This is a genomic window from Aeromonas dhakensis, from assembly GCF_002285935.1.
Taxonomy (GTDB): Bacteria; Pseudomonadota; Gammaproteobacteria; order Enterobacterales; family Aeromonadaceae; genus Aeromonas; species Aeromonas dhakensis.
In genome coordinates this window covers 1,211,483-1,266,261 of sequence record NZ_CP023141.1, presented here as the reverse complement: position 1 = coordinate 1,266,261, position 54,779 = coordinate 1,211,483, and the positions used below count along the sequence as shown (strand labels likewise).

Here is a 54,779-nt window from a genome sequence, read left to right as displayed (position 1 = left end):
CCGCCAGCCCGCCATCGAGGCGCCACTGTTCGGCAAACTGCCAGCGCCCCTCCAGCTCGCCGCCACGGGTCTGGGCATCGATGTTGCGCACCTTGTTCGACTTGTTGTTGTAGAGCAGGTAGTCCTGAATGTCGGCGCTGAACAGGGAGAGGGTCAGATCCAGATCGCGGCTGCGCAGGGCCAGCCCCGCATCCCACTGGCGGCTGCGCTCCGGGTTGAGGGTGAAGGGCACGCTGTCTTTGCTGCGCTCCCAGTAGTCCGGCGCACGCTTGGCCTGACCCCAGGCCAGGTAGCTCGACCAGGCCGGCGACCACTGGTATTCGTAGCGGCCAAAGCCGCTGTCCAGGGTCAGGGTATCGCTGTAGAGGGTCTGATCCCCCGCGCCGTAACGGGTGGTCTCGACCCTGTCCTGCCGGTAGCCCCCCTTGTAGCTGTGGGCCCCCTGCTGACGGCCCAGCTCGGCAAAGCCCCCCTGCTGTTCGAAACGCAGGGTGCGCTGGCGCGGCTGGCTGGCGTAATCCACCCCGCTGCGGGCCCTGTGCTGATCCCGGTTGGCATCGATGCCGGCGGTCAGCAGCCAGTCGGCCGGCAGCGCTATGTCGTTGGCCCAGCGCCCGCCGGTGTTGCGCCGATCCGGGTTGGAGAGCATCTTCATGCCGCTGTTCGGCCGCAGGCTGAAGTTGTCCATGATGTGGTCGATGTCGTTGTCCCACAGGGTCAGCTCGCTGCGCTGCCAGTGGGTGGTGATCTGCTCCTGCCTGAGCTTGAGGCCGAAAGACTCCCGATCGAACATGGGGCCGTCCATGGTGCGATCCGCATAGGCGGCGCGGGCGTTGCTGCGCTCGGCGGTGAGTTCGAACCAGGTGTGCTCGCTGGGCGTCCAGCCAAGCTGGGCGGTGCCGTTCTCGCGCCGGTAGAAGGAGCGCACCTTGTCGCCGTGGCCGTCACGGTAGTCATCGCTGTCGGAGTGGGTGAACTGGCCGCGCAGATAGCCCTGCGGCGCCCCCACGGTGGCATCCAGCATCTGGTCGTCGCGCCCGAAGCTGCCATAGAGCGCCGACGCCTCGGCCTTGACGCCGGGGGCGGTGAATTCGGGTCTGTCCCGCTCGAACAGCACGGTCCCCGCCAGGGTCGCTCCCTGCTCGAGGGATTGTGGCCCCTTCAGCACCCGGATCCGGTCAAAAGATTGAGGAAAAACGTAGGCTGTGGGCGGGTCCATCCGGCCGCCGCAGCCGCCGGCCAGCATGCCGCCATCCATCTGCACGTTGAGGCGGGACATGCCCATCCCCCGCAGCACGGGATCGCCGCCCAGGCCCCCCTTGCGCACCATGCTCATGCCGGTGACGTTCTTGAGGTAACCGGCGCCGTCGGCCGCCGGCATGGGGGAGCCCGGTTTCTTGGGATCCAGGGTCACCTCCAGGGTGCTGGCGGGGCGACTGGCGACCACCACCATGGGTTCCAGTTGCTGGACGGCCTCCTGACCGGCGGCGCCGTGACAGGCGAGGCCACCCACCAGCAGGGCCAGCGGGGTGCGCATATGACAAGCCATACTCTTTCCTTATCTCTCTGTTTATGTTGTTGTTTTAATTCAAATTGCCAAACCATTCAGCTGCTGGAAGGTTTGCCATCAGGCTGCAAAAAAGGCCTGCGGCACGGTGGCGGCAAGCCCTGAGAAGCGAAACCAGGCCAGGGTTGGCATAATGTTGCGCAGGTTTTACCCAAATTGGGTGAGGAAGGCAAACGCTCAAACATTCCCGTTACAGGAATCTTGTGATGGCTCACAAAAACAGGGAGTTAGCTGAAGGCCTCCCGCTCGTCGATGGGCTTGATCAGGTGATAGACCTCGTGAGCCGACAGAGTACAGCCGGCGGGCCACTCCAGCTGATGGTGACGATTGATGAAGACCCGGGCGAAGCGCCGCTCCGAATCCAGCGCCGCAAACAGCGGCTGGGTGCGCCAGGGGGCGAGATCCAGCGCCCCCGTGGTACCGTCCGAGAGCACCACGAACAGGCTCCACCCCTGCAAATATTCCACATCGATAAAGACCGGCATCCCTTCGGCTCCGATTGAGAAAAATCGGCGCCATTATAGATAAGCCCCCGCCCTCGCTTTGCAGGCAGGATCACAGTTTTTCCAGTCGTTTCTGCTGTCTGCAACCCTTGTCCGCCATCACAGAAAAATCATAAAACGTGCCAAAAGTTGCGCTTTCGCACACTCCCGACGCAACCTTTGCCCGCCACCACTGTCATAACCCTGCAATATAAAAACAATGCGCCCGTGGACGGGTGTAAACAGGCTTGTAGGAACAACAATGACCACTATCAGACGATGGCTGGGACCGTTTTGGCCCATCGCCGTTTTTTCATTGATCGCGCTCGTCTCTCTCTCCATCAGCCGGCTCGCCCTCGGCCTCTGGCAGCTGGAGCGGGTCGACGCCGTCGCCGGCTGGCAGGAGATGCTGCTGCAGGGAGTGCGGGTCGACTTCGCCACCCTCTGCTGGCTGTGGGGTGTGCCCGCCGTGTTCACCCTGTTGCTGGCCGGCCCCCATGCCGTGGGCCGTGCCTGGCTGCAGTTCATCCGGGTCTGGCTGACCCTGGGGCTCTGGCTGCTGCTCTTCCTGGAGATCTCCACCCCCTCCTTCGTGACCGAGTACGGGGTACGCCCCAACCGCCTCTACGTGGAGTACCTCATCTATCCCAAAGAGGTGTTCGCCATGCTGTGGGCCGGCCGCAAGGGCGAGCTGCTGCTGGCGCTGGTGTTCAGTTGCGCCGTGCTGGCGGGCGGCTGGTGGCTGAGCGGCCGCCTTTTGCGCGGCATCAGCTTCCCGCGCTGGTATCTGCGTCCGGCGTTTGCCCTGCTGATCCTGGCCATCGGTTTTCTCGGTGCCCGCTCCAGCCTGGGTCACCGCGCCCTCAACCCGGCCATGGTGGCATTTGCCAGCGATCCGCTGGTCAATGCGCTCACCGTCAACTCCTCCTACTCCCTCTTCTTCGCCATCAAGCAGATGCGGGCCGAGGAGGATGCCAGCCAGTTCTACGGCGAGTTGCCCCGCCAGCGCATCCTGGATCTGGTACGCCAGGAGAGCGGCCGCGAATCCCATGAGTTCAGCTCCGACACCCTGCCCAGCCAGACCTTCAACGAGGCCAGCTACGGCGGCAAGCCGAAGAACCTGGTGATCCTGCTGCAGGAGAGCCTGGGCGCCCAGTTCGTCGGCTCCCTCGGCGGCCTGCCGCTCACCCCCAACATCGATGCCTTGTCGAAACAGGGTTGGGCATTCGAGCAGCTCTACGCCACCGGCACCCGTTCGGTGCGCGGCATCGAGGCGGTGCTGACCGGCTTCACGCCGACCCCGGCCCAGGCCGTGGTCAAGCTTGGCAAGAGCCAGACCAACTTCTTCACCATCGCCGATCTGCTCAAGCAGCGCGGCTACGACACCAGCTTCATCTACGGCGGAGAGAGTCACTTCGACAACATGCGCAGCTTCTTCCTCGGCAACGGCTTCACCACCATAGTCGAGCAGAAGGACTTCAAGAACCCGGTGTTCGAGGGCTCCTGGGGCGCCTCTGACGAAGACTTGATGGCCAAGGCCGACCAGACCTTCCAGGCTCTGCACAAACAGGGAAAACCCTTCTTCAGCTTGGTGTTCAGCTCGAGCAACCACGATCCGTTCGAGTTTCCCGACGATCGCATCGCCCTCTATGAGCAGCCCAAGCAGACCCGCAACAACGCCGCCAAGTATGCGGACTACGCCATCGGCGAGTTCTTCAAGAAGGCGAAGCAGTCGGACTACTGGCAGGACACCCTGTTCCTGGTCATCGCCGATCACGACAGCCGGGTCAGCGGCGCCAGCCTGGTGCCCATCCCCCGCTTCCACATTCCGGGCGTCATCGTGGGTGACGGCATAGCGCCGAGACAGGATCCCCGCATCGTCAGCCAGATCGACATGGCACCGACCCTGCTCTCCCTGATGGGGATCAGCGCCGACTACCCCATGCTTGGCAAGGATCTGACCCGCATGCCCGCCGACTGGCCGGGCCGCGCCATCATGCAGTACGACAAGAACTTCGCCCTGATGCGTGGCAAGGACGTGGTGATCCTGCAGCCGGAACGGGCGCCGGAAGGCTTCATCTATGAGGATGCGACAGAGACGCTCACCCCGGCGCCGCAGCCGGCCACCATGAAGGACGCGGCCCTCGGTCTCGCCCTCTGGGGCAGCCTCGCCTACCAGCAGGGGCTCTACCGGACGGCGCCGGACACCCGCACCGTGCTGAACTGAGCGCCATAAAACAAAACCCGCCGATTGGCGGGTTTTTTGTAGGAGGCAGGCGGGGCGTCAGGTGTTGAGGAAGCAGGGCAGCGAACGGCTGAACTTGTGCTCGAACACCAGCGAGGTCTCGAGGTGCACCACCTCCTCGCGGGAGGTGAAGTGATCGAACACGAAGTTGCGCAGGTGTTCGGTGTCAGAGACGCACAGATGCACCAGGAAATCATCCTTGCCCCCCATGTGGAACAGGCTGATCACCTCGGGCAGCGCCAGGATGGCATCGCGAAACGCATCGATGATCTGGCGGCTGTGGCGGGCCAGCTGCAGCGACACCATGGCCTGGATGTGACCGCCGAGGGCCTGGTAATCCACCTCGCAGTGGGCGCCCTTGAGCACCCCGTCCTGCTGCAGCTTGCGCACCCGCTCCAGACAGGTGGACGGTGCCACCCCGACCAGCGCGGCCAGATCCTTGTTGGTCATGCCCGCATCGCGAAACAGATGGGCCAGGATATCCAAATCCAGTTGATCCAGGTTTCTCATCTTTACTCCTTGAACCGCTCAATTTTTTAGACTCTGCCCGTAAACCGGGCTGAACACAACGCAGATTGACATCGGGGCCGCGCGCCCTATGCTTTGGCGCACTCAAAAACCGGCTCACGCCCGCCGCCACTGGCTTCATAAGGAGCTTTATGCACCCGTCCCACCCCTTCTGGAGCCAGGAGGTGCCGCGCCTCGACGGTCAGCTGCTGCTGACCCCCTGCCCCGGCACCCAACAGGTCGCGTTGCCGCTGGCCCTCGATCAGCTCAGGCTGGCCGGCGCCCGCGCCGTCATCACGCTGATGACTGACGCCGAACTGGCCCGCCTCGAGCTGGCCCACTTGGGCGAGACGGTCGAGCGCGAGGGCTTGCACTGGTTTCACCTGCCCATCGAGGATGACCAGGCCCCCGACGCCACCTTCGAGCTCGCCTGGCAACAGACGCTGCCGCAGCTGCTGGCCCTGCTGCGCGAGGGGCAGCACCTGGCCATCCACTGCAAGGGCGGCAGCGGTCGCACCGGGCTGGTAGCGGCCGCCCTGCTGATGAGCCTAGGCCAGCCCCGACAGGAGGCGATGGCCGCCATCAAGGCTCACAGACCCAAGGCGTTCAGCCTGGCCTGCCACCGCCAATGGCTCGACCAGCTGGCCGAGCGGCTGGATCAGTAAGCCTGATTACTTACCACCCTGGTCGTAGGTGAAGACCTTGCCGATATCCTCCACCCGATAGCTGGTGAGCTGGTAGACGTAGTAGTTGAGCCAGTTGGCAAACAGCAGGTGGCCGTGGCTGCGCCAGCTGGCGCGCGGGGTCTGGCTCGGGTCGTTGTTCGGGTAGTAGTTGACCGGAATGACGGGCTCAAGCCCGGCGGCCAGATCCCGCTGATACTCGCCATCCAGGGTCAGGGCGTCGTATTCGGGATGGCCGGTGACAAACACCTGGCGACAATCCTTAGTGGCCGCCAGATAGACACCCGCCTCTGCCGATTCGGCAAAAATCTGCAGATCCGTGTTGGCGCGGATAAGATCTCCGTCAAACGCCGCATAACGGGAGTGAGGCGCCACGAACTCGTCGTCGAAGCCGCGCAGCAGCGGCTCGTGTTCATCGAGCCGGTGATGGCGATAGACCCCGGAGAGCTTCTCGCCGTGGGTCTGCTTCTCCATGCCGTACAGGGCCTTCAGCGCCGCCTGCACCGCCCAGCAGAGGAACAGGGTGGAGGTAACGTGCTGATGGGACCACTCGATGATCTCGACGACACGCGGCCAGTAGACCACCTCCTCGAACTCCACCAGCCCGAGCGGCGCCCCCGTGATGATCATGCCATCGTAGTTGTTGCCCCGCACCTGTTCGAAGTCGTGATAGAAATTTTCCAGGTGTGCCTGGGGGGTATTCTTCGACTCCCGATCGTCGATGCGCAGCAGATCCACGTCCACCTGCAACGGCGAGTTGGAGAGCATCCGCATCAGCTGGATCTCGGTCTCTATCTTCTTGGGCATCAGGTTGAGGATGAGCACCCGCAGCGGGCGAATGTTCTGGGTGACGGCCCGGGACTCCGTCATCACGAAGATGTTCTCCTGCCCCAGCACTTCGGCGGCGGGTAACTGATCCGGGATCTTGATCGGCATGCTTACTCCCTGTACTGCATCGGTAAATATGTCTGGACATCCAGAAGCCTATAATAAAGCAACTACCCTGTCATCAGATACCTTTTGTATTCACCCCCACCTTTGACTAGCATACGGCTCAATGTGTCTCTCGCATCCAAGACAATGACAGGTATCAAGATTTCAGTAGACCGGCTGCAAGTCGGCAATTACGTCTCTCTGCCACTTGGCTGGCGCGAACACCCCTTCCTGTTTTCCAGCTTCAAACTCAAGAACGAAGAGGAGATCGAGCTCATTCGCCGGCTCGGTCTCAAGCTCGTGACCATCATCCCGGACAAGAGCGACGCCCCGCCCAAGCCGCTGAACCAGGTTCAGGCCCAGCCGCAGGAGGCGCCAGACACGGCCCAGCGTCAGGCCGAGATGCAGCAGGAGAAGGAGCGCCGCATCGAGCAGTTGCAGCAGTATCGGCGCGACCTGCAGCAGTGCGAGAAGCAGTTCCAGCAGTCGCTGGCCCAGGTGCGCAACGTGATGGGCAAGATCCAGTCCCGCCCCCTCAACGCCATCGGCGAGGCGCAGGAGCTGATCAACGCCATGACCGAGCAGCTGCTGTCGGTGGACGAGATGGTGCTGCACCTGGTCTCCGACAGCGAGGATGGCAACAACCTCTACTTCCACTCCCTCAACGTCAGCGTGCTCAGCATGCTGCTGGCCAAGGAGTGCAACATGTCGGCCGACGAAATCCGCCGGGTCGGCATGGGGGCCCTGTTCCACGACATCGGCAAGCTGAAGATCCCGAGCCAGATCCTGCGCAAGACCGAGCCGCTGACCAAGCCCGAGCGCAACCTGATGGCCCAGCACCCGCGCTACGGGCTGGATCTGCTCAACCTGGCCAAGGACTTCCCGGCCGAGGCGAAGGGGATAGTGCTGCACCACCACGAATACCTGGACGGCAGCGGGCCGGAGGGGCTCAAGAAGGGGCAGCTCGACCCGCTGACCCAGATAGTCTCGCTGATCAACGAGTACGATAACCTCTGCCACATGCAGGCCAAGGTGCCCTACTCGGCCCTGAGCGGTCTCTACAAGCAGCGCAAGGCCCAGTTCAACCCGGACTACCTCGGCATGCTGATCCGGCTGATGGGGATCTACCCGCCGGGCAGCGTGGTGCAGCTCTCCAACGGTCAGGTGGGGCTGGTGATGTCGGTCAACACCTCTCGCCTGCTCTACCCCTCGGTGCTGGTGTACGATCCGCGCATTCCGCGCCAGGAGGCGGCCATCATCGACCTGCAGCAGGCCGAGCTCTCCATCGCCAAGGTGATCCATCCCAAGCGGCTGCCGCCGGCGGTGTTTGAGTACCTCAACCCGCGCACCCGCATCAGCTACTACTTCGAACACAACAAGCCCTGATTGACCCGGCCACCCAGGTGGCCGCCCCAGCCCCACCGCCAGCCCCGAGGAGCCCTTCATGCGCATCGAAATCATCAGCACCGGCGACGAAATAGTGACGGGCCTGGTGGTGGACACCAACGCCGCCTGGTTCAGCGCCCTCCTGCTGGAGCAGGGCTGGCAGGTGCGCCGCCGCGTCACCGTGGGGGACAACCTCAACGATTTGAAAGCCGTGCTGCAAGAGAGTGCCACCCGCGCCGAGGTGGTGCTGGTGTGCGGCGGGCTCGGCCCCACCGCCGACGATCTCACCGCCCAGGCCGCCGCCGAGGCCTTTGACCAGTCGCTCACCCTGTTCCCTGACTGGCTCGCCACTATCGAAGCGCGCTACGCCAGCCGCGGCCGGCCCATGCCCGCCAGCAACGCCAAGCAGGCCTGGCTGCCGCAGGGATGCGAGATCCTCGACAACCCGGTGGGTACCGCCTGTGGCTTCCTGGTGCAGGCGGGCCCAAGCCGGCTCTTCTTCACCCCGGGCGTGCCGTTCGAGTTCAAGCAGATGGTGCGCGAACAGATCTTGCCGCGCCTCAAGGCGCTGGCCGGCGCAGAGAGTGACACCGAGCTGCGCCGCTTCTACACGTTTGGCGTCTCGGAGTCGGCCCTCAGCGACATGCTGGATGCGGCCCCCTGGCCCACCGGCATCGAGCTGGGCTACCGTTCCTCCATGCCGCTCATCGAGCTCAAGCTCATCGGCCACGACGCCAGCACGGCGGACATGGACGCCGCCGAGGTGCGGCTGCTAACGGCCATCGAGCCCTGGCTGGTGGGACGGGGAGACGAGGAGCCGGCGCGGCAGATCCTGGATCTGTTGGGAGAGAGACCGCTGACGCTGCTGGAGGGGGAGAGCCGGGGCGCCCTGCTGGCCATGTGTCACGAGCACCCGGCCCTGGCGGCCGGCTTCAGCCACACCCTGAGCAGTGACCTGATGCAACTGGCGGCGCCTGCGGCCCCTTTGAGCCTGACCCTGGGCCGGGCAGGCCCGGACGGCGTGCCGCTGCTGCTTTGCGCCGACGGGCAACTGCACGGCCAGACCCTCAAAGTCAGCCACCCGGATCCCGACAGCGGCCGCCGGATCCTCGCCTTCGCCGCCCTCGACATGCTGCGCCGCCACCTCTTGGGGCTGCCGGTGCTCGGCGACTACCGCACCCTGACCCGCACCGCCAGCCGTTAACAGCCAGCAGCCAGCAGCCAGCAGCCAGCAGCCAGCAGCCAGCAGCCAGCAGCCAGCAGCCAGGCTCTCACTCCTCGCGGGGCATCAATCCAGACTCTTCTTGAAGCGATGGGCGGCCAGGGTCAGCACCAGCAGGGTGAAACCCGCCAACCAGAGCACGTCCGGCAGCAGCTCGGAAAGCTCGCCGCCGCGCAGCACTATGCCCCGGATCAACCGCATGAAGTGGGTAGCCGGCAGCACCTCGGCAATCCACTGAGCCGGCAGCGGCATCCCCTCGTAGGGGAACATGAAGCCCGACAACAGGATTGAGGGCAGCAGGATGAACACCGTCATCTGCATCGCCTGCAACTGGGTCTGCGCCAGGGTGGAGATGAGCAGCCCCAGGGTCAGGCTGGCGGCGATGAACAGCAGGGTCGCCAGCAGCACCTGGCTCAGGGCGCCGTTGATGGGCACCGCGAAGATGAAGTGGCCAAGGCCGAGGATGATGGCCACCTGGATCAGCCCCACTCCGATATAGGGCAGGATCTTGCCCAGCATCAGCTCCATCGAGCTGACCGGGGTGGTGATAAGCAGCTCCAGATTGCCGCGCTCCCGCTCCCGCACTATGGCCGCCGAGGTGAACATGATCATGGTCATGGTGAGGATCACCCCGAGCAGGCCGGGCACTATGTTGACCGCCGAGCGGCGCGCCGGGTTGAAGTAGAGCACGGTCTCGAAGGTGGGCGGTACCGGCTTGAGGTCGGGCCTCAGATCCGAGAGCGGCATGTTGCGAAGGCCGAGCAGGGCGCCGGCGATCATGGTGTCCGAGCCATCCACCAGCCACTGGCCCGCCGTCTCGCCGGCGCTGAGCCGACGACTCAGATCGGCGGGCAGCACCAGCACGGCGCGCACCTCGCCCCGGGTCAGCGCCGCCTCGGCCTGCTGCACCCCGACATATTGCTGCTTGATGTGCACCACCTGGCTCGCCTTCACCGCCTCCACCAGCAGCCGGCCCGGCACGCTCTGGCTCATGTCGACCAATCCCACCGGGATCTGGCGCACGTCGGTGTTGATGGCGTAGCCGAACAGCAGCAGCTGGATCAACGGGATCATCACCACCATGCCAAAGGTCAGTCTGTCTCTGGCCAGCTGGCGCAGTTCTTTCTGGGTAATGGCCCAGAGCCGTCGCAGACTGCTCATCAATTCCCCCCCACCGGGATCATCACCGCCACCGCACCAAAGGTCAGTCTGTCTCTGGCAAGCTGGCGCAGTTCTTTCTGGGTAATGGCCCAGAGCCGTCGCAGACTGCTCATCAATTCCCCCCCACCGGGATCATCACCGCCACCGCACCAAAGGTCAGTCTGTCTCTGGCCAGCTGGCGCAGTTCTTTCTGGGTAATGGCCCAGAGCCGTCGCAGACTGTTCATCGATTCGCTCCTGCAAGCTGGCGAAGTGCTTGCCGGGTCATGGCCCAGAGCCCTTGCCAGCCGTTCATGCCCTCGGCTCCTGACCGGTGCAGCTGACGAACACATCCTCGAGGCTCGGCCTGACCAGCGCCAAGGTGGCGCCAGCCAGCGCCGGGCAGGCCTGTTGCAGCCAGGCCACCGGCTCCGCCAGCTCCTTGTCCACCAGCACCCGCAGGCGCTGGCCGAGCTGGGCGGCGGAGTGCACCGGCGCCAGCTGCACCAGTTGCTGCTTGAGCAGCCGCAGGTCGGCAGCCTGCACCTCCACCACCCGGGTGCTCATGGCATCCATCAGCGCCTGTGGCGCCCCCTGGGCCCGTACCCGGCCCGCCTCCATGATGGCCAGCTGGTGGCAGCGTTCCGCCTCGTCCATGTAGTGGGTGGTGACCAGAATGGTGGTGCCCCCTTCGCTCAAATCGAACAGCTTCTCCCAGAAATCGCGCCGGTTCTGCGGGTCCACCGCCGAGGTGGGCTCATCGAGCAGCAGCAGCGCCGGCTGGTGGATCACCGCCGCCGCCAGCGCCAGCCGCTGCTTCTGGCCGCCGCTCATGGCACCGGCCCGTTGCCGTGCCAACGGCGCCAGCTCATAGGTGGCGAGCAGCTCGTGCAGGCGGGCGGCCAGCCCGGCGCCGCCCATGCCGTGGATCCGCCCCATGAACTCCAGGTTCTCCCAGGCAGTCAGTTCGTCATAGAGGGAGAACTTCTGGGTCATGTAGCCGATCCGCCGGCGCAGGGTCTCGGCCTCGCGGGGGATGCTCAGCCCCAACACCTCCACCTCCCCCGCCGAGGGGGTGAGCAGGCCGGTCAGCATGCGCAGGGTGGTGGACTTGCCGCAGCCGTTGGGGCCGAGAAAGCCGTGGATCTGCCCCTTGGGCACGCAGAGATCCAGCCCGTCCACCGCCAGAAAATTACCGAAGCGGCGGCTCACCCCCAGCGCCCGGATCGCCAGCTCACTCATGGCCGGCCCCTGCACCGGCAGGCTCGGCCTGCAGCGGCAGACCGCTCGGCAGATCCTGCGCCGTCGCCGGCAGATCGATCTCTGCCAGGTAGACCAGCCGGGCCCGATCCCGTTCGTTGAGGGCGTAATAGGGGGTAAAGGCCGGCTCTTTCGAGATCCAGCGCAGCCGGCCGGTGAAGGGCTCGGCCACCCCGTCCACCTGCACCCGCACCGGCTGGCCGACGCCATAGCCGGCCAGGGAGGGCTCGGGCACATAGACCCTGGCATAAGGGGCCTGATCTGCCTGGATGGCAGCAAGCACGGCACCGACCGCCACCCGCTCGCCGAGGTGATAGGGCAGGCTGTCGAGCCGGCCGCTGCGGGTGGCGACGATGGAGAGATCCGCCAGCTCCCGTTCGGCCAGCGCCACCTCGGCGGTGGCGGCCTGCAGCGCGGCGTGCGCCTCGTCGATATCTTCGCGCCGCACGCCCCGCGTCAGCTTGTCGAGCTGCTGGCGCGCGCCATCCTGTTCGGCCAGGGCGCTGTCGCGCTGGGCACGGGCCTTGTCGAGATCCGCCGGGCTCACCAGCTTCTGGCGCACCAGCCGGTCGACCCGCTCGAAGTTGCGCTCGCTCTCCCTGACGGCGGCCTGCGCCTTGTCGAGGCTGGCCCTGGCGGCAGCGATGTCTTCCGGCCGCTCGCCATTGGTCAACCGGGCGAGAGCGGCCCGTGCCTGGGCCTCCCGCGCCCGCGCCTGGGCCAGCACCGCCTGCTGGCGCCTGTCATCGAGGCGGGCCAGCAGGGTACCCTCCTGCACCTGGCTGCCCTCCGCCACCGGCAGGGCGCGGATGATCTCGCCGGCGGTGGCGGTGAGCAGCACCCGATCCCGCTCCAGGGTGCCGAGGGCGGTGGCGGGGGCCTGCGGCTGGCAGGCACTGAGCAGGCCCGTCAGGGCCAGGGGCAGCAGACAATGACGCAAGGTTGACACTCCTTTCGCGGTGGGCGACGGCCAGTGGTGGCCTGCAGACGGACTCCCGGTGCCGTCAGCATACTCGCTGTTACTTTTCATTTCCTCGCTCCAGTTCACCCATTTGTGCTTAGCTCATTGACCAAAAAGGAGAAATGTCTGGATACTGCAAACCAGCACTATGTTGATCATCAGCATTTTTAACAAGATGCCGATTAACTGGAAACAGGCAGCCATCCCGACAGGGATGCCAGCGAGGGAAGGGATCCGGTGTTAAGCACAGAGTGGTTACTGTTGTCAGCCGATATGGAATACGCCTGCCTGCGCATCGCGCCGGGGCTGACCAAACCCATCTCGGAAAACGATATCCAGGCCCTGCTGCTGGCCTCCAACTGCCGCCGCTATCAGCCGCTGGCGGAGGGGATCAAGCAGGCCATCAGCCTGCTCAACACCCTGTTCAATGATCCGGCCGCCCCCCTGCCCGGCAATCCGGTGCCCATCGCCCAGCGCCACGATGCCAGCGTCCTGCTGCTGGTGGAGAAGGACCGGATGAGCGCCACCGCCCAGATCACCGCCGACTGGGGCGGCAAATACCTCACCAGCGAACAGCTGGAGCAAGCGATCCAGGCCAGCGAGATCAAACAGGGGGTGCAGCCCCAGCTCATCGCCGCCGCCGTGCTGGCGGCCAAGGAGGCGACGCCAGGCACCCTGCTCAGGTTGCCGGTGGCGCAGGGCAAGGCCGCCGTCAACGGTCAGGACACCCGCTTCGAGCGGCTGGTGGAGACCCCGGCCGAGCGTATTCTCAAGCCCCAGGAGCTGGATCACGGCCGGGTCGACATGCGCGACCTCGGCACCATGCTCACCGTCAAGGCCGGCGCCCAGCTGATGCGCCGTCACCCGGCCACCACCGGCGTGCCGGGCTTCACCGTCACCGGCCAGGAGCTGCCCGCCAAGCATGGCAAGGAGAGCCCCATGGTGGCCGGCGAAGGCACCTTCATCTCGCCGGATGACCCCAATCTGCTGTTGGCCAGCCGCCCCGGCCTGCCGCGTCAGGAGAAGAGCGGCATGAAGGTGGACGACGTGCTGAGCGTCAAGCAGGTGGATATCCGCCACGGCCACATCATCTTCGAGGGGGCGCTGATCGTGGCGGGGGACGTCACCCCCGGCATGAAGGTCAAGACCAGCGGCGACGTGGTGATCGGCGGCTTCGTGGAGGGGGGCTACATCGAATCGGGCGGCACCATCACGGTGCGCAACGGCGTCATCGGCCGCAAGCTGGAGCAGAGCAACGAGTACCTCTGCCACCTCAACGCCCAGGGGGAGATCCACGCCAGCTATGCCCAGTACGCCAAGCTGGAGGCCGGCGGCGATATCCACGTCCTGACCCAGCTCAGCCACAGCTACAGCCGCAGCGGCCAGGACCTCAAGGTGGGCGACAGCGCCATGCGCAAGGGCCACCTGCTGGGGGGCATCAGCATCGCCAACCGCCTCATCATGGCGCCGATCCTGGGGGCCTCGGCCCACAACCAGACCCGGTTGCAGATCCTCGGCGGCTACTTCACCCACAAGGAGCAGGAACAGGCGCTGCGCCAGCGCAAGCAGGAGTGCCGGGAGCAGCTGGACAAGCTGCAGGATCTGCTGCTCAAGCTCTTGCAGCTGCCGAGCGACAAGCGCAATCCCCAAACCCTGCAGAAGATCAAACTAATCCGGATCCAGCGCCTCGAGGAGAGCAAGCAGCTCGACGAACAGCTGGAGGCGGCGCAGGAGGAGCTGCAGAAACTGATGGCGGAGATGGACATCATCGCCACCCAGCACGCCTTCCCCGGAGTCGAGGTGGAGATGGCCCACCACCACTATCGGGTCGACATAGAGCACGGCCCCATCCACTTCGCCATCCGCGAGGATCAGCTGCAGCTGACCCCTTACGAACCCCACAAGTGAGCGCCGCCGCCCCCGTCGCACACCTCCGGCCGTGATCCGGACGGTGAATTTCGCTACACTCCCTCTCCCATTGGCCCCATAGTGCGGGCCAGCCAGACTGCAGGATAGTGAGAGATGTACAAGCTGATCGCATTGGATATGGATGGCACCCTGTTGAACTCCCAGGGCCAGATTTCCCCCCGCACCCATGCGGCCATCGCCGCCGCCCGCGCCAGGGGAGTCACGGTCGTGCTGGCCTCCGGCCGCCCGCTGGAGGGGATGAGCCGCTATCTGGCCGAGCTCGGCCTCACCGGCCAGGATGACTACGTCATCTGCTACAACGGCGCCCTGGTGCAGCAGGTGGCCGATCAGCGCATCATCCGCAGCCAGCTGCTCACCGGCAGCGACGCCAGCGCCATCGCCGCCCTGGCCGACGAGCTGGGCGTCAACGTGCACGGCTTCTCGGTCAGCCAAGGGCTCATCAGCCCCAGGGTCAGCCCCTACACCGAGCACGAATCCCGCCTCATCGACATGCCTATCAAGCTGCTGGACTTCGCCACCCTGCCCGCCGACGAGCAGATCCTCAAGGTGATGATGATCGATCCCGAGCCGCTGCTCTCCCCCGCCATCGCCAAACTGCCGGCCGAGCTTTACCAGCGCTATACCGTGGTGCGCAGCGCCCCCTACTTCCTCGAGTTCATGAACAAGCGGAGCAACAAGGGGACCGGCGTCGCCGCCCTGGCCGAGCACCTGGGGCTGGATGCCTCCCAGGTCATCGCGGTGGGGGATGCGGGCAACGATCACCACATGATCGAGTACGCCGGGCTGGGGGTGGCCATGGGTAACGCCACCGACGACATCAAGGCGCTGGCCCAGCACACCACGGGACGCAACGATGAAGACGGGGTCGCCCAGGTGATCGAGCATTTCATCCTGAACGCCTGAGTCGACAAGGGGCCTGCGGGCCCCTTTTGCTGTCCGGGTCTGCCTGGCAACGGGGCCACATGTTTAATATATCCACCACGACAATACCCTCCCCTCGCCTCCCCTTCGCTACAGCCCCCTTTTAATGGGACTCAAGCCAGCCGAGCTCAGAATATATTTAACATTTTGGCATCATTTCGTTTGACATATTGAACGGCCTTGGCAGACTGGGATCAGGATCCAGGCTGTCGTTGCCCAGGCTGACCGACGATTCTGGTACTGCGGCACGACCCCGATCCCACGACCATGCCTTGAGGCATGCCCTTGCGCCGGCAAGGGTCTGCCCAAGGCGCAGGACCGCTAAGGACAGCCAAGGTGAATCATGACTCGCAGCACCCACACCCCGCGTAAACCCGTCGTATTGATGACCATGGGCGCCCAGCCCCGCAATGGGCACGCCTATCAGGTGATGACCCACAAATACATTCAGCCATTGGTAGAGATCAGCGGCTGCGTCCCCCTGCTGGTGCCCACCTGCTGCGGCACCGAGGATCTGGCGCAATATCTGGATCTGGCGGATGGGGTCTATCTGAGCGGCGCCGGATCCAACATAGATCCAACCCTCTACGGCCAGGAGAACCTCACCCCGGAGAAGCAGCAAGACAGAGACAGGGATCTGTTCGACATGGCGCTGGTTCGCGCCGCCCTCGACCGCGGTCTGCCGATCCTCGGCATCTGCCGCGGCATGCAGGAGATCAACGTGGCACTGGGGGGAGACATCCACCAGAAGGTCTACAGCGAGCCGGGCTATGACGATCATCGGGAGGATGCGGACGATCCGGTGGACGACCAGTATGGTGAGAGCCATCAGGTGACACTGGTGCCGGGCAGCTGGCTGGCGGAGCTGATGGGACAGCCATCGATCCCGGTCAACTCCCTGCACGGGCAGGGGATCAAGACGCTGGCCAAGGGGCTGGTGCCGCTGGCCCATGCCGAAGACGGGCTGATCGAAGCGATCCACGCCCCCGCCCTCTCCCCCTTCCTGCTGGCGGTGCAGTGGCATCCGGAGTGGAAGGCGAGTCAGAACCCTCACTCAATCAAGATCTTCGAGGCTTTTGGCGACGCCTGCCGGGCCCGCCTGACCGGCGTCTGACGACGCCGGCTAGTCGCCGAACCCGCGCGCCTTGAGCTTGGGCAGCGCACCGCGAGACGGGCGCAGGGTACGGCACACCTCCATCCCCTTGAGCCCACGCTGGATGTGATCCGGCGTGTGGCCAAACACCATGCCGTTGCTGCGGTAGAGGGCGTTGTCGTCCAGCTCGAACAGCTCGCCGCCGATCAAGAGCTGCTCGCGGCCGTTGACCGTCTTGCCGCGCTTGAGCGGCAGCGTCATGTCGCTCAGCACCTCGCCGGTGGCGCACCCCTCGCGCCAGCGAGCCTCGTCTGAAAAGGGGGTGATGGCGATCTCGCGCCAGGATCCATCACGAAACTCGACCCGATACTTGTCGGCCAGCTGATCACAACCCACCAGCAACCAGGCCCCGGCAATCCAGGCCACCTTGCTCCACTTGCGCACGCGCTCCACTCCCTTGTCAGACAGGTGCCCAGCATAAAGAAATTGCCTCGACCCCGCATCCATTTAGCGGATTGAAACCAACTATGCTGGAAATAACCAATGATAAGGGGCTGCTATGTTTGGCGATAACCTCGTTGCGCTACCTACCATGCTGTGGATTGGCGACCACCCGTTCTGGACCCTGTTGACCCTGTTTCTGCTCTTCACCCATTTCCTGCGCAGCCCGGGTCGCCGCCGTGAGCTGGTGAGCGAGCTCGGCTTCGTGATGATAAGCCTGGTGGTGATCCTGCTGATCCAGCTAGAAGGCGGCTGGTTTCGCCTGCCCCTGCCCCGCCACTGGCTGGTGGAGATCTCCAGCCTGCTGGCCGGGCTGGTGCTGGTGAAGATCTGGGGGATCCTGCTGTTCCAGTTTCTGCTGCCCCTGTGCCAGATCCGCATCCCGCGCATCATCGCCGACATCGTCATCACGGTCGGCTACATCGGCTGGTGCCTGTTCCGCCTCTACGCCTCCGGCATGGCCCTCGGCGAGATCGTCACCACCTCCGCCGTCATCACCGCCGTCATCGCCTTCTCCATGCAGGACACCCTGGGCAACCTGCTGGCCGGGGTCTCGATCCAGCTCGACAACTCCATCGCCATCGGCGACTGGCTGCAAGTGGAGACCACCCAGGGCCGGGTGGTGGAGATCAACTGGCGCGCCACCACCATAGAGACCCGCAACTGGGAGACTGTGGTGATCCCCAACAGCCACCTGCTCAAGCAGCGCTTCACCGTGCTCGGGCGGCGCCGCGACGCCCCCCTGCAGTGGCGCCGCTGGGTCTGGTTCGACATCACTCTGGACACCCTGCCCACCCAGATCATCGCCCTGGTGGAACACTCACTGCGGGAGACCCGCATCCGCAACGTCTCCGCCAGCCCGCAACCGGACTGCCTGCTGATGAACGTGGAGAACGGCATCGCCCGCTACGCGGTGCGCTACTGGCTCACCGATCTGGCGGTGGACGACCCCACCGACTCGGCGGTGCGCACCCTGATCGATGCCGCCCTGCGCCGCAACGACCGGCGCCTCACCCCGCCCATCTTCAACGTCTTCATGACCTCGGATCAGGATCACAAGGATCAGCGCCACAAGCGCCATACCGCCGAGCGCACCGACACCCTGCGCCGCCTGCCGCTGTTCGCCATGCTGCAGGAGGAGGAGCTGCTGCGGCTGGCGGATCAGGTCAAGTTCGCCCCCTTCGTCAACGGCGATCGGATGCTGAGCCAGGGGGAGGTCTCCGGCTGGCTGTTCGTGCTGGTGAAGGGGGATGCCCAGATGCTGGTGGAGGTGGAGGGGCGCGAGCTGCCGCTCGGCACCCTCAATGCCGGCGACTTCTTCGGCGAACTGAGCCTGCTCACCGGCGAGCCCAGCCCGTTTACGGTGCGGGCCCAGGGGACCGTCGAAACCTATCGTATCAATCAGGCCATGTTCCAGGAGCTGGTGGCCCAGCGTGGCTCCCTGCTCGAGCCGCTCTACAAGGTGTTGAGTGCCCGTCAGCAGGAGCAGCAGGAGCTGCTGGCGCGGGAGGCGGAGGCCATGAAGCAGATCGCCCCGCCACGGGACCTGCTGGACAAACTGATGGCGCTGTTTGGCGGGCGATGACGTAGCATGGGAGCCCATACTTTCCATTCGGACGTGTTGCATGCTGCTGACCGCGCTGGCCCTGAGCGCCACCCTGCAATTTGACTGCCCCGCCACCATCGAGACCCGCCAACAACGGCTTGGGACAACCCAGGGGTGGCAGGCCGTCACCCGCAACGAGCTGGGGGAGCAGCACCAGCCTCTTCGCCACCGGCTGGAGAACCTGTCCCTGTTCGACGGCGACCCCGACGAGCGCGCCCAGCTCAAGCCGGACAACGGCGACAGCCACGCCATCCACTACTGGAGCCTGGATCGCCACAATCCGCGCCCCTTCTATCTGGTCTGCCACTACCAGGAGACCGCCATCACCCTGCAACAGGCGCTGCCCGCCGGGATTGGCTACTGCCGGGTCAACCAGCCCGCCCCTTACGATCTCCGTGGTCTGATTTGCCGCAGCGAGTGACCACTCCGGCATGACCCTTGTGACGGCGGCTGCCTACGGTGAATGAGCGGCCGACATGAGATGCATGTCGGCTGTGAACTGGCGGCTGTTGAGGACTGACTAAAGCAGCAGGTCGGCCAGCTCGCCCAGCGCGGCCAGCTCCACGTCCGGCAGCAGTTGAAGCTGCTCTCCGGGTTGCTGATGCTCATTGAGCCAGGCGGCCTTGAAGCCGTGCAGCCGGGCCCCAAGCACGTCGGTCTGCGGGTGGTCCCCCACGTGCAAAATGCGGTCGGGGGCGAGCCCCAGGGCCTTTTGCACCTGCATGAACATGTCCGGCGCCGGCTTCATTCTGCTGCCAAAACCAGCCTTGCAGACCAGGGTGAAGTAATCCGCGAGGCCAGCCTGGGCCAGATCCAGGTTGCCGTTGGTGATCACTGCCAGCGGGTAGCGTACCGCCAGCCGGGCCAGCAGGGCATGGGTCTGGTCGCTCACCTCTATCTTCGAGCGCTCGGCCAGAAACGCGGCGAACACCGACTCTGCCTCCTGCGCGGCCCGAGCCTCGGCCATGCCTCCTGCCATCAGCGCGGCCTGGATGCCGTGCCGGCGCGCCAGGCTGACGTCGTCGCGCAGCGCCGGTTGTTCCAGCAGCAGGTTGCGCTTGAGCTCCAGCCAGCGCGGCTTGTCCAGCATGGCGGTGGCCAGGTATTCGCTGCGCAGGTGGGCCAGCATCCACTGCTCGGCTCGCTCGATGGCGGGGCCGTTGTCATAGAGGGTGTCGTCGAGGTCAAACGAGATGGCGGCCACCGGCTGCCAGCGGCGATAGAACTGCATGGTCTCTCCTCTTGTCGGGGCCGTCTACCCGGCCCCCGTCATTCGTCGTCCGGGGTTGCGGGATCCCGCTTCGCCCGCGGGTGGGCGCTGTCATACACCTTGGCCAGGTGCTGGAAGTCGAGGTGGGTGTAGATCTGGGTGGTAGAGAGATCGGCGTGCCCCAGCAGCTCCTGCACTGCCCGCAGATCACCGGAGGACTCCAACATGTGGGTGGCGAAGCTGTGGCGCAGCTTGTGGGGATGGACGTGGGCGTTGAGCGCCTGCTTGTTGCCCCAGCCGTCGAGCCGCTCCTGCACCGAGCGGGCCGACAGCCGCTGCCGGCGTTTGGAGACGAACAGCGCCTCCTGCTCGTCGCCGGCCAGCAGCGGGCGCAGCTTGAGCCATTTTTGCAGCCACTCCACCGCCATCCGCCCCACCGGCAGCACCCGCTCCCGCGAGCCCTTGCCGGTCACCCTGAGCTGGCGCTCGTCGAGCTTCACGTCCGCCAGATTGAGCCCCACCAGCTCGGCGAGGCGCAGGCCGGAGGAGTACATCAGCTCCATGATGGCGCGATCCCGCACCGCCAGCGGATCCTGCTCGTCGGTGATGTTGAGCAGCTGGTACATCTCGTCCACGTCCAGATTCTTGGGCAATGGCCGTCCCTGCTTGGGGGTGACGATACCGCGGGCCGGATTGGCGACCAGCCGCCCCTGGCGCACCTGCCAGTCGCAGAAGCTGCGCAGGGCGGAGACCTTGGTGGCGAGCGAGCGGGGCGCAAGACCGGCCTTGTGCATCCGGGTCACCAGGCTGCGCACCTGACTCGCCTCGAGCCGGGCCCAGTCATCGACCCCGAGCTTCACCAGCTCGGCGGTCATGGCTTCCAGATGGGCCTGGTAGTTGCTGCGGGTGTGGGGGCTGAGCTGGCGCTCGACCCGCAGGTATTCGATGAAGGCCGCGAGCTCCCCCGCCAGCGCGGCCGGCAGGGGCTCGGCGGCAGGCGCCGCCTTGGTGGAGGGGCTGGCCGGCGCCTTAGCCACGGGCCAGCTCGGGCAGGCGCAGCTGCAGCAGGCGGCCGAGCTGACCCAGCAGCAGGGTGTCGTTGTGGGGGGTGAAGTGGCTCGGGTCCGAGCTGGCGAAGGCCAGCACGCCGAGATCGCCGAGCCGCATCAGGGCCACCGAGTTGACCAGCACGTCGTGACCGAACAGCGCCTGCTTCTCGCTCTGGTTGAGCCGGCCGAAGTAATAATCCTGACCTGGCAGGCGCTGACCCAGCAGCTGTTCGAGCTGTTTGCCCTCCGCCATGAACTTCTGCTCGGGACCGCTCAACTGGAATTTTTTCGGGCTGAGCCAGAGCCGCAGGCCGGTCAGTCGCAGCCGCTGCACGAACGCCTTGCCCATCACGGCGCTCACCTCGAACAGGCTCCGACAGCCGTACAGCTCGCCGTAGAGATCGGCATAGACCCGGAAAATCCGCTCGTTCTCGCTGGCGATCCCCATCAGCTCGGTAATCTCCTGCTCCAGCTGCTCGATGCGCTCGCGCTGGCGGTCAAGCTGGCGCTCCACCAGGGAGATGGCGCCCTTTTGTTCATGGGGAATGCGGATCCGGTCCAGCATGGCCGTGTGGCGCTGGAAAAACTCGGGATAACGGGCCAGGTACTCCAGCACTGTGGCTTCATCCACCAGTGGTTCCTGCCGTTTGAGTTCGCTCATAACTTGGTTGGTCCATCCGAAAAAGGGGCCAAGGGCCCCGACATTAGTGCTTGGCAGTACGGGGGCTCCCCGCCCGTACCTATAACTCTATCTGGCCGTCAAACACGTGCTCGGCCGGCCCGGTCATGTAGACCGGCTGACCCGGCCCCTTCCAGGCGATGGTCAGCTTGCCCCCCGGCAGGGTGACGGTGACCCGCTCCTTGAGCTTGCCCTGGCTGATGCCGATCACCACGGCGGCGCAGGCGCCGGTGCCACAGGCGAGCGTCTCGCCCACCCCGCGCTCGAACACCCGCAGCTTGATCTCGCTGGCGTTGACCGTCTCCATGAAGCCGACGTTGACCCGCTCGGGAAAGCGTTCATGGCGCTCCATGATGGGACCCAGGGTCTCCACCGGCGCATCGGCCACCGAGGGCACCTCGATGACGCAGTGGGGATTGCCCATGGAGACGGCCCCGCACATCACAGTATGCTCCTGGGCCCGCAGCAGGTAGGTTTTTTCCGCCTTCTGGGCCCGAAACGGGATCTTGCCCGGCTCGAACTGGGGCACCCCCATGTTGACCGTGACCTGGTTCTCCCCCTCCAGCTGCAGCACGATGCGACCGCGCGCCGTGCTCACCGCGATGCGATCCCGGTTGATCAGCCCCTTGAGGCGGACGAAGCGGGCGAAACAGCGGGCACCGTTGCCGCACTGCTCCACCTCGCTGCCATCGGCATTGAAGATGCGGTAGTGAAAGTCGAGCTCGGGATCATAGGGCGGCTCCACCAGCAGCAGCTGGTCGAAGCCGATGCCGAAGTGGCGATCCGCCAGCTTCTTGATGACGTCATTGCTGAAAAACACCTTCTGGGTGACGCCATCCACCACCATGAAGTCGTTCCCGAGGCCGTGCATCTTGGAAAAATCTATCAACATCGTGCGTTCCTGTACCCTTGTTCACGCTCTCACCCGGAGGAACGCTTAGAGAAATCCATCAACCATCAGGGCAGCAAATGCTCACCGCGCCAGAGATCCGCCAACTGCTCGCGCTCTCTGATGAGGAACGACTGCGCCCCGTCCACCAGCACTTCGGCGGCGCGCGGACGGGTGTTGTAGTTGGAGGACATGGTAAAGCCGTAGGCACCGGCGGAACGCACCGCCAGCAAGGAGCCCTCGGAGATCGCCAGGGTGCGCTCCTTGCCGAGGAAGTCGCCGGTCTCGCACACCGGGCCGACCACGTCGTAAACCGCCTGCTCGTGGCTCGCGCGACTGTCCACCTCGATGATGTTCATCCAGGCGCCGTAGAGCGAGGGGCGCAGCAGATCGTTCATGCCGGCGTCGATCAGGGCGAAGTTGCGGCTCTCGCCCGGTTTGAGGTACTCGACCCGGGTCAGCAGCACGCCGGCGTTGGCGACGATGGCACGGCCCGGTTCGAACAGCAGGGTCAGATCCCGGCCCGCCAGCTTCTGCTTGAGCGCCTCGGCATATTCGCTGGGATGGGGTGGCTGTTCGGCGCCATAGTTGACCCCCAGACCCCCGCCCACGTCCAGATGGTGGATATGGATGCCTTCCGCCGCCAGGCCGTCGATCAGCCGCAGCAGCTTGTCGGCCGCCTCCATGAAGGGATTCAATTCAGTGAGTTGCGAGCCGATATGGCAATCCACCCCGACGATCTCGATGTTGGCCATGGCCGCCGCCTTGCGGTAGATGGCGGGCGCCAGCTCGATGGGAATGCCGAACTTGTTCTGCTTGAGGCCGGTGGAGATATAGGGATGAGTACCGGCGTCGATGTCGGGGTTGACCCGCACCGACACCCGGGCCTTCTTGCCCATGCTGCCCGCCACCCGGTTCAGACGCTCCAGTTCGGCTTCCGACTCCAGGTTGAAGCAGAGGATCTCTTTATCCAGTGCGAGGCGCATCTCGGCCTCGCTCTTGGCGACGCCGGAGAAGACCACCTTGGCCGGATCACCGCCCGCCGCCAGCACCCGCGACAGCTCGCCGCCGGAGACGATGTCAAAACCCGAACCCAGGCGGGCCAGAAGGTTGAGCAGCGCCAGGTTGGAGTTGGCCTTGACCGCGTAGCAGATCAGATGGGGGATGTCGCCCGCTGCCTTGTCGAAGGCGTGCCAGTGGCGTTCCAGAGTGGCGCGGGAGTAGACGTACAGCGGGGTGCCGTACTGCTCGGCAAGTTGTTGCAGCGAGGTGTGTTCGGCCTGAAGCTGGCCATCGGCGTCGTAGTTAAAGTGATCCAAGGGGGCGGTTCCTTCCTAAATTATTGCGGCGCGGCCTCTGGGGCTGCCTCGGCGGTCGCAGGCGTCTGTGCTTGCTGTGTGCTCTGGGTCTGGGGCTGCTCGGGGGGTGGCATATAGAGCGGTCCCGTCAGGCCACACGCGGCCAAACCAAGAGACAGAAGAGTGGCAAGCAGGCACTTGGTAAGCTGGGTAATCATAATGGTTCGCTGCGAAAAAATTTTTGGCCCTCTATAATCGCACTCACATTGTTAAAAGCAACAGGATAAACCGATGAAGGATCACGAGTATCACGCCCTGACCGACGCCTTTTTCCAGTATGTGGAAGACACCATCGACGAGGGGTATCCGGATATCGACTGCGAACGCGCTGGCGGGGTCTTGACCCTGAGCTTCGAGAACAAGACCAAGGTCATCATCAACAAGCAGGAGCCCCTGCACCAGATCTGGGTCGCCACCCGCGAGAACGGCTTCCACTTCGAGCTGCAAGGGGAGAGCTGGATCGACAACCGCTTCGGCCACGAGCTCAAGACCCTGCTGAGCCAGGCCTGTAGCTCCCAGGCGGGCGAGCCCGTCCAGTTCCCATGATCGACCTGCACCCTGCCGATGCCCGTCATGCGGTGATCTGGCTGCACGGGCTGGGGGATTCCGGCGCCGGCCTGGCCCCCTTGGTGGATGCGCTGGCCCTGCCCGCCGACCTGCCGGTGCGTCACCTGCTGCCCGATGCGCCCGAGCGGCCCATCACCATCAACATGGGCTACAAGATGCGCGGCTGGTACGACATCAGAAGCTTCGAGGATCCGGCGGATCGCGCCGTGGAGTCCCACGTCAGGGAGTCTGCGGCCCGCATCGCCGCGCTGATCGAGCAACTGGTGGCCGAGGGCTTCGCCCCCGAGCGCATCGTGCTGGCCGGCTTCTCCCAGGGGGGGGTGATTGCCTCCTTCACCGCCCTGCGCCTGCCGCAGCGCCTGGCGGGCCTGCTCTGCATGTCCACCTACCTGGCGGCGCCCGATGCCCTGCTCGGCGAGATGAGCGAGGCCGCTCGCAGCCTGCCCATCTGCTACATGCATGGCATCTATGACGACGTGGTGAGCCTCTCCATGGGCTGGGACGCCAAGAACCGGCTGGAAGCGGCCGGACTCTCCCCCGAGTGGCACGAGTACCCCATGCGCCACGAGATCTGCCGCCCGCAGCTGGGCGATATTCGCAGCTGGCTGCTGGCCCGCCTCGCGGGCTGAGTCAACTTCGGATAGCCAAACGGCCTGCAGATGCAGGCCGTTTTCATTCGATATGGGCGATGATCCTGTGCAGCAGGGGGCCGAGACCGGGGCGCTTGCGCGCACGCCGGGCGGGCCCCTGCCCTACCCCGCGCCGGCGGCGGAACCGAGCTCGCGCCCCTGGCCACCGTCACGCAACTGACCCTGGCTGCGGTAGGGGATCACCTCCAGCTCGCCATTGATCTGCACTATCTCGTAGTACTGGGGCAGGTTGAAGTTGCTGAACTGGCCCGCGTCGCTGAAGCGCTCGTGGCTGGAGGTGTAGAAGCGGTTCACCCCCTGCACCAGCTCATCCTTGTTGCCGGCGAAGTGCTGGTAGATCTCCACCCGGTTCGCCTCGTCCAGGATATAGATGTTGGTGCCCGCGTCCCGGGTATCGAAGAAGAACTGCACCAGCCCCTCGCTGGCGTAGGCGTCGACGATGCCGGGCAGGTGCTGGCTGTGGGTCTTGTCGAGCCGCAGCGGCAAGTGATCCAGCTTGTTGTGGGAGATGTGGCGGTAGAAGTCGACCGCATTCTCCAGCTTCTTGACCGACACCCCACGCCGCTCGAAGAAGATGCCGTACTTCTCCTTGCCGAGCGCCAGCGTCTTGACCAGCTGCTGCTTGTCGCGGGCCAGACGCAGCTCGATGCACTCGGCCACCAGCTGCTGGAAGCGGCTGCGCACCAGGGAGCGGAAATGCTGGCTGTAGCAGAACACCTCGATCATCTCAGGGGCGGCGGCATCCTGGTGCATCTTGCCGAGTATGGTGGTGAGGGCGTCTACCACGGCTTCCTCCCCCTGGAAGTGGAGGGTGCGGATCTCGCTCCAGGAGTTGCGATAGACGAGATCCACCGAGCCCACCAGGCACTCCAGGTTGCGGCCGAACGAGAAGACGTCGGCGGCGTTGGCGTCGAATTCGATCACCTGGCCCACCCAGTGACTGGTCGGGTCCGTCTCCAGGTTGAGGAAGATGGAGAGCTGGCGAATTTCGCAGGGCCGGCTCAGGGCCAGGTTGGTGGCACGGGGATACTTGACCGGGAAGGTGCCGGAGAGATCGCGACAGAACTGGTGCAGGTTGTCGATGTGCAGATCCGAGCCCTGGTTGAACAGGTGCACCCGGGACTGGGGCGTCAGCAGGCCATTGAAGTAGGCCCAGGAGACCAACTTGCTGATGTAGCCGTTATATTCCAGCGGCGCCCGGCCGATGATGTCCACCGGCTCCAGCGAATGCTTGTAGAGATACCAGCCGGCGCGGTTCAGGCGACCGTGCGGCACCTGCACGAAGCTCAGATCCGGCTCGCTCAGGTCCGGCGCTATCTTGAGGTTGATCCGCTGCACCTTGCCCGGCAGGCTCTCGAACGCGGCATAGAGCTTGCGCGACAGTATGCCGATGTCTTCCGGATTGATGGACTCGCTGATGTTGTTGCGCCGGGCGAACTGGATGAGGTTGCGGTAGCTCTGCATCAGGGCTTCCAGCAGCTCGGCGTAGGCCACCTTGACGTCCTCCACCTTCCACTCCTGACGGTGATCCAGATGCTGCAGCCGCTCCCGGCTCCAGCCCCAGTAGTCCACCAGCTGGGTCATCAGCTCGCGGCGCCAGGCCGGGGAGTGATCCTCTTTCGGATGGCTGAGGCCGTCGCACACCTTCAGATAGAAGCAGCGGCGCACCAGATCGAGCCGCTGCATGTCGCCGATGGACTTGAGGTAGTTGGTCACCTTGTCCAGCATCAGGCAGTAGTTGTCGAGCCGGTAGTGCATCCCCTCGTTGTGCTGGAACCAGTCGCGGCTGGTCACCGACAGCAGGCGGGTGTTGGGGTACTCGTGGGAGTAGGCCTCCATCAGCACCGACTTGAGCACCGCCTTGTAGGGGGAGTCGATGCCCTTGTAGAGCTGCCAGAGGGCGGAGCCGAAGTACTCCTCGGCCGGAATGCGGTTGAAGCCCCCCAGATCGAGCCAGTCATCCTGGCTCAGCTTGCCGTGGGCGAACAGGCCGTTGACGTAGTCGTCGTAGTGATCGTCATACTCGGCCGGCACCAGATACCAGAGCAGCCGCTTGCCTGCGATGTGCATGGCGCTGCGGTAGAACTCGTCGAGCAGCAGCAGGTGCTGGGCGCTGCCGCAGCTCTCCCCCTGCATCTGGGCGTCGTTGCGCTGGCGGAACTTGTCCTCGGGGATCAGGAAGAAGTTGAGATCGACCCCCCGCTGCTCGGCCCACTTGGAGAGTTGCTGACACTTGAGATCCAGCAGCGCGAGCCGCTCCTGCGACAGACCGGCCACGTGGCAGACCCAGATGTCGAGATCCGAGTGGCAGCACTGACCGATGGACGAGGTGCTGCCCATGGAGTAGAGCCCCTGGATCGACTTGTCATGGGTGGTGAGGCCGTTCTGGCAGTTGGCGTTCTGGCAGAGATCCTCGATGAAGGCCTGCTGGGCGTCGTTGGCGGTAAAACTCCAGATGCCGTGCGGCACATCCCCCGCCACATAACCGGGCAGCAGGGGATGATTGAAGTGCAGCATGACGGGTAACAGCTGGAAGACCTGCTGCCCGTAGCGACTCATGAGACCTAACGCCCGCTGCGTCTTGAGACGATTGATGTCGTCGTAGCGCGCCACCAGCGTGTCGAGTTTTACCAGCAATGCCCTGCCTATACGAGGTGATAAATGACGCACCAAAACGGGGAGACGTCAAAAAAGTGTGATCATGTTAACAATGCAAACAGCGGTGGTAAACAAGCCCGCACACAATCGCCGGATTATTTATGACAAGTCACTAAACAGTATCATTGGAAAGCAATAAATTTTTTAAATTTCAATCAATTAACCTTGCATTTTAGTTTAATGAAAATCATTTTCAGCCGCTGTTTTTGAGCTTGGCCCCGCTTTTGCCGGCTGTGCCATGAAAGCCCCTGCAAAGGGTGGTAAGATCGTTTTCCTTCTAAAGATGAAACAACTGATTGATATGGCAGCCCGAACCCTGAAAATTGCCACTCGCAAGAGCCCCCTGGCCATGTGGCAGGCCAACTTCGTCAAAGACCGGCTGGAAGCCCTGTACCCCGAGTTGCAGGTCGAGCTGGTCCCCATGAGCACTCAGGGTGACAAGATCCTGGATACCCCGCTCGCCAAGGTCGGCGGCAAGGGGTTGTTCGTCAAGGAGCTGGAAACGGCCATGCTGGAGGGACGGGCCGACATCGCCGTGCACTCCATGAAAGACGTGCCGGTGGAGTTCCCCGAGGGGCTCGGCCTGCACACCATCTGCGAGCGCGAAGATCCGCGCGATGCCTTCGTCTCCAACCGTTTCACCGCCATTGACGAGCTGCCGCAAGGCGCCGTGGTCGGCACCTCCAGCCTGCGCCGCCAGTGCCAGCTGCGCGCGGCACGCCCGGATCTGGTCATTCGCGACCTGCGCGGCAACGTCAACACCCGTCTCGCCAAGCTGGACGCCGGTGAATACGACGCCATCATCCTCGCCGCCGCCGGCCTGAAACGGTTGGAGATGGCGCACCGCATCACCGCCTTCATCGAGCCGGAACAGAGCCTGCCCGCCAATGGCCAGGGCGCGGTCGGCATCGAGTGCCGCCTCGACGATCACGAGCTGCACGCCCTGCTGGCCCCGCTCGAACACCCCGAGACCCGCATCCGGGTGCTGACCGAGCGTGCCATGAACCGTGCCCTGCAGGGGGGCTGTCAGGTCCCCATCGGGGCCTACGCCCTGGTAGAGGGAGAGGAAGTGTGGCTGCGCGGCCTGGTGGGCAGCCCGGATGGCAGCCGCGTCATCCGCGACGAGATCCGCGGCCCACTGGCCGACGGCGAGGCCCTCGGCCACACCCTGGCCCAGCGCCTGCTGGCCGATGGTGCCGATGCCATCCTCGCCGAGGTCTACCGGGCATGAGTGCGGGCCGGTTCGAAGCATGGCCGCCATGCCGGAGCCAACCCTGATGGTCCCGCTGGTGGTGCGCCCGGCCGCCCAGGCCGCCGAACTGGTGGCACTGCTGCGCCAGCACGGCCACACACCACTCTGCTGCCCGCTGCTGGAAACCGTGGCGGGCGGCGAGCTGCAGCGCCTGCCCGAACTGCTGCCCCAGGCCGACATCGTCATCGCCGTCAGTATGCATGCAGTTAATTTCACTCATCATTTTCTGTTGCAAACTGGTCAGACCTGGCCAAATATTGACTACTTTGCAGTCGGCCAGGCCAGCGCGGACGCCTTTTCGGCCGCCGGCATCACGGCAGCCTGCCCGGAGGATCCGCGCAGCGAGGGGCTGCTGGCCCTGCCCGGTCTGCAACAGGTGAACGGCAAGCGGGTGCTGATCCTGCGCGGCAATGGCGGCCGGGATCTCATCGCCCGGACGCTGGCCTCACGCGGCGCACTGGTGCACTATTGTGCGGCCTATGAGCGCCACTACCCCGCTCTGGACGGGGACGCATTGACCCGCCACTGGCAGGCGGCCGGGCTCGACAGCCTGCTCGTTACCAGTGGCGAACTGCTGCAACGGCTGCTGGAACTGGTCCCGGACCGGCAGCAGCCCTGGCTGCACGACCGCCAGCTGGTGGTCCCCAGCCCGCGGGTGGCCGAACTGGCCGCGGCGGCGGGCTTTACCCATATCACGATTGCCCAGGGTGCATCCAACCAGGCCCTGACGGCCGCTCTGGAACTGAGGAAGATGGAATGACTGAACAGCAAGAAGTCCAGCCGAGTGCCGCGGCCTCCGTGGCCGACAACAAGCAACCCGGCCAGCAGGTCAGCAACAACAAGAAGGGCGGCTCGGGTGCAGTGCTCGGCGGTATCGCCATCCTGCTGGCCCTCGGCCTGACCGGCGGACTCTATCTGCACGGCCACCAGAACGCGGTGGCCCAGCAGGCCGAACTTGGCGCCCTCAAGCAACAGCTGGCTGACGCCATGGCCAAACTGGATCAGAGCAACAGCAAGGATGGCGAACAGCTGGCCGCCCTCGGCAAGCAGCAACAACTGCTGCAGGACGAGCTCAAGGGTCTGCAGACCCGGGTGCTGGATCTCAACGACAAGCGCCCCAACGACTGGATGCTGGCCGAATCCGAATACCTGGTGCGGATGGCCGGTCGCAAGCTGTGGCTGGAACACGACCTCGTCTCCGCCATCACTCTGCTCGGCAATGCCGATGAGCGCATCAAGGCCTTCAACGATCCCAGCCTGATGCCCATTCGCAAGGCGCTGGCCGAAGACATCGCCCAGCTCAAGGGGATGCCGCGCATCGATCGCGAAGGGCTGACCCTGAAGCTGGCCGCCCTCTCCGATCAGATCGAGCTGCTGCCGCTCTCTACTGTCAGCATGCCGGAAGCCAAGGCAGAGCCGGATCAGGCCGTCAGCACCAACCCGGACGAGTGGGAGAGCAATCTCAAGAAGAACTGGGTCAAGTTCACCGAAAACTTCATCACCATCCGCCGTCGCGACGGCGCGGTGGAGGCCCTCCTCTCCCCGCAGCAGGAGATCTTCCTGCGCGAGAACCTCAAGACCAAGCTGCTGCAGGCCCAGCTCGCCGTCTACCGCGAGCAGCAGGCCCTCTATGACGACAGCCTGGACAAGGCCCAACGCTGGCTGACCCAGTATTTCGACACCGACAACAGCGCCACCCACTACATGCAGTCCGAGCTGGACAAGCTCAAGGGGGAGCAGATCCAGTTCAACTACCCGGATCGCTTCAAGACCCAGGCCATGCTGGAAGAGGTGCTGACCGAGCGCCTGCAGCGCATTCTGGCCAGCAACTGAGGAGGGCACCATGATTCGTCTGATTGTACTGGTGGCCGTGATGGTGGCCGGCCTCATCTTCGGCCCGCAGGCCTCCGGCAACAAGGGTTATGTGCTGATCTCGCTGGGCAACTACACGGTGGAGTCCTCGGTCACCAGCGCGGTGATCCTGGCGGTGCTGTTCTACGGTCTGCTGCTCATTGTCGAGTGGGTGCTGGGCCGGGTATTCGGCCTGCGCCGCAAGACGCTGGGCTGGTACGGCTCGCGCCGGCGCCGCAAGGCCAACCAGCAGACCGTGGCCGCCACCCTGGCCATGGCCGAGGGGCACTACAGCCAGGCCGAGAAGCTGATGCTCAAGGGCGCCAGCAACAGCGACACCCCGCTGCTCAACTACCTGAGCGCCGCCAAGGCGGCCCAGGCACGGGGCGATGACGTGCGCCGGGATCAATACCTGCAAAAGGCGCAGGAGGAGAACCCCAAGGCCGAGCTGGCGCTGACCCTGACCCAGACCCAGCTGCAGATCGAGCAGGGCCAGTACGACACCGCACTGGCCATGCTGGAATCCGTCTACTCCCTCAACCCGCGCCATCCCATGGTGCTGGACCAGCTGCGCCAGGTGCACCTGGCCCGCGAGGACTGGACCGCCCTCATCGACCTTATTCCGGCGCTGCACAAGGTGGGCAAGCTCACCCCCAAACAGGAAGAGGATCTGCTGCAACAGGCCTGGCGTGGCCGCCTCAGCGCCGCCAGCGGCGCCCTCGATACCCTGCGCCCGGTGTGGCAGGCGCTGCCGCGCAAGCTGCGCCAGGATCCCGAGCTGCTGGCCGCCTATGGCGATCGCCTGCGCCAGCTGGGGGCCGACAATGAAGCGGCCGAGCTGTGGCTCGATGCACTGCGCAAACAGGTCTCGCCCCAGCTGCTGGCCCGTCTGCCCAAGCTCAGGCTCGACAGCTATCAGCCCCTGCTGACCCTGCTGCAGAAGATCCAGGATCAGCCGGGCGTCGACGCGGCGCTGGCCCAGGTCTACCTGCTGGCCGGTCAGCTGGACGAGGCCCAGCGTCTGCTGGAGCAGGAGGTGGCGAAGGCGCCCAATGCCGCCGTCTACCACGCCCTCGGCCAGGTGATGGACAAGCGCCGGCTGACCAACAAGGCCAACGAGTACTATCGCCAGGCATTGCAGCTGGCCGACGTCTGACGTCCGTTCGTCGCAAAATAGAAAGAGGCCGCAGTTGCGGCCTCTTTCTATTGGGATTATTGAGATTGCTCCGGATGGCTGCCCTCCCTGCTCCCCTCGCGGGAGAAGGGTCGGGGATGAGGGGGGGAACCAGCTACCACCCTCACCCTACCCTCTCCCTGAGGGAGAGGGTCAGACTCAGGATGTCATTCGCTCCAGCTCCCCGATCAGCCAGATGGCCTCTTCCCGGTGGTAGCCGCACACGTCCTGCATGGGACGAAAACCGCTGCACACCGCCGGCCGCTCGGGCTGGCCGAAGATCTTGCAGCCCAGCCGCGCATCGAGCTGCACACAGGGCACGCCGGCCGGTTTGCCGTCGGGCATGCCGGGAATGGCGCTGCTGATACTGGGGGCGATGCAGCAGGCACCGCAACCTTGACGACATTCCATGTAATGCTTTCCTCGGCAGGGTGCGCCAGTGTAGCAAAGGGCGGGGATTTTCCTCACTGTTATCCCGGCCACACCATGAAATAGCCCTTGCCGACCGGCAACAAAAAGCCCGACAGCGTCGGGCTTTTCAGGTGGTACCATGGGGATTACCCCGCGCGCATCCAGCTTACAGGATGATGTCGCGCACCACGCTGTCTTTGCGGTCCAGGAAATGGATCGACTTGATGCGACGGATGGTCCGCGACTTGCCACGGATCAGCAGGGTCTCGGTGGTCGCCATGACGCCGTCGCTGGTGATGCCGTCCAGCAGATCACCCTTGGTGATGCCGGTGGCCGAGAAGATGACGTTGTCATTCTTGGCCAGGTCTTCCAGCTTGAGCACCTTGCTCACGTCGATGCCGAGCGCCTCGCAGCGGGCAATTTCCTGCTCGCCCAGCGCACGCACTTCCGGGCTGTCGCCCTTGACCTGATGACGGGGCACCAGGCGGGCCTGCATGTCACCGTCCAGCGCACGGATCACCGCCGCCGAGATCACCCCTTCCGGTGCGCCGCCGATGCCGTACAGCATGTCCACTTCGCTGTCCGGCAGACAGGTGAGGATGGAGGCTGCCACGTCGCCGTCGGGAATGGCGAACACCCGCACCCCCAGCCCCTGCATCTCCTTGATCGCCTTGTCGTGACGCGGCTTGGCCAGGGTGATCACGGTCAGACGAGAGAGCGGCTTGCCGAGCGCCTTGGCCACGGCCTTGAGGTTCAGCTCGAGGGCCTGATCGAGGTCGATGGCACCCTTGGCCTTGGGACCCACGATCAGCTTCTCCATGTACATGTCGGGGGCCTTGAGGAAGGAGCCCTTGTCGCCGACGGCCAGCACGGCCAGGGCGTTGGCCTGACCCATGGCGGTCATGCGGGTACCCTCGATGGGATCAACCGCGATGTCCACCGCGTCGCCCATGCCGGTGCCCACCTTCTCGCCGATGTAGAGCATGGGAGCTTCGTCAATTTCACCCTCGCCGATCACAATCTCACCATCGATCTGGATCTGATTGAGGATATGGCGCATGGCCGCAACGGCCGCACCATCGGCGATATTCTTGTCACCACGTCCGAGCCACTTGTAGCCAGCCAGTGCAGCCGCTTCCGTCACTCGGGAAAACTCGATTGCCAGTTCACGTCTCATCGCATATCCAACCTTTGGAGCTCGAAAACGGGCGGCATTCTACCACAAGGGCAAACCTTTGCGCGCAAAAGTGGCGGTTCGTCACACAAAACACGGCCCTTTCACCAATTTGACATCAAACCGCCACCGACACTTCACGAGAGTGTCACCCCGCTGTCATCCCCCCTGCCTAGCATGGCCCCCGTCTTTTACAACAAAGCTTGCAACACAAGGGATTAAGATGAAAAAGCTGACTGTAGTGGCACTGGCTCTCACCGCGGCCTTCCAGGCTCAAGCCGTTGAAGTTTACAAGAATGACACCACCACCCTGGATCTGTACGGCCGCATCTACGCCGGCCAGTTCTTCGGTGACAAGAAGGAAGGGGTCGACAGCACCCATCCGAACGGAACCCAGGAGTACAGCGACAAGCAGGGCGCCAACCAGTTCGTCCGCTTCGGCGCCAAGGTCGACAGCCAGATCAACAGCCAACTGAAGGCGCTGGCCCAGTACGAAGTGCAGATGTACATCAACGACAGCGAGAAGACCATCAGCGAGAACTCCGACAACCTGCGCACCCGTCTGGCGTTCGCTGGTGTCGGCGCCGACTGGGGCAACATCACCTTCGGTCGCCAGAAGGGGGCCCCTGGCTTCCTGGCCGACTGGACTGACGTTTCCCTCTCCGACGGCTACGGCAACGAGGCCCTCGGCGCCAAGACCGACACCTTCGCCACCAACCGCGCCGGTTCCGTGCTGAAGTACTCTGGTCTGTTCAACGGCTTCCAGATCGATACCAGCTACAAGTTCGATGGCGGTGACACCGAAGAGACCACCAGCAAGGACAGCGATGCCGCCTACGGCGCCGCCGTGGCCTACACCTTCCCGTTCAATCTGGCGCTGGGTACCGCCTACAACGTGGGTATCCGCGACAAGAACGGAGAAGAGGATGCCAAGCTGTGGCTGCTCTCCGCCAAGTACGACAACAAGGCCGTCTACGCCGCCCTGAGCTATGCGGACGGCAGCGACTTCCTGGCCACCGGCAAGGATCACACCGGCTGGGAAGGGGCGCTGGGCTACAACTTCGAGAACGGCTTCGGCCTGATGGCGCTGTGGAACAAACAGAAGGTGGAGCAGTCCGGCAAGGCCGACTACGACTCCATCGACTACTACACCCTGGGCGCCCAGTACAAGTTCAACAAGAACCTGCGCGTCATCGGCGAGTACCGCATCAACAACCTCGACAGCAAAGAGAGCGGCAAGCTCAACGTCAAGGATGACTTCCAGCTGGCGGCCCGCTACGACTTCTAAGTCGGGCCCCTCTGCTCTGCGCGCGCCGGCTGATGCCGGCGCGCTCTTTTTTGTCCGCCCCGACGCGCCCGGCCCTCCATGATCTAGGCTCAACAGAGCCAAGACGAGGAGATCAACATGCCGCTACGCCTGCTCATCTGCTGCTGCCTGCTCTGCGCCCTGCCCGTTCAGGCGCTGACCATCGCCATGGTGCTGTGGCGCGGCGAAACGGACGCCGAGCGCGGCTTTCGCGACGAGCTCAACCGGCTCGGTCATCACCCCACCTTCGTCACCTTCAACGCCAATCAGGACAGAACCGCGCTGGCCACCCTGCTGCGCCAGCAGCTGCTGCCCTCCCTCGCCGACTACGACTACATCTACTGCTTCGGCACCACCGCCACGGCCATGGTCAAGAGCCTGGTGGGCAACCGCAAGCCGCTGATTTTCAGCATAGTGTCCGACCCCGTCGGGGCCGGCTTCCTGTCCGACGACAAGACGGAAAACCGGATGGTGGCCGGCACCAGCAACATGGTGCCGATGGCGCTGCAGCTCGCCAACGCCCGCCGCTATCTGCCCGCCAGCAAGGGGCTGCTGCTGCCGTTCAACCCGCGCGAGCAGAACACCCTGCTGACCGGCGAGATGCTGCTGCGCGAGGCCCGTCGCTACCAGTGGGAACTCACCACCTGGCGCATCGCACCGGACAAGCGGCGACTGGCCAGCGAACTCAAGCGGCTGCAGCGCGACGCCAAAGAGAGCATCGTGTTTCTCGCCGCCGACAGCTACCTGCTCTCCATCGCCCCCGAGCTACTGGCCGCCCTCAACGAGGCGGGCATCCCCACCATCTGCAGCGCCGAGCTCTATGTGGAGCACGGCTGCACCATCGGCACCATCAGCAGCTATCAGGCCCTCGGCCGGATGGCGGCCAACATCATCCACCGCAACCTGCAGGGCACCCCGCTGCAGGATATCCCGCTGCAGACCGACCCGGCGCCGCGGCTGGTGCTGGGCAAGCAGCTGGCCGGGATCGCCCCCGCCGCCGCCGACCACTGAGCCCCTCATCCCCCTTCTTCTCTCCTCCCGTTACCTTGCCGACAGGGCCCCCTGCCGGCAGGGCGAGTCATCCGATACCCAGCCCCATCGTCAAAACATGTTTCTATTGCACAGCTAATGAAAATCAATATCATTAGCATCCTCTCAAATGAGAGAGAACAAAATAATTACAAATAAATCAATAAGTTCAGACCATCAGGTCGCTTCTTCAAGAGTCAACACGCAACATGCACACACCTCACCACCCGCGCACTCTGCTGAGTGTCGCCCTGCTGGCCCTGAGCGCCGGCGCACACGCCGAAGACGAGACCATGACAGTGGTCGGCAAACGCAGCCAACATGAAGAGGTCGCCACCGCGACCCGTACCAACACCCCGGCCAAGCTGGTGCCGCAGGCCATCGACAGCGTCAAGGCCAGCGAGCTGACCGCCTTCGGCCAGCCCACCCTGAGCGAGGCCCTGACCGGCATCCCCGGCGTCAACGCCAGCGGTGACACCCGCTTCGACGGCGTCAACATCCGCGGCTTCAGCGCCAGCAACGACTTCTATCTGGACGGTTTTCGCGACGACATGCAGTACACCCGCGACCTTGGCAACACCGAGCGGGTCGAAGTGCTCAAGGGGCCGGCGGCGGTGCTCTATGGCCGTGGCAGCACAGGCGGCATCGTCAACCGGGTCAGCAAGAAGCCGCAGAAGGGGCTGGAGTCCAGCGTCAGCGCCCAGGTCGGCAGCTTCGACAGCCGCCGACTGGCTGCCGATCTCAACGGTGAAGCGGGTGAGCAGGTGCAGGTGCGCCTCAACCTGGCCCAGGAAGACAAGGACAGCTTTCGCAACGGCGTGACCAGCAAGCGCACCCTGCTGGCCCCCTCCGTCAACTGGGAGATCAACGACAAGCTGAACTGGCTGCTGCAGTACGAGCGCAACGAGCACGACCGCACCCCGGATCGCGGCATCCCCGGCGTCAACGGCCGCCCGGCCGACGTGCCGAAGGAGTATGTCTACAGCGATACCCGCCGCGACTTCATCGACGATGTGGCCCAGTCCACCCGTTCGCGCCTCAGCTGGGACATCAACGATCAGTGGCAACTGCGCCAGCAGCTGGGCTACACCAGCCTCGACAGCCAGTTCGACAACACCTATGTCACCAGCGTCAAGGGTGACAAGGTGACCCGCGCCCGCTGGCAACAGGATCTCAAGGCCAACAGCCTGATCAGCAACACCGAGGTCGAAGGCCAGCTGCAGACCGGCCCCGTCGAGCACCGCCTGCTGGTGGGCTTCGAGCAGAACTGGCAGGAGCGCACCCCCAAGCTCTACCAGAACGCCACCGCGATCCCGGCCGGCAACCTCTATGATCCGGGCTCCCTGCCCACCTACGATGGCGCCATGAAGCTCTCCAGCGACGCCAACCACAAGGTGCGCGGCTACGGCCTCTATGTGCAGGATCAGCTCAGTCTGGGCGACTGGCACCTGCTGGCGGGTCTGCGCCGCGACGACTTCACCGTCACCAGCCGCCGCAACGACCTCAACAAGGAGGAGACCGTCTCGGTCACCAGCCTGAGCCCGCGCCTGGGCCTGGTGTGGAACCCGATCGAGGAGCACGCCTTCTACGTCTCCTACAGCAAGACCTTCACCCCGGTGGGCGGGGAGCTTATCGGCATCACCCCGGGCGACAAGAACAACAACCTGGATCCCCAGCACACCCGGCTGTACGAGGGCGGCGTGAAGAGCGACTGGCTGGATGGCCGCCTGGCGACCACCCTCTCCCTCTACCGGCTGGAGATGTACAACAAGCGCAGCAAGGATCCGCTGGATCCCACCAAGGTGATCCTCACCGGCCTGCAGCGCACCGAGGGGATCGAGCTGAGTGCCCGCGCCCAGCTGACCGACGAGCTCTACCTGCGCGGCGGCATCGCCATCCAGGATGCCGAGCAGGTCAAGGCGGACGCCGATCTGCAAGGCAAGCGGCCGATGAACGTCTCTCGCCAGAACGGCGAGCTGTTCGCCGGCTATCAGAGCGGCAAGCAGGGCTGGTTCGGTGAGACCGGGGTGACCGCGGTGGGCGATCGCTTCGCCGACAACGCCAACACCACCACCCTGCCCGGTTACGCCCGCTTCGACGCCCGGGCCGGCTACCGCTGGCAGCAGTGGGAAGCCCAGCTGAGCGTGGAGAACCTGACCGATCACGACTACTTCGTCAGCGCCACCAGCGCCTCCCAGATCATGCCGGGCACACCCCGTCAACTGCATCTGAGCGCCGCCTACCGCTTCTGATCCCTCCCTTTTCCCGATCCCTCTGGCCAGCTCCTGCTGGCCAGATTTTTATGAAGCACCGAGCAATGAGACGCAGAAAACTCCCCCTGCACAACAACAAGTGGGTGCGCCGCATCCACGCCTGGGCCGGCTTTGCCACCCTCACCCTGATGCTGCTCTACGGCCTCACCGGCCTCTGGCTGCAACATAGGGCCGTGCTGCCGCTGCCCGGCCCCCACACCGACAAATCCAGCGAAGAGATAGTGCTGAGCGCGCCGCTGACCAGCCCGGATGAGCTGAAAAGCCTGCTGCAACAACGCTATGCAGCAGGGTTCGAGGAGGGGCGCGTCCAGCTCACCCCATCCCAGACCCTGCCCACCCCCGACGGCCCGCTCACCCTGCCGGCCCGCTGGGAGATGCGCGGCGTCACCCTGAGCGAAAGCGTGGCCGCCAGCTATGTGGAAGGCACATTGCTGGTGCGCACCGAACTGCAGCAGGCCAACTTCGCCGCCAGCCTCAACCGGCTGCACCGCGGAATGGGCACCGGCCTGCCATGGCAGCTGGTGGGGGATCTGGCGGCGCTGGCCATGCTACTGCTGGCCCTCACCAGCCTGCTGATGTGGAACAAGCTGCACGGCCCGGCCGCGCGCGGCATCTCCCTGCTGCTGCTGGGCGCCCTGGTCACCGTGCTGGTGGCCCTGCTCTAGCGCATTTACCGACGACAAAACGGGATCTGTCTCTCGGCGGCGGTAACCTTGCCCACACCTCGGGTAACAAAGGGTAACCGGACGCCGATGGGGCTCACAGTTGCCGGCCTGGCGGCTGGATAGGGAGCGCCTGCGGCTGATAGGGTGCGCCCTCAATCCCAGCGGCAAGAGGCAGCATGCGCATCTCCAGCATCGAATGCGGACGAGTGGTGGCTATCCTGGCGGTGATGACCATTCACCTATCCCCCTTCAGCAACCCCTTCGACCCCACCCTGTGGGACGGCACCCTCTACTTCTGGCTCGGTGGCGTCATCAACCAGCTCTGCCGCTTCGCGGTGCCGCTGTTCTTCCTCTGTGCCGGCTACTTTCTGCAACCCGCCCTCGCCGCAGGCCACCCGCTGACGGTGGCGCTGCGCTACTGCCGCCCGCTGCTGGGGCTCTGGCTGGCGTGGAGCCTGCTCTACCTGTTGATCCCCTTCAACCCCCTCGCGGCGGTGAGCGAGGGCTACCTGCCGGCCATGGCAGGCCAGTGGCAGATGCAGCTGGGGGATCCGCTCAACGCCTGGTGGGTGGGCGGCATGATCCACCTCTGGTTCCTGCCCGCCCTGATGCTGGCGGTGCTGATCCTGGCGCTCTGCCAGCAGGCCCGGCTGGCCCTGCTGCTGGGCGTCCTGCTCTACGGGCTGGCCCTGCTCGGCGGCTCCTATGGACCAACTCTGCTGGGGGGTGAATGGGCCCTACTGACCCGCAACGGCCCCTTCTTCTCGCTGCTGTTCGTGGCTCTCGGCGCCGAGCTGCGCCTGCGTGCCTGGCAGCCGGACGCCAGGCGCTGCGCCCTGCTGATGATGGCGGGGATGGGGCTCTACGCCCTAGAGGCCGCAGGGCTGCTGCACTTTGCCGCCGTGCCCCTCAACCGCCACGACTTCCTGCTGGGTTCGCTCCCCTGGGCGCTGGGGCTGTTCGGCCTGCTGCTGGCCAACCCCGGCTGGGGCCGGGGCAGCTGGCTCGAACGCCAGGCCCCCAAGGTGCTGGGCCTCTACTGTCTGCACATGATGCTGGTGGTGTGGCTGATGATCTTCGGCCCGCAGGGCAAGCAGCTGTGGTGGGAGCTGCTGAAGGTGCCGGCGCTGCTGGCGCTCACCCTGCTCGGCTATCGGCTGTTGGCGGCGATCCCGGCCAGTCGCTGGCTGCTGCGGGCCCGCTGAGGGAATAGAGGATGGGAGGGAGGCAGATCCCTCCCCACTCGAGGCTGAATGATGGGTTCAATTTTTATTCATCGCGGATAGATAAACTCCGGGACTCCTTAAACGCGAACCCAGGAGTCATCATCCCATGACGTTGTTCACCAAGACCCTGTTTACCAAGCAAGCTGGCCTTGTCCTCGTTCTGCTCGCCGCCAGCGGCTCTCTTAGCGCCGCCGAAATCGCCAACAACAACATCACCGAAGCCGAGATCAAGGCCGCCCAGGATGCCTGGGGCAAGGCCCTGATCCAGATCAGCGACGACTACCGCAGCGGCGGCATCGACAAGGCCAGGGCCACCGCCGGCGCCGTGCTCGACAGCGCCTACGGCTACGCTCAGGGGCCGGTACTGTTCAAGCCGACCCTGGCCGGCGGCGAGCAGACCTTTCGCATCAACCGGGAGGGGGCGCTGGCCTACTTCGTCGGCAACAACAAGGCCTATCCCGCCGACAGCGGCTTCGCCCTCAAGAACTGGCAGAGCTACGACTACAGCAATGCCGCCGTCTACATCAACGGCGACATGGCCCTCACCATGGGCAAGGTGCACCTGACCGACCGGGACAACAAGCAGACCACGGTCGACAAGACCTGGGGCTTCAAGAAGGGGGACGACGGCAAGATACGCATCGTGCTGCACCACTCCTCCCTCCCCTACGCCGGCTAACGGCAACAGGCGACCTGCGGGTCGCCTTTTTTGTTACGAGGGCTCCACTTTTGTCCGCTGGCGGGTGACGGCAGAGCCTGTGCTGCTACCATGCCCCTCTTTTGACGAATCCAGACGAGACACTCATGCAGATACGCCCCTTCACCCCGGCCGACACCGAGGCCGTCCTCGCCATCTGGCTGGAAGCCTCCCTGCAGGCCCACCACTTCATCGAGCCCGCTTACTGGCACGCCAACCTGGCGCCGATGCGGGAGATCTATCTGCCCGCCGCCGACAGCCAGGTGCTCTGCCTGGGTGACCAGCTGCTTGGCTTCTACTCCCTGCACGAGGGCTCCCTGGCCGCCCTCTTCGTGGCCCCCGCGCAGCAGGGGAAAGGGCTGGGCAAGGCCCTGCTCGAACACGCCAAGGGGCAGTTGCCGGCCCTGCGGCTGCAGGTCTATCAGCAGAACCGGACCGCGTGCGACTTCTATCGCTCGCAAGGATTTCAGGTGGCGGCCGACACCGTGGATCCCCACACCGGCTGCACCGAGTGGGTGATGGTCTGGCCGGCGCAGGATTAACTGGGCTCGCCGAGATAGGGCTCCTCGCGGGCCGCCTCCGCTTCACTCAGCGCCAGCAGATCGCCGTGGCTCAGCGCGAAGTCGTGCATCTGCTGGAGCAGGGGGATCAGGGCGACCCCGAGCGGGCTCAGGCTGTACTCCACCCGGGGCGGCACGTCCGGGTAGAGGGTGCGGATGATGACGCCGTCGCTCTCCAGCTCCTTGAGCTGGGCGGTGAGCACCTTCTGGCTCACCTCGGGCAGGCTGCGACGCAGGTCGCCAAAGCGCAGGGTCTGCGCGCGCAGATGAAACAGGATGGCCGGTTTCCATTTGCCGGCCAGCAGGCGCAGCACCCGGTAGGCGGGACAGGGCAGTGAGGACAAGGGATGGCTCGCGAGTGGTTACTTTGCGGTAACTATGCCACGAAAATGTGCCTTCTTGCAGCCAAGTTGCCGGCTTCCTATGATGCGGATTCCGTCAATCAACACCCACGAGAGGTGCACCATGCCCAGCCTGCTGCAGATCCATTTCAACTTCCCCGCCGAGCTGATGGGGCCGGCCCTCACGAGCGCGGCCATGCCGCTGGCCGAGTCCATCACCAGGGAGCCGGGCTTCATCTCCAAGATCTGGACCGAAAACCCGCGCACCGGCGAGGCGGGTGGCATCTATCTGTTCGAGGATGAGGCGAGCGCCCTCGCCTACGCCACCATGCACGAGCAACGGGTGCTCGCCATGGGCGCCAGCGCAGTGCAGTTCAAGCTGTTCGACGTCAACGAGCCCCTCAGCCGCCTCACCCGCGGTCTGCTGTGATCCCCTCGCCCAGCGCCAGGCGGTAGCAGCCATCCTGCTGCCAGACAAAGCCCAGCCGCCGAAACAGCCGCTGGCTGGGCAGATTGTCCGGCTCGATATCCGCCACCAGCGTGGCAAGGCCGAGCTGGCGGGCATAGGCGATCAGGGCCGTCAGCGCCTCTGTCATCCATCCCTCTCCCCAATGTCTGCGAGCCAGCATGCAGCCCACCTCCACCTGGCGCAGACCAGCCTCGCCCGCAAAGCTGTGCAGGCCGCAGGTGCCGATCAGGCGGCTGCGGTCGCGCACCACCAACCCCCACTCCAGCGACTCGCCGGCGGCCAGCAACCGCTCCACGCTCGCCAGCATCTGCGCCACGGTGGCGAGGGAGGGAAACGGCGGCTCGCCGACGAAGCGCATCACCAGAGGATCCCCGTAGATGGCGAACAGATCGGCGCTGTCTTTGGCATCAAACGCCCGCAACAGCAGCCGCGGGGTCGACAACGAAGGCAGTGTACGGGGCAGGGGCGGCAGGGCGCTGCGGTGCATCAGGCTCAAAAGCGCAGGGTCAGGCCGATATTGGCCTGCCACTGGGTCACCAGCTCGCCGCGCACCTTGAACACGCACTGGTCCGGGTTGCAGAGAAACTGGCTGTTGTCGTTGACCAGGGCGCCATAACCGCGCACCTCGGCCCGCAGCGCCAGATGTTCGGTCAGGCGCGGCTGCACCCCGAGCGCCAGCGACATGGAGGGGGCGACGTCGCTGTCGTAGGCGGCGAAACGGGTCGCCCCGATCCCGGCGCCGATATAGGGGGCCATCAGGTTGTCCGACAGGGTGAGCGCCCCGGCGAAGTGGAGGGTGTCCACCGTCAACCGCTCCGGCTGATCGGGGGAGAGGTGGGTGGACTGGTGGCTGTAGAGCAGCTCTATCATGCCGGGGTCGTCCACCTCCCTGCTGATAAACAGGCCCCAGCTGCCGGAGCGCTCCCCCTGCAAGGACTCCAGCCGGGTGGCGACGGGCGTCGGTTGGGGGTCGTCGTTGGCCTCGAAGTCGATGGCCGAGCTGTAGCCGAAGAACGGCGTCACCTGCCAGCCGGGGGCGGCCTCTCCCTCTGCGCTCCAGGCCTGCCCCAGCGGCAACAACAGCCCCATCATCATGATCCCTGCTCGTTTCATCACGGCTCCTCCGTGCGCTGCACCAGTGCCCGTCAAGCATATCAGAGCCTCCTGGCCCCTATCCTAAACCCAGCCTGTATCACGCCGTTTTCGCCGCAAGGATCACACTCGGCCGTCCCGCCCGTTATTCATCCCCGATTAACCTCTGCCCCGTATGCTGGCCGGCAACCGGCTCATGGTGGGCCGGTGCCACTCACCAGAAGGACACAGGGAATGGTTGCCGCGCAACTCAACGACCCCCAGAACAAGCTCTCCGACACCCTGCGGGCCACCGCTCACGCCATCGAGGATAGCCATATCAGCCTGCGCCAGATGCTGGCCCTGGTCGGCGAGCAGGGCATGCTGCTGTTTTGCGTGCTGCTCACCGTGCCCTTCCTGCTGCCGGTCTCCATCCCCGGCGTCAGCACCCCCTTTGGCCTGTTGATCCTGTTCATCGGCATCGGCATCACCCTCAACCGGGTGCCCTGGCTGCCCGCCATCCTGATGGAGCGCCGCTTCGCCGCCGAGCAGCTCAAACCGACCCTGCACAAGGGGGCAGATCTGCTGGCCCGCATCGACCGCTTCATCCGCCCGCGCCTGCTGTTGCTGACCGGCAACAGCACCATCAACCGCTGCAACGGTCTGCTGATCATGCTGGCGGCCCTGCTGCTGATGCTGCCGCTCGGGGCCATCCCCTTCACCAACGCCATGCCGGCCTGGGCCATCCTGCTGCTGGCCATCGGCATGCTGCAGCGCGACGGCCTGTTCGTCGCCAGCGGCTACCTGCTGGTGAGCGCCACCCTGGTCTGGTTCAGCGCCCTGGCCATCGGCCTGCTGATGGCCGGCCAGAGCGTCTCCACCCTGTTCGGCTAACGGCTACCCAAAGAAAAAGGGCAACCAGATGGTCGCCCTTTTTGACTTGTGCGGGATCCGCCGTCACAGCAGATCGTAGATAAGGGCCGAGATGGCCAGCAGCCCGATCACCAGCACGAAGAGGGTGCTCGCCCCGCGATAACGCTGGAGGGCAGGCAGACGATAGATGGAGCAGGCCGGCAGCAGGAACAGGATCACCGCGATGAGCGGCCCGCTCACCTTCTCGATGATCTCCAGCACGTTCGGGTTCAAGTAGGTGATGACCCCGGTCACCACGAACAGGATGACCGACGAGACCCGCGCTATGGTCGCTTCACGCAGCGACAGCCCCAGCCCCTGACAGGCACCGTTCACCATGCTCACCGTCCCCTCGCTCACCCCCATGGAGGTGCCGAGGAAGGATTTGGACATGGCCAGAATGGCGATGAGCGGCCCCACATAGGCGATCAGCGGATTGGAGAACTTGTTCGCCAGCGCCGACAGCACCGAAATATTGTCGATGCGGGCCTGCGCCATTTCGGCCTGACTCAGGCTCATCACGCAGCTCACCACGAAGAACAGCACGCTGCCGCAAATCAGCAGGCTGCTGCACTTGATGATCCGTTTGGCGCGCTGGTCGGCGCTCGCCTGACAGCGCTTCTTCTGCGCCGCGCTGAAGGAGGAGATGATGGGGGCGTGGCTGAAGGAGAACACCATCACCGGCACGATCAGCCAGAGGGATTTCCAGAACGCCGGGTCGCGCCAGTCCACCCCCTGACTCTCGCTGAAGTAGGAGAGACTCCACTGGGGCAGCAGATAGATGGAGAGGCCGATGAGGAAGGCGACCATGGGCAGGGCCAGCACGCTGATGGCTGACACCACGATCTGCTTGCCCGCCAGCAACACCAGGTGCAGCCCCAGCATCACCCCCAGCACCAGCAGGCCGCGCGGGATCTCGGCATTGCCCAGCTGGTGCACCACAAAGCTCTGGATCGCATTGGTGATGGAGATGCTGTAGACCAGAATGATGGGGTAGAAGGCCATCAGATAGACCAGCATCAGCAGCTTGCCTGCCCGCGCACCGAAGTGCTCTTCCACCACGTGGGTAATATCCCCTTCCCGGTGGGAGCTGGATAATACAAAACGACTCAATGCCCGATGGGAATAATAAGAAAGCGGAAATGCCATCAATAATATAAACAGCAAAATAACCGGCGAATTACTGCCAACGGTAATTGGGAGAAACAGTGTACCGGCACCGACTGCAGTGGCATATAAGCCCATGGTCCATACCGAATCACTTTTCTCCCATTTCAACTTTGATGCGGAATTACTCTTCTCAGCAATAGCAACACTCATTGCGATATACACCTTATTAATCTGTCATCTTATATTTTATTGGCCCGTGTAATTAGGCGTGGCGACATGCCGCGGCATATCGACCGGATCGTAGAAAAAACAAGCCCGCCTGCGATCAACATGATCACCAAGAGGAAACGGGGATGCCACGCTACCATCGTTGAAATCGCCATAAAGGTCAAGGTTAATAATTCATGACTGTTTGAATCAGCTTGTTTCAAAAGGAAATAAGATGTGTCATTTTGGCCTCAAGATAATCAATTCAGCTCCGTCTGATAACATAACGACAAAACCTCGATGAGTTGCTCAACAACTTGAATAAGGCCAGAGAGTGGCCCGTTAATATTAACAGCATCAGCCCGGCAATATCAGCCAATTATGCAATGAATGACCCCGACCGCCGCCGATATATTGGTGCCGGTCCTGCCGCCATATATCAGGGGGTTGGCTTCCCCTGTTTTGCCCCCTTGCGCTGGCCACCCGCAGGGCAGTGAGCGACCCGGTTGCGACCCGCCCGCTTGGCCCGATAGAGCCACTCGTCGGCGCGGGCCAGCGCCTGGTTGATCTCCTCCCCCGGCTGCACCAGGGTGGTGCCCAGACTGACGGTAAAGGCCACCGGATCCGCCGGCAGCGCCGCCACGGCGGCCCGGATCCGCTCCGCCAGCGCCTGCAGATCCGGCTCGCTCATGCCGGGCAGCAGGATCAGAAACTCCTCGCCGCCGCTGCGCACGAACAGATCGTCCGCCCGCAGCTGGGCGGCCACGCAGTCGCAGAAGCGCTGCAGCGCCCGGTCGCCCTGCTGATGGCCGAAGCGATCGTTGATCTGCTTGAAGTGGTCTATGTCCAGCATCACCAGACTGCAGGGGGCCTCTCTCTCCCGCCGCTGCCGGCAGTGCTCGAAGAAATAGCGGCGGTTGTAGAGGCCGGTCAGCTGGTCGGTTTCGCTCTGCAGCTTGAGCCGCTGCTGCAGCTCGTGCTGGCGGGTAATGTTGCGGGTCACCCAGGCCACCGCCCGCTTGCCGTCGTAGCGAGAGGGCAGCGGGGCAATCTTGCCCTCGAAGCGCTGCATCCCCTGCGGCCCGACCGAGGCGTCGATCCCCTCCACCTCCACCGCAGCCAGCTCGTACTCCACCACCTGCACCTGGCCCGAATCCAGAGCCAGGGTCACCTGATCCATCACCCAGCGGGTCATGTCGGCGGGCAGCACATCGGCCAGTCGCTTGCCCGCCAGCGGGTTACCATCCTGATAGGATTGCTGCTCCACCCCGCCGATGTATTCGATGTAGTAGCCGTCTTCGCTCAGAATGAAGACGGGATCGGGCAGCTGGGCCATCACTTCATATAATTGCTCGACCGAAAGTGCCATGCGGTTTCCTTGGATCCGGGGGACGAGAGGCGCACACCGGGCGGGCGCCTGCCCCAATTATCGTGCCGGGTGCGGCGCCGAACCAGCAGCGAATCCGGCCATTCATGGATGCGCATCAAGCAATGCGGGAAAATAGCGCTTGCCCCGCCGCCCGTTGATCAAAAGAGCAGCAATCATGGATCTTCAAGCCACCTCACAAGGCGCCGCTGCGCCCGTTGTCTGTGGCGCCCGCATCCATTAGGCTGACCTTCCTGAGTCTGCCCTCCCGGCCGACTCACCCCCCATCAGCCCGGCCAGGCAGACGCCGGCCCCCGGAAAAGGATCGTCCAGATGAAGAGAGCCATAGTGAAAGCACGCTTCGATGCCATCAGCATCGAGGGAGAACCGCTGACCGTGAAGATTGCCATCGGAGCCCCCGAGCCGGATCCCAAGTCCGCCGGCGGTGACTGGCGCTGCAAGGTGAAGCTGGACGGCCTTGGCAACAAGACCTTCATCTATGGCGTCGATGCCCTGCAGGCCCTCAGCCTCGCCCTCAAGTTCGTGGAGAGCGAGCTGCGCGCCTTCACCGATGCGGGTTGGCACTTCTACCTGCCCGGCAGCCCCGATCACCCGGTCGACATGGCCGCCTGCTACTTCCCGCAGCTGTGACGCGAGTTGCCCGCCCAGCAGACTGATAGCCATTGAGGTCGGGCAATCACTTGACCGCATTGAGTCTGAACGGTTATTGATAGAGGCCCTTTACCCGGCTCTGGAGAGACCATGTACCTGACCCAGCCCCAACCCCCTGCCGAGCAGGATGTCGACGCGCTGCGCATCGGCCTGTCGGGCTACAACATCAGCCAGGCCGGCACCCACCTGCGCGAGCACATCGCCAGTTTTATCAAGGATGAAGCGGGCAAGGTGCACGGCGGCATCACCGCCGACCTCAAGTGGGGTTGGCTGCACGTGGACTGGCTCTGGATTGACGAGCGCATCCGCCAGGATGGCTGGGGCGGCCGCCTGCTTGCCACCATGGAGCAGTACGCCCGAAGCAAGGGCATCAGCAACTTTCATCTGGAAACCACCAGCTTCCAGGCGCTGCCCTTCTACCAGAAGCAGGGTTACCAGGTCTTTGGCGAACTGCCGGACATGCCGCCGGGGCATACCACCTATTTTCTGAAAAAGCAGGTATGAGGTCGCTGTCGCCACTCACCACCGAGGGCAAGGGCAAACCCAAGCTCCTCAGCTCGGCCTTGGGTGCACTGTGTCTGCTGTTGACCACAAGCCAGAGCGCCATGGCCCTGTCGTTGCACGATCTGGATCCGGCGTTTGCGCGTTGTGAGGCAAGCAAGGCCCGCCACAAACCCGCTTTGCCTCCCAAAGAGGATCGCTTCTGGTCGCTGGAAAGAGAGCAGCAGGTGACGGTGCTGGTCTACCTGCATGAGAAGAGCATGGAACGCTGCACCGCCGCAGAGGTAGAGGCCCTGGCGATCAAGGCGTTTCATCAGGCAGTCGCCGGAGACCGCGCCTTGCTCGATGCCCTGATCAAGGCAAGATCCACGACGCTCACGCCGGCTCAGCAGGCACAGTTACAGCAAGTTGGACAGACAGAGCTGGACAGGCTGGCCAAGCTGACGGGCTTTGCACACCCTTTCTCGCTGCTCGATTACCTCAACCTGCTGGCCCCGCCCAAAGCGTGAAGGGCTGACAAACCTGTCAGCCCTTCGGCATCCTCAGTGGCTGGCGGAGCGACTGCCGCTCCAGAGCAGCTCGCCGCTGCGCAGCTCCATCAGGGTCATCGACAACCGATAGCGGCTGCCCTCGGCCACCAGATCCCCGTACAGCATGTAGCCGGCGCCGGTCTGGCGACCGAGCCGCACCAGAGAGGCCGGGTTCATCCTGCCCTGCTGATACTCCAGCTGGCCGGTGATGGCCGCCACCTGACCCGGGTCGACAAAGCGAAAACCGCTCTTGCTCTGGATGCGCTTGCTCATGGCCGCTGCCATGGCGCGGGTGTCCACCGGCTCGCCGGTGCCGTTCTGGGGCGGAGTGAGCAGCAGTACCGGCTGACCACTTTGCGCCAGCTCCCGCACCTCGGGGGCCTGCACAAACGCGTCGGCCATGGCCAGCGCCAGCCCGGTCGGTGCCACCGGTTTGGGCAGCGGCGCCCCGGTATCCGGCTTGGTCACCGGCTTGTCCGGCTGGCTCACTGGCTGGTCCGGTTCACTGACAGGAGCCTGAGTGCCACCGTAGGGATTGACCGCACAACCGCCCAGCAGCAGGGCCCCCACCATCAACAAGGAACGCAGCTTCATCTTTTCTCTCCGCCAAAAGTCCGTAAACGGGCATCAACCACCGCCCGCATGGCGGAGCCCCTGCCCCGCATCCTCCTTATGCTAGAGACAAACCCCGGCGGGGTCGATGCGCCCACCACCACCGGGCGACAGAGACTGGCGAAGCGGAGGGCACAAAAGGGTGGCAAGGCTTCACCCGATTCCGTTAGGGTAGTGCCGGTAAAACATCAACAGTAACGCAGCGGTAAGCCCGGCGCACAACACGCCGGAACCCGACAGAGATCATCACACTCAAGCAGGAAGCACTATGCAACTCACCCCACCCCAACCGCCTCAGGACGATGAGATCGAAGCGCTGCGCATTGGCCTCTCGGGCTTCAACACGGGTCACGCCGGCACCCATCTGCGCGAGCAGATCGCCAGCTTTATCAAGGATGAAGAGGGCAAGGTACACGGCGGCATCATCGCCGATATCAAGTGGGGCTGGCTGCACGTCGACTGGCTCTGGATCGACGAAAGCATCCGCCGCGATGGCTGGGGCGGCCGCCTGCTCGGCGCCATGGAGCAGTACGCCCAAAGCAAGGGCATCAGCAACTACCATCTGGAAACCACCAGTTTTCAGGCCCTCCCCTTCTACCAGAAGCAGGGCTACGAGGTCTTTGGCCAGCTGCCCGATATGCCGCCGGGGCATATCAGTTACTTCCTGAAAAAGCAGTCATAAGCCGATGAGCAGCCGCAACAGCCCTGCAATAGACAAGGCGCCGGATAGCTGGAGTCTCCCCTTCTACAGGCGCCTTGCCTTGCTCTTTGCGCTGCTTGCAACCAGCTCCAGCACCCTTGCCCTGTCACTACACGATCTGGATCCGGCCTTTGAGCGGTGCGAAGCGATCAAGTCACAACACAGCGCCACACTGCCCACGAAAAGCGACCTCTTCTGGTCACTGGAGAAAGCACAGCAAGCGACTGTTCTGATCTATTTGCATGAGAAAAGCATGGAGCGCTGCACGGCAGCAGAAGTGGATGCACTGGAGATCAAGGCGTTCCATCAGGCGGTTGAGGGAGACCGCAGTTTTCTCGACACCCTGATCAAGGCGAGAGCAACAACGCTCACTCCCGCCCAACAAGCTCAGTTGCAGCAAGTCGGCCAAGCAGAGTTGGATAGATTGGCCGGGATGAAGGAATTTGCTCTGCCTTTCTCGCTAACCAAGTACCTCAAGCAGCTGTGAGTTGGAAAAGATAACCTACGTACTTTGGATATAGGAATATCTGGCAACAGGGACTAGTAATCCTTTTCATCTCTAAAATAAAAACTTCAAGCTCTACTATTTAATTGGCAGAAAGAAATTAACACTAAGTCAGATTATTACACCGGATAAGCAAAATACTATTATCTAGAGTGATAGGTTCACTCTGATTTATAAAAATCGTTACACATTTTTTAGATTTAGAGTAGATATTTTTCACAAAGACTATAAGAAATTATTTTTAAATAAATCACGTACTGTATGTAATGGCCCCTATAGGGGCCATCGATAATAGTCAGAAGTTGAAAGGAACAACTACATCGTCAAATTCAATCTCATCAACTTCTTCATAGTGAACACCACAGATATCTGCTAACAGTCTTGCATGTACTCCAAGCTTTTTAGCAAGCATATCAAATGATATTCCTAATTCATTCTTAAGTAACGAGATACTCTCCTGTAAAACATGTGGCTCTTCCATAGCCAGTTCATCATCTAATCTTTCTTTCCTTGTTTGCCGTGTCTGACTAAACCAAACATTGGCACCTCTATATTGCTGCGCGTTAATAAAACCCAAAAAATGGGCGCGATATATTATTGCCTTTGCACTAACCTTCCATCTAATCTTGAGATCGTATACTTTTTTCCAATTAATAATGCCATCTCTTCCCAAGCAAGATGGAAACTCTCTTGCAAAAGAGCTTCGAGGAAAAAGAAAGGCACTAGCAAAGGCATCCGCTTCACGTTCAGTTTGCTTGCAACCAGTTTCAATCCCATCATGCATAACTAGATGCCCACACTCATGGGCTAGATCAAAACGCATTCTGCATACACTTTCTTTGGCGGAGTTTCGAATTATTATTGGATATTTTCTATTAACTGATAAAGCATCAACCTTTTCAGAAACACCATCAAAGCAAGTAACAATTGCACCCTGATTTTCAACAACATTGATCATATTATCGATGGGTGCATCTAGCGATAGCCCCCATCGTTCTCTTGCTCCTTCCGCAATCTTTTCAATTATCGGCGAAGTTAATACATCTATTTTACTGTTGTCGATAAGATTAAATTTATTCTCAGGCATATCCAAATGCTCATGCAACTCTGTCACTAATTGCTCAAGGATTGTACTGTATGCCTGAACTCGTTCTTTCACACCCACAGGGGTGGTCTGTCTCTTTCTAAAATGGCATTGTTCTGGTTTCACATCACCAGAAAGAGGTCTTTCAAAAAAATCTGGCTGTACTCTTAGATACTCAGCAAGAGCATTCGTGACATCAGATGCAGGAGCACGAATATCACTTTCATACTGATGTATGCTTTGCCTAGATACAGATACAGCTTCACCCAACTCTTGCAGGGTAAAGCCATTTAATATGCGAGCCAGACGAAGTCGCTCACCATAGAAAGTCATGGACATAATCTACTAACCATTGTCACTATCCTCCACTTTTTTGATTTTTCTCTTGATGGAGATAGATGCTTTATCAGTTTTAATAGGCTCAGGAAGGTCTTCGTTAATAAGACCCAAAGCTGTTACACGCTCATCAAGTGCAATTTCCCAACAGGAAACTTGAACACTATTCTGAAAACCAGCAAACGTGACTCGTTCTACATAGCGAAACTCATCTACTTCAATGGCAAAAAACCAAAGCACAGTTGCGGCATCCCCAATCTCTGGGGGCAATAGCGACATTTGTTTCATCGCTTCAACAGAAGGAATTAATCTGCGTTCCTCTGGGCAAGAGGGTCTCCCACGATATAGCCGAACGGGAACAGAACTAACAGAGAAGGTAAATTTTCCATCTGGTTTGACAATTCCAAGCCATGGCCATCCCGCATTATCTGCAGCCGCACGAATAATTCTGTTACGCGAGCACTCATACGCTCTCATACCTGTCGCACGGGCAGTATCACCAAGTTCATCATCATGCCTGTCAATAACATCATCTCTGACATCTCGGATAAGAGATGCAAGTCGTTTTAGTCGCTCTTGTGATAATGCCGGATTTAATTCCCACGGTTTTTGCATACTTAGAGATCCTCTAACAAGGAGTTGGTGTAGCCCAGAAGGGTGCTCGGTGAAATGTCCTTGCATGATCTTGCGTTTTCTTTGATTTGTCAAGCCACCCAGAAAATGTCATCTCGTTTTTGATTGTTCAACCTCGATGGCCTACAGAGGAACTGGAAGCCCTTTTATGTTCCTAAACCCAGCTCAAAATCGGACATAGGGTGGATAAGGCAACCCCTCGCACAGAGTTCCATTCACCCACAGCTATTTTTACGCCAGCGAAACAATGCCAACGACAATCGTTACACCAGAGAGACAATCCTGCTGGAGCAAACAAAGCAAAGCGGCAAGCAGTGGCGGGGAGCTGCCCCTCCGATCTGCTTGCCGCTATCTCTTACTGCAGGTGTAAACGTCGTTAGCGACCCAAGAAGGGTTCCCAATCTTTAAACACCGGCTGCAACCCTGCCTGCCGCACGGCGGCGGCCACTTCCCCCACCGGGCGGTCGTCGTGGATGGCGAACTGCTCCAGCTCCTCGGCATCCCCTTCGGCATAGCCTCCCGGCTGGGTGCGCGACTCGGCCGACATCTGGGTAATGCCAAGGCGCACCGCACCGTTGCGAAAGGTGGCCGACTCGCGGGTGGAGAGGGACAAGTCCAGGGTGGGCGAGAAGAGGCGCCAGGCGCAGATCAGCTGGGCCAGCTGGCGATCCGACATGACCACGGCAGGCTCCAGCCCACCGGTGCAGGGGCGCAAGCGCGGGAAGGAGAGCGAGTAGCGGCTCTGCCAGTGGTGGCGCTCAAGCCAGCTCAGATGCTCGGCGACAAAGTAGCTGTCGGCGCGCCAATCCGAGGAGAGCCCGATGAGCGCCCCCAACCCGATTTTGTCGATACCGGCACGGCCGAGCCGATCCGGCGTGGCGAGGCGCCATGCGATGTCCCGCTTGTTGCCGCGCAGATGGTGGCGAGCGTAGGTGGGGGCGTGGTAGGTCTCCTGATAGACCATGACGGCGTCGAGGCCGAGGGTTTTCAGCTCGGCGTACTCGGCTTGCGAGAGGGGCTGCACCTCCATCCCCACCGTGCTGAAGTGGCGGCGGATGATGGGCAACACCTCGCGAAAATAGGCGAGCCCCACCTTGTGCTCGTGCTCGCCGGTCACCAGCAGCACGCTGTCGAAACCGCGCGCCTTGATGGCCAGACACTCGCGCTCGATCTCCTCTGCATTCAAGGTCTTGCGCCTAAGGCGGTTGCTCATGGAGAAGCCGCAGTAGGTGCAGTCATTGGCGCACAGGTTCGACAGATAGAGCGGCACATAGAAGCCGATGGTGTTGCCAAAACGCTGACGAGTGAGCCGCTCGGCCTCGGCTGCCATCTGCGGCAACCAGCCTTCAGCGGCCGGGGAAATCAGCGCCATAAAATCGGCCAGTGTGCGGCGCGGTGAACCCAGCGCCCGTGCCACATCGGCGGCCGTCTTGGCGCGGATCTGCATGCCGATATCGTCCCACTCCAGCTCCTGCCAACGGTCGAGAAAGGAGGGGGCTGTCTCTGATTCCATTTCCCCCAGAACCCTCACCCCCAGCCCCTCTCCCAGAGGGAGAGGGGGGCGAACAGCTAGCTGATCTTGTGGTAGCGAGCCCATAGCCGAGGCATCCATCCCTTCTAAACCCTGATTCATAACGCCCCCAGAAAATCGGTGAGCGGGCTGGAGGCTTGCGCCTGCAGGGCGCGGACGCCGAGGCCCGCCTTATAGGCGCTGCGCCCGGCGCTGCAAGCCAGCGCAAAGGCGCGGCCCATAACGACCGGGTCGCCGCTCACCGCGATGGCGGTGTTGACCAGCACGGCATCGGCGCCGAGCTCAAAGGCGGCGGCCGCGTGGCTCGGCGCACCTATGCCCGCATCCACCACCACGGGCACATTGGCCTGCTCGACGATGATGGCGAGAAACTCCCGGGTCACCAGCCCCTGATTGGAGCCGATGGGCGCGCCGAGCGGCATCACGGCGGCGCAGCCCACCTCTTCCAACCGCTTGCACAGCACAGGATCCGCCCCACAGTAGGGCAACACCACGAAGCCCTCTTTGACCAGCTGCTCGGCGGCTTTCAACGTCTCGATGGGATCGGGCAGCAGATAGCGAGGATCGGGGTGGATCTCGAGCTTGAGCCAGTTCGTCCCCAGCGCCTCACGGGCCAGGTGGGCGGCAAACACCGCCTCGGCGGCGGTCTTGGCGCCGGAGGTGTTGGGCAGCAACTTGACCCCGAGTTGCAGCAAGGGGCTCAGGATATCGTCGTGGGCCTTGCCCGGTTCGAGCCGCTTGATGGCCATGGTGACCAGCCGGGAGCCGCTCGCCTCGATGGCGGCGGCCATCAGATCCGGGCGGGCAAACTTGCCGGTGCCGGTAAAGAGGCGCGAAGAGAAGGTGTGATCGGCAATCTTGAGCATGTCAGCCTCCGGCAATGGCGGTAAAGAGGTGAAGTTCATCCCCGTCGTTGAGACGGGTCTCGGCCCAGCGGCCACGGGGCAGCACGGCGCCGTTAAGGGCCACCGCCACCCCCTGAGGATGGACGTCCTGGGCGGCCAGCAGGTCGGCCACGCTCTGCCCTGCCGCCAGCGGCTGGGCTTTATCGTTGAGTCGAATGGTCAAGGTCATGGGGTGATTTCC

58 protein-coding genes (2 of these 58 running past the window's edge) are annotated in these 54,779 nt (G+C 63.4%); 29 read left to right on the top strand and 29 right to left on the bottom strand.

What is annotated here, in order from left to right; genetic code table 11:
- Window positions 1–1,549 carry the 5' portion of a TonB-dependent copper receptor gene (locus tag CK627_RS06275; RefSeq protein ID WP_095591916.1) on the bottom strand. The gene continues 419 nt to the left of window position 1, outside the view, so 1,549 of the gene's 1,968 nt are visible here — the first part of the coding sequence; the start codon lies at window positions 1,547–1,549; the stop codon falls past the left edge of the window.
- A 245-nt stretch (window positions 1,550–1,794) separates the two neighbouring features.
- Window positions 1,795–2,052, bottom strand: a complete 258-nt coding sequence (locus CK627_RS06270) for a DUF2442 domain-containing protein (RefSeq protein ID WP_010635292.1) — start codon at window positions 2,050–2,052, stop codon at window positions 1,795–1,797.
- Between the two features lie 259 nt (window positions 2,053–2,311).
- Here CK627_RS06270 and CK627_RS06265 point away from each other — a divergent pair, with 259 nt between their 5' ends.
- On the top strand, window positions 2,312–4,276 hold the full coding sequence (locus CK627_RS06265) for an LTA synthase family protein (protein ID WP_095591915.1): 1,965 nt from the start codon (window positions 2,312–2,314) through the stop codon (window positions 4,274–4,276).
- Between the two features lie 57 nt (window positions 4,277–4,333).
- Here the strand turns inward: CK627_RS06265 and CK627_RS06260 are convergent, their stop codons facing one another.
- Window positions 4,334–4,804: an Lrp/AsnC family transcriptional regulator gene (locus tag CK627_RS06260; protein WP_005308292.1), complete on the bottom strand. Its 471-nt coding sequence runs from the start codon at window positions 4,802–4,804 to the stop codon at window positions 4,334–4,336.
- A gap of 149 nt (window positions 4,805–4,953) precedes the next feature.
- Here CK627_RS06260 and CK627_RS06255 point away from each other — a divergent pair, with 149 nt between their 5' ends.
- The gene (locus CK627_RS06255; RefSeq protein ID WP_095591914.1) at window positions 4,954–5,466 is read left to right on the top strand and encodes a cyclin-dependent kinase inhibitor 3 family protein; all 513 of its coding nucleotides are present in this window, start codon (window positions 4,954–4,956) and stop codon (window positions 5,464–5,466) included.
- Between the two features lie 6 nt (window positions 5,467–5,472).
- On the opposite strand, the gene metA is transcribed toward CK627_RS06255, so the two are convergent.
- Window positions 5,473–6,420, bottom strand: coding sequence for a homoserine O-acetyltransferase MetA (gene metA / locus CK627_RS06250; protein WP_005308287.1), 948 nt, complete (start codon window positions 6,418–6,420; stop codon window positions 5,473–5,475).
- A 144-nt stretch (window positions 6,421–6,564) separates the two neighbouring features.
- On the opposite strand from metA, the gene CK627_RS06245 reads away from it, so the two are divergent.
- Window positions 6,565–7,803 (top strand): cyclic di-GMP phosphodiesterase, encoded by a 1,239-nt coding sequence (locus tag CK627_RS06245; protein ID WP_005308285.1) that lies wholly within the window; start codon window positions 6,565–6,567, stop codon window positions 7,801–7,803.
- 58 nt (window positions 7,804–7,861) lie between these two features.
- Window positions 7,862–9,007 carry a CinA family nicotinamide mononucleotide deamidase-related protein gene (locus CK627_RS06240; protein ID WP_095591913.1) on the top strand — a complete coding sequence of 382 codons (1,146 nt, stop codon included), beginning with the start codon at window positions 7,862–7,864 and terminating at the stop codon, window positions 9,005–9,007.
- Between the two features lie 84 nt (window positions 9,008–9,091).
- On the opposite strand, the gene CK627_RS06235 is transcribed toward CK627_RS06240, so the two are convergent.
- From CK627_RS06235 to CK627_RS06225, 3 genes are all read right to left on the bottom strand, one after another.
- Window positions 9,092–10,186 carry an ABC transporter permease gene (locus CK627_RS06235; RefSeq protein WP_043171512.1) on the bottom strand — a complete coding sequence of 365 codons (1,095 nt, stop codon included), beginning with the start codon at window positions 10,184–10,186 and terminating at the stop codon, window positions 9,092–9,094.
- Between the two features lie 290 nt (window positions 10,187–10,476).
- Window positions 10,477–11,406 (bottom strand): ABC transporter ATP-binding protein, encoded by a 930-nt coding sequence (locus tag CK627_RS06230; RefSeq protein WP_095591912.1) that lies wholly within the window; start codon window positions 11,404–11,406, stop codon window positions 10,477–10,479.
- A complete protein-coding gene (locus CK627_RS06225; protein ID WP_017786034.1) occupies window positions 11,399–12,373 on the bottom strand; it encodes an HlyD family secretion protein in 975 nt (324 codons plus the stop codon). Before CK627_RS06225 ends, CK627_RS06230 begins: the two co-directional genes overlap by 8 nt.
- A 249-nt stretch (window positions 12,374–12,622) precedes the next feature.
- Here CK627_RS06225 and CK627_RS06220 point away from each other — a divergent pair, with 249 nt between their 5' ends.
- The 3 genes from CK627_RS06220 (at window position 12,623) to CK627_RS06210 (ending at window position 16,349) form a co-directional block, all read left to right on the top strand.
- Window positions 12,623–14,293: a flagellar assembly protein A gene (locus tag CK627_RS06220; RefSeq protein WP_017764612.1), complete on the top strand. Its 1,671-nt coding sequence runs from the start codon at window positions 12,623–12,625 to the stop codon at window positions 14,291–14,293.
- Window positions 14,294–14,407: 114 nt separating this feature from the next.
- Window positions 14,408–15,217, top strand: coding sequence for a sugar-phosphatase (yidA, locus tag CK627_RS06215; protein ID WP_005308272.1), 810 nt, complete (start codon window positions 14,408–14,410; stop codon window positions 15,215–15,217).
- Between the two features lie 361 nt (window positions 15,218–15,578).
- Entirely contained in the window at window positions 15,579–16,349 is a 771-nt protein-coding gene (locus CK627_RS06210) for a gamma-glutamyl-gamma-aminobutyrate hydrolase family protein (RefSeq protein ID WP_042051536.1), read from the top strand.
- Between the two features lie 9 nt (window positions 16,350–16,358).
- Here CK627_RS06210 and CK627_RS06205 read toward each other — a convergent pair whose 3' ends face one another.
- Window positions 16,359–16,772, bottom strand: coding sequence for a hypothetical protein (locus tag CK627_RS06205; RefSeq protein WP_005308268.1), 414 nt, complete (start codon window positions 16,770–16,772; stop codon window positions 16,359–16,361).
- Between the two features lie 115 nt (window positions 16,773–16,887).
- Here CK627_RS06205 and CK627_RS06200 point away from each other — a divergent pair, with 115 nt between their 5' ends.
- Window positions 16,888–18,414, top strand: coding sequence for a mechanosensitive ion channel family protein (locus CK627_RS06200; RefSeq protein WP_095591911.1), 1,527 nt, complete (start codon window positions 16,888–16,890; stop codon window positions 18,412–18,414).
- 40 nt (window positions 18,415–18,454) lie between these two features.
- Window positions 18,455–18,856 (top strand): STY0301 family protein, encoded by a 402-nt coding sequence (locus tag CK627_RS06195; protein WP_095591910.1) that lies wholly within the window; start codon window positions 18,455–18,457, stop codon window positions 18,854–18,856.
- A gap of 99 nt (window positions 18,857–18,955) precedes the next feature.
- Here the strand turns inward: CK627_RS06195 and CK627_RS06190 are convergent, their stop codons facing one another.
- From CK627_RS06190 to lptM, 6 genes are all read right to left on the bottom strand, one after another.
- Complete coding sequence (locus CK627_RS06190; protein ID WP_095591909.1) at window positions 18,956–19,666, bottom strand: HAD-IA family hydrolase; 711 nt, start codon at window positions 19,664–19,666, stop codon at window positions 18,956–18,958.
- A gap of 38 nt (window positions 19,667–19,704) precedes the next feature.
- Window positions 19,705–20,682, bottom strand: a complete 978-nt coding sequence (gene xerC, locus CK627_RS06185) for a tyrosine recombinase XerC (protein ID WP_017786029.1) — start codon at window positions 20,680–20,682, stop codon at window positions 19,705–19,707.
- A complete protein-coding gene (locus CK627_RS06180; protein WP_167385288.1) occupies window positions 20,675–21,355 on the bottom strand; it encodes a DUF484 family protein in 681 nt (226 codons plus the stop codon). The genes xerC and CK627_RS06180 overlap by 8 nt, the downstream gene beginning before the upstream one ends.
- A 79-nt stretch (window positions 21,356–21,434) precedes the next feature.
- Window positions 21,435–22,265, bottom strand: coding sequence for a diaminopimelate epimerase (gene dapF, locus CK627_RS06175; RefSeq protein ID WP_005308255.1), 831 nt, complete (start codon window positions 22,263–22,265; stop codon window positions 21,435–21,437).
- A gap of 65 nt (window positions 22,266–22,330) precedes the next feature.
- Window positions 22,331–23,581 carry a diaminopimelate decarboxylase gene (gene lysA, locus CK627_RS06170; RefSeq protein ID WP_095591908.1) on the bottom strand — a complete coding sequence of 417 codons (1,251 nt, stop codon included), beginning with the start codon at window positions 23,579–23,581 and terminating at the stop codon, window positions 22,331–22,333.
- A 20-nt stretch (window positions 23,582–23,601) separates the two neighbouring features.
- Entirely contained in the window at window positions 23,602–23,778 is a 177-nt protein-coding gene (gene lptM, locus CK627_RS22495) for an LPS translocon maturation chaperone LptM (RefSeq protein ID WP_139431278.1), read from the bottom strand.
- Window positions 23,779–23,851: 73 nt separating this feature from the next.
- Between lptM and cyaY the strand changes: the two genes are divergently transcribed.
- Together cyaY and CK627_RS06160 are read left to right on the top strand one after the other, a co-directional pair.
- The gene (gene cyaY / locus CK627_RS06165) at window positions 23,852–24,166 is read left to right on the top strand and encodes an iron donor protein CyaY (protein ID WP_005308252.1); all 315 of its coding nucleotides are present in this window, start codon (window positions 23,852–23,854) and stop codon (window positions 24,164–24,166) included.
- Entirely contained in the window at window positions 24,163–24,816 is a 654-nt protein-coding gene (locus CK627_RS06160; protein ID WP_095591907.1) for an alpha/beta hydrolase, read from the top strand. Before cyaY ends, CK627_RS06160 begins: the two co-directional genes overlap by 4 nt.
- 123 nt (window positions 24,817–24,939) lie before the next feature.
- Here the strand turns inward: CK627_RS06160 and CK627_RS06155 are convergent, their stop codons facing one another.
- On the bottom strand, window positions 24,940–27,474 hold the full coding sequence (locus CK627_RS06155; RefSeq protein WP_095591906.1) for a class I adenylate cyclase: 2,535 nt from the start codon (window positions 27,472–27,474) through the stop codon (window positions 24,940–24,942).
- Window positions 27,475–27,796: 322 nt separating this feature from the next.
- Between CK627_RS06155 and hemC the strand changes: the two genes are divergently transcribed.
- Genes hemC through CK627_RS06135 form a run of 4 tightly spaced genes read left to right on the top strand, consistent with a single transcriptional unit; the run spans window position 27,797 to window position 31,754 of the window.
- Window positions 27,797–28,726 (top strand): hydroxymethylbilane synthase, encoded by a 930-nt coding sequence (gene hemC, locus CK627_RS06150; RefSeq protein WP_010635311.1) that lies wholly within the window; start codon window positions 27,797–27,799, stop codon window positions 28,724–28,726.
- Between the two features lie 46 nt (window positions 28,727–28,772).
- Window positions 28,773–29,507 carry a uroporphyrinogen-III synthase gene (locus tag CK627_RS06145; RefSeq protein ID WP_095593465.1) on the top strand — a complete coding sequence of 245 codons (735 nt, stop codon included), beginning with the start codon at window positions 28,773–28,775 and terminating at the stop codon, window positions 29,505–29,507.
- The gene (locus CK627_RS06140) at window positions 29,504–30,580 is read left to right on the top strand and encodes a uroporphyrinogen-III C-methyltransferase (RefSeq protein WP_095591905.1); all 1,077 of its coding nucleotides are present in this window, start codon (window positions 29,504–29,506) and stop codon (window positions 30,578–30,580) included. Before CK627_RS06145 ends, CK627_RS06140 begins: the two co-directional genes overlap by 4 nt.
- 10 nt (window positions 30,581–30,590) lie before the next feature.
- A complete protein-coding gene (locus tag CK627_RS06135; RefSeq protein WP_005308239.1) occupies window positions 30,591–31,754 on the top strand; it encodes a heme biosynthesis HemY N-terminal domain-containing protein in 1,164 nt (387 codons plus the stop codon).
- 177 nt (window positions 31,755–31,931) lie between these two features.
- Here the strand turns inward: CK627_RS06135 and CK627_RS06130 are convergent, their stop codons facing one another.
- Window positions 31,932–32,183 (bottom strand): YkgJ family cysteine cluster protein, encoded by a 252-nt coding sequence (locus tag CK627_RS06130; RefSeq protein WP_017787388.1) that lies wholly within the window; start codon window positions 32,181–32,183, stop codon window positions 31,932–31,934.
- Window positions 32,184–32,349: 166 nt separating this feature from the next.
- Window positions 32,350–33,360 carry a class II fructose-bisphosphatase gene (glpX, locus tag CK627_RS06125; RefSeq protein ID WP_005308234.1) on the bottom strand — a complete coding sequence of 337 codons (1,011 nt, stop codon included), beginning with the start codon at window positions 33,358–33,360 and terminating at the stop codon, window positions 32,350–32,352.
- Between the two features lie 220 nt (window positions 33,361–33,580).
- Between glpX and CK627_RS06120 the strand changes: the two genes are divergently transcribed.
- The 7 genes from CK627_RS06120 (at window position 33,581) to CK627_RS06090 (ending at window position 41,095) form a co-directional block, all read left to right on the top strand.
- Window positions 33,581–34,645 (top strand): porin, encoded by a 1,065-nt coding sequence (locus CK627_RS06120; RefSeq protein ID WP_010635316.1) that lies wholly within the window; start codon window positions 33,581–33,583, stop codon window positions 34,643–34,645.
- Window positions 34,646–34,762: 117 nt separating this feature from the next.
- Complete coding sequence (locus CK627_RS06115; RefSeq protein ID WP_095591904.1) at window positions 34,763–35,674, top strand: ABC transporter substrate-binding protein; 912 nt, start codon at window positions 34,763–34,765, stop codon at window positions 35,672–35,674.
- A gap of 227 nt (window positions 35,675–35,901) precedes the next feature.
- Window positions 35,902–37,944 (top strand): TonB-dependent receptor, encoded by a 2,043-nt coding sequence (locus tag CK627_RS06110; protein WP_095591903.1) that lies wholly within the window; start codon window positions 35,902–35,904, stop codon window positions 37,942–37,944.
- A gap of 65 nt (window positions 37,945–38,009) precedes the next feature.
- Complete coding sequence (locus CK627_RS06105) at window positions 38,010–38,630, top strand: PepSY-associated TM helix domain-containing protein (RefSeq protein ID WP_167385287.1); 621 nt, start codon at window positions 38,010–38,012, stop codon at window positions 38,628–38,630.
- Between the two features lie 176 nt (window positions 38,631–38,806).
- The gene (locus CK627_RS06100; RefSeq protein WP_095591901.1) at window positions 38,807–39,835 is read left to right on the top strand and encodes an acyltransferase; all 1,029 of its coding nucleotides are present in this window, start codon (window positions 38,807–38,809) and stop codon (window positions 39,833–39,835) included.
- A gap of 127 nt (window positions 39,836–39,962) precedes the next feature.
- Window positions 39,963–40,535: a metal-independent carbonic anhydrase family protein gene (locus CK627_RS06095; protein ID WP_095591900.1), complete on the top strand. Its 573-nt coding sequence runs from the start codon at window positions 39,963–39,965 to the stop codon at window positions 40,533–40,535.
- A 125-nt stretch (window positions 40,536–40,660) separates the two neighbouring features.
- Entirely contained in the window at window positions 40,661–41,095 is a 435-nt protein-coding gene (locus CK627_RS06090) for an N-acetyltransferase (RefSeq protein WP_095591899.1), read from the top strand.
- On the opposite strand, the gene CK627_RS06085 is transcribed toward CK627_RS06090, so the two are convergent.
- Window positions 41,092–41,457, bottom strand: a complete 366-nt coding sequence (locus CK627_RS06085) for a winged helix-turn-helix transcriptional regulator (RefSeq protein WP_095591898.1) — start codon at window positions 41,455–41,457, stop codon at window positions 41,092–41,094. The genes CK627_RS06090 and CK627_RS06085 overlap by 4 nt on opposite strands.
- A gap of 121 nt (window positions 41,458–41,578) precedes the next feature.
- Here CK627_RS06085 and CK627_RS06080 point away from each other — a divergent pair, with 121 nt between their 5' ends.
- Window positions 41,579–41,884 (top strand): monooxygenase, encoded by a 306-nt coding sequence (locus tag CK627_RS06080; protein WP_017764631.1) that lies wholly within the window; start codon window positions 41,579–41,581, stop codon window positions 41,882–41,884.
- On the opposite strand, the gene CK627_RS06075 is transcribed toward CK627_RS06080, so the two are convergent.
- A complete protein-coding gene (locus CK627_RS06075; RefSeq protein ID WP_167385286.1) occupies window positions 41,865–42,410 on the bottom strand; it encodes a GNAT family N-acetyltransferase in 546 nt (181 codons plus the stop codon). The genes CK627_RS06080 and CK627_RS06075 overlap by 20 nt on opposite strands.
- Window positions 42,411–42,415: 5 nt before the next feature.
- Window positions 42,416–43,036 carry an outer membrane beta-barrel protein gene (locus tag CK627_RS06070; RefSeq protein WP_017764633.1) on the bottom strand — a complete coding sequence of 207 codons (621 nt, stop codon included), beginning with the start codon at window positions 43,034–43,036 and terminating at the stop codon, window positions 42,416–42,418.
- 213 nt (window positions 43,037–43,249) lie between these two features.
- Here CK627_RS06070 and CK627_RS06065 point away from each other — a divergent pair, with 213 nt between their 5' ends.
- On the top strand, window positions 43,250–43,888 hold the full coding sequence (locus CK627_RS06065; protein WP_095591896.1) for an exopolysaccharide biosynthesis protein: 639 nt from the start codon (window positions 43,250–43,252) through the stop codon (window positions 43,886–43,888).
- 63 nt (window positions 43,889–43,951) lie between these two features.
- On the opposite strand, the gene CK627_RS06060 is transcribed toward CK627_RS06065, so the two are convergent.
- Both CK627_RS06060 and CK627_RS06055 read right to left on the bottom strand, forming a co-directional pair.
- Window positions 43,952–45,226: an amino acid permease gene (locus CK627_RS06060; protein ID WP_024942174.1), complete on the bottom strand. Its 1,275-nt coding sequence runs from the start codon at window positions 45,224–45,226 to the stop codon at window positions 43,952–43,954.
- A 436-nt stretch (window positions 45,227–45,662) separates the two neighbouring features.
- The gene (locus CK627_RS06055; RefSeq protein WP_095591895.1) at window positions 45,663–46,592 is read right to left on the bottom strand and encodes a GGDEF domain-containing protein; all 930 of its coding nucleotides are present in this window, start codon (window positions 46,590–46,592) and stop codon (window positions 45,663–45,665) included.
- A gap of 330 nt (window positions 46,593–46,922) precedes the next feature.
- On the opposite strand from CK627_RS06055, the gene CK627_RS06050 reads away from it, so the two are divergent.
- The 3 genes from CK627_RS06050 (at window position 46,923) to CK627_RS06040 (ending at window position 48,271) form a co-directional block, all read left to right on the top strand.
- Entirely contained in the window at window positions 46,923–47,240 is a 318-nt protein-coding gene (locus CK627_RS06050) for a DUF6968 family protein (RefSeq protein WP_095591894.1), read from the top strand.
- A 111-nt stretch (window positions 47,241–47,351) separates the two neighbouring features.
- Window positions 47,352–47,765 carry a GNAT family N-acetyltransferase gene (locus CK627_RS06045; protein WP_095591893.1) on the top strand — a complete coding sequence of 138 codons (414 nt, stop codon included), beginning with the start codon at window positions 47,352–47,354 and terminating at the stop codon, window positions 47,763–47,765.
- A complete protein-coding gene (locus CK627_RS06040; protein WP_095591892.1) occupies window positions 47,762–48,271 on the top strand; it encodes a hypothetical protein in 510 nt (169 codons plus the stop codon). Before CK627_RS06045 ends, CK627_RS06040 begins: the two co-directional genes overlap by 4 nt.
- Before the next feature lie 33 nt (window positions 48,272–48,304).
- On the opposite strand, the gene CK627_RS06035 is transcribed toward CK627_RS06040, so the two are convergent.
- A complete protein-coding gene (locus CK627_RS06035; protein WP_095591891.1) occupies window positions 48,305–48,886 on the bottom strand; it encodes an LpoB-related protein in 582 nt (193 codons plus the stop codon).
- A 286-nt stretch (window positions 48,887–49,172) separates the two neighbouring features.
- Between CK627_RS06035 and CK627_RS06030 the strand changes: the two genes are divergently transcribed.
- Window positions 49,173–49,586 carry a GNAT family N-acetyltransferase gene (locus CK627_RS06030; RefSeq protein WP_095591890.1) on the top strand — a complete coding sequence of 138 codons (414 nt, stop codon included), beginning with the start codon at window positions 49,173–49,175 and terminating at the stop codon, window positions 49,584–49,586.
- A gap of 4 nt (window positions 49,587–49,590) precedes the next feature.
- Complete coding sequence (locus CK627_RS06025) at window positions 49,591–50,091, top strand: hypothetical protein (RefSeq protein ID WP_254425348.1); 501 nt, start codon at window positions 49,591–49,593, stop codon at window positions 50,089–50,091.
- Between the two features lie 313 nt (window positions 50,092–50,404).
- Here the strand turns inward: CK627_RS06025 and CK627_RS06020 are convergent, their stop codons facing one another.
- The 6 genes from CK627_RS06020 to CK627_RS05995 all read right to left on the bottom strand — a co-directional run.
- A complete protein-coding gene (locus CK627_RS06020) occupies window positions 50,405–51,526 on the bottom strand; it encodes a helix-turn-helix domain-containing protein (protein ID WP_005348719.1) in 1,122 nt (373 codons plus the stop codon).
- 12 nt (window positions 51,527–51,538) lie between these two features.
- A complete protein-coding gene (locus CK627_RS22965) occupies window positions 51,539–52,144 on the bottom strand; it encodes a hypothetical protein (RefSeq protein WP_005348717.1) in 606 nt (201 codons plus the stop codon).
- Between the two features lie 394 nt (window positions 52,145–52,538).
- On the bottom strand, window positions 52,539–53,675 hold the full coding sequence (thiH, locus tag CK627_RS06010; protein ID WP_095591889.1) for a 2-iminoacetate synthase ThiH: 1,137 nt from the start codon (window positions 53,673–53,675) through the stop codon (window positions 52,539–52,541).
- Window positions 53,676–53,791: 116 nt separating this feature from the next.
- Window positions 53,792–54,559 carry a thiazole synthase gene (locus CK627_RS06005; RefSeq protein WP_095591888.1) on the bottom strand — a complete coding sequence of 256 codons (768 nt, stop codon included), beginning with the start codon at window positions 54,557–54,559 and terminating at the stop codon, window positions 53,792–53,794.
- A 1-nt stretch (window position 54,560) separates the two neighbouring features.
- Window positions 54,561–54,767, bottom strand: coding sequence for a sulfur carrier protein ThiS (thiS, locus tag CK627_RS06000; protein ID WP_042009043.1), 207 nt, complete (start codon window positions 54,765–54,767; stop codon window positions 54,561–54,563).
- Window positions 54,764–54,779: the final stretch of a HesA/MoeB/ThiF family protein gene (locus CK627_RS05995; protein ID WP_095591886.1), read on the bottom strand. Its footprint extends 761 nt past the window's final position; the window shows 16 of its 777 coding nt (coding positions 762–777); its start codon lies off the right edge, out of view; the stop codon is at window positions 54,764–54,766. Before CK627_RS05995 ends, thiS begins: the two co-directional genes overlap by 4 nt.

What these genes read in the sequence shown, in the direction of transcription:
- CK627_RS06270 (WP_010635292.1), bottom strand. Translation starts at nt 2,052, where the DNA reads ATGCCGGTCTTTATCGATGTGGAATATTTGCAGGGGTGGAGCCTGTTC.
- CK627_RS06265 (WP_095591915.1), top strand. Translation starts at nt 2,312, where the DNA reads ATGACCACTATCAGACGATGGCTGGGACCGTTTTGGCCCATCGCCGTT.
- CK627_RS06260 (WP_005308292.1), bottom strand. Translation starts at nt 4,804, where the DNA reads ATGAGAAACCTGGATCAACTGGATTTGGATATCCTGGCCCATCTGTTT.
- CK627_RS06255 (WP_095591914.1), top strand. Translation starts at nt 4,954, where the DNA reads ATGCACCCGTCCCACCCCTTCTGGAGCCAGGAGGTGCCGCGCCTCGAC.
- metA (WP_005308287.1), bottom strand. Translation starts at nt 6,420, where the DNA reads ATGCCGATCAAGATCCCGGATCAGTTACCCGCCGCCGAAGTGCTGGGG.
- CK627_RS06245 (WP_005308285.1), top strand. Translation starts at nt 6,565, where the DNA reads ATGACAGGTATCAAGATTTCAGTAGACCGGCTGCAAGTCGGCAATTAC.
- CK627_RS06240 (WP_095591913.1), top strand. Translation starts at nt 7,862, where the DNA reads ATGCGCATCGAAATCATCAGCACCGGCGACGAAATAGTGACGGGCCTG.
- CK627_RS06235 (WP_043171512.1), bottom strand. Translation starts at nt 10,186, where the DNA reads ATGAGCAGTCTGCGACGGCTCTGGGCCATTACCCAGAAAGAACTGCGC.
- CK627_RS06230 (WP_095591912.1), bottom strand. Translation starts at nt 11,406, where the DNA reads ATGAGTGAGCTGGCGATCCGGGCGCTGGGGGTGAGCCGCCGCTTCGGT.
- yidA (WP_005308272.1), top strand. Translation starts at nt 14,408, where the DNA reads ATGTACAAGCTGATCGCATTGGATATGGATGGCACCCTGTTGAACTCC.
- CK627_RS06210 (WP_042051536.1), top strand. Translation starts at nt 15,579, where the DNA reads ATGACTCGCAGCACCCACACCCCGCGTAAACCCGTCGTATTGATGACC.
- CK627_RS06200 (WP_095591911.1), top strand. Translation starts at nt 16,888, where the DNA reads ATGTTTGGCGATAACCTCGTTGCGCTACCTACCATGCTGTGGATTGGC.
- CK627_RS06195 (WP_095591910.1), top strand. Translation starts at nt 18,455, where the DNA reads ATGCTGCTGACCGCGCTGGCCCTGAGCGCCACCCTGCAATTTGACTGC.
- CK627_RS06190 (WP_095591909.1), bottom strand. Translation starts at nt 19,666, where the DNA reads ATGCAGTTCTATCGCCGCTGGCAGCCGGTGGCCGCCATCTCGTTTGAC.
- CK627_RS06180 (WP_167385288.1), bottom strand. Translation starts at nt 21,355, where the DNA reads ATGAGCGAACTCAAACGGCAGGAACCACTGGTGGATGAAGCCACAGTG.
- dapF (WP_005308255.1), bottom strand. Translation starts at nt 22,265, where the DNA reads ATGTTGATAGATTTTTCCAAGATGCACGGCCTCGGGAACGACTTCATG.
- lptM (WP_139431278.1), bottom strand. Translation starts at nt 23,778, where the DNA reads ATGATTACCCAGCTTACCAAGTGCCTGCTTGCCACTCTTCTGTCTCTT.
- cyaY (WP_005308252.1), top strand. Translation starts at nt 23,852, where the DNA reads ATGAAGGATCACGAGTATCACGCCCTGACCGACGCCTTTTTCCAGTAT.
- CK627_RS06160 (WP_095591907.1), top strand. Translation starts at nt 24,163, where the DNA reads ATGATCGACCTGCACCCTGCCGATGCCCGTCATGCGGTGATCTGGCTG.
- hemC (WP_010635311.1), top strand. Translation starts at nt 27,797, where the DNA reads ATGGCAGCCCGAACCCTGAAAATTGCCACTCGCAAGAGCCCCCTGGCC.
- CK627_RS06145 (WP_095593465.1), top strand. Translation starts at nt 28,773, where the DNA reads ATGGTCCCGCTGGTGGTGCGCCCGGCCGCCCAGGCCGCCGAACTGGTG.
- CK627_RS06140 (WP_095591905.1), top strand. Translation starts at nt 29,504, where the DNA reads ATGACTGAACAGCAAGAAGTCCAGCCGAGTGCCGCGGCCTCCGTGGCC.
- CK627_RS06135 (WP_005308239.1), top strand. Translation starts at nt 30,591, where the DNA reads ATGATTCGTCTGATTGTACTGGTGGCCGTGATGGTGGCCGGCCTCATC.
- CK627_RS06130 (WP_017787388.1), bottom strand. Translation starts at nt 32,183, where the DNA reads ATGGAATGTCGTCAAGGTTGCGGTGCCTGCTGCATCGCCCCCAGTATC.
- glpX (WP_005308234.1), bottom strand. Translation starts at nt 33,360, where the DNA reads ATGAGACGTGAACTGGCAATCGAGTTTTCCCGAGTGACGGAAGCGGCT.
- CK627_RS06120 (WP_010635316.1), top strand. Translation starts at nt 33,581, where the DNA reads ATGAAAAAGCTGACTGTAGTGGCACTGGCTCTCACCGCGGCCTTCCAG.
- CK627_RS06115 (WP_095591904.1), top strand. Translation starts at nt 34,763, where the DNA reads ATGCCGCTACGCCTGCTCATCTGCTGCTGCCTGCTCTGCGCCCTGCCC.
- CK627_RS06110 (WP_095591903.1), top strand. Translation starts at nt 35,902, where the DNA reads ATGCACACACCTCACCACCCGCGCACTCTGCTGAGTGTCGCCCTGCTG.
- CK627_RS06105 (WP_167385287.1), top strand. Translation starts at nt 38,010, where the DNA reads ATGAGACGCAGAAAACTCCCCCTGCACAACAACAAGTGGGTGCGCCGC.
- CK627_RS06100 (WP_095591901.1), top strand. Translation starts at nt 38,807, where the DNA reads ATGCGCATCTCCAGCATCGAATGCGGACGAGTGGTGGCTATCCTGGCG.
- CK627_RS06095 (WP_095591900.1), top strand. Translation starts at nt 39,963, where the DNA reads ATGACGTTGTTCACCAAGACCCTGTTTACCAAGCAAGCTGGCCTTGTC.
- CK627_RS06090 (WP_095591899.1), top strand. Translation starts at nt 40,661, where the DNA reads ATGCAGATACGCCCCTTCACCCCGGCCGACACCGAGGCCGTCCTCGCC.
- CK627_RS06080 (WP_017764631.1), top strand. Translation starts at nt 41,579, where the DNA reads ATGCCCAGCCTGCTGCAGATCCATTTCAACTTCCCCGCCGAGCTGATG.
- CK627_RS06075 (WP_167385286.1), bottom strand. Translation starts at nt 42,410, where the DNA reads ATGCACCGCAGCGCCCTGCCGCCCCTGCCCCGTACACTGCCTTCGTTG.
- CK627_RS06070 (WP_017764633.1), bottom strand. Translation starts at nt 43,036, where the DNA reads ATGAAACGAGCAGGGATCATGATGATGGGGCTGTTGTTGCCGCTGGGG.
- CK627_RS06065 (WP_095591896.1), top strand. Translation starts at nt 43,250, where the DNA reads ATGGTTGCCGCGCAACTCAACGACCCCCAGAACAAGCTCTCCGACACC.
- CK627_RS06060 (WP_024942174.1), bottom strand. Translation starts at nt 45,226, where the DNA reads ATGAGTGTTGCTATTGCTGAGAAGAGTAATTCCGCATCAAAGTTGAAA.
- CK627_RS06055 (WP_095591895.1), bottom strand. Translation starts at nt 46,592, where the DNA reads ATGGCACTTTCGGTCGAGCAATTATATGAAGTGATGGCCCAGCTGCCC.
- CK627_RS06050 (WP_095591894.1), top strand. Translation starts at nt 46,923, where the DNA reads ATGAAGAGAGCCATAGTGAAAGCACGCTTCGATGCCATCAGCATCGAG.
- CK627_RS06045 (WP_095591893.1), top strand. Translation starts at nt 47,352, where the DNA reads ATGTACCTGACCCAGCCCCAACCCCCTGCCGAGCAGGATGTCGACGCG.
- CK627_RS06040 (WP_095591892.1), top strand. Translation starts at nt 47,762, where the DNA reads ATGAGGTCGCTGTCGCCACTCACCACCGAGGGCAAGGGCAAACCCAAG.
- CK627_RS06035 (WP_095591891.1), bottom strand. Translation starts at nt 48,886, where the DNA reads ATGAAGCTGCGTTCCTTGTTGATGGTGGGGGCCCTGCTGCTGGGCGGT.
- CK627_RS06030 (WP_095591890.1), top strand. Translation starts at nt 49,173, where the DNA reads ATGCAACTCACCCCACCCCAACCGCCTCAGGACGATGAGATCGAAGCG.
- CK627_RS06025 (WP_254425348.1), top strand. Translation starts at nt 49,591, where the DNA reads ATGAGCAGCCGCAACAGCCCTGCAATAGACAAGGCGCCGGATAGCTGG.
- CK627_RS06020 (WP_005348719.1), bottom strand. Translation starts at nt 51,526, where the DNA reads ATGACTTTCTATGGTGAGCGACTTCGTCTGGCTCGCATATTAAATGGC.
- CK627_RS22965 (WP_005348717.1), bottom strand. Translation starts at nt 52,144, where the DNA reads ATGCAAAAACCGTGGGAATTAAATCCGGCATTATCACAAGAGCGACTA.
- thiH (WP_095591889.1), bottom strand. Translation starts at nt 53,675, where the DNA reads ATGGAATCAGAGACAGCCCCCTCCTTTCTCGACCGTTGGCAGGAGCTG.
- CK627_RS06005 (WP_095591888.1), bottom strand. Translation starts at nt 54,559, where the DNA reads ATGCTCAAGATTGCCGATCACACCTTCTCTTCGCGCCTCTTTACCGGC.
- thiS (WP_042009043.1), bottom strand. Translation starts at nt 54,767, where the DNA reads ATGACCTTGACCATTCGACTCAACGATAAAGCCCAGCCGCTGGCGGCA.